Consider the following 57,671-nt stretch of genomic DNA (forward strand, 5'->3'; position numbering starts at 1 on the left):
AACTGGTCGACTTCGGCTTCAGCCACGCCGACCTGTTCTGAAGGAGGCACGATCATGCAATGCCAACGTGTAGTACTCGCTCTGCTGCTGATGTTGCCGGTGTCGCCGTTGATGGCGGCAGACGGTGCACCGGGGCGAGGCCTGAAGGAAATACCCGATCCCGAACTGAACCTGATGCGCGGCCGCTACACCGTTGGCGGCAACAACGTGGCCTGGTTCGGGGTGACGATGATTTCGCAGTGGCAGGGACCCAACGGTGCAGTGGTGCAGGGCGCGCTGACCCTGGGCATGGATTTCCGCAATGGCGGCACCCCCAAGCTGAGCTTCCAGCCAAGCGTGCAGGTTACCGCCGCTGACGCACCGTTGCCGGCAACGGCAGGGCGCAGCATCGACAGTACCGGCCTGGCCAATGCCAGCGGACTGGTGCAGAGCGTGCAGGTGGCCGGCGATGGCAACACCGCACGCAACGTGACCACCCTGACCGTGCGTGACGGCGCGGTGCCGACCGCACTGGGCGATGACGGCAGCCGCATTGCACAGGCACAGCAGGGCGGGGCTACTGCCACCGCCATGCTCGATGGCAACCAGGCGCGCCTGCTGCTGCAGGTTGATGGGCAGAGCCTGGTACAGCAGTGGATCCGCAATGGCAGCGTGGGGCAGGGCATTGCCCTGGCCGGCGATGGACAGACCGCCAGCAACCGGCTGCAGCTGGAGCTGGTACGCAATACCGCGGCCAACAACCTGCCCTTGAGCCAGAACGTGGCCCAGGCGATCGGGATGAACCGCGGCATGGGCCCAGGCCAGTAACACGGCCTGGTCGGGGGGAACCGACGTACAACGCAGGTCACCGACATGCACACTCTCTACCGGCTTACTCCGCTGGCGCTGGCGGCGCTGGCGGCCACTGCCTTCGCCCAGCAGCCTGCGCCCAGTGATGGCGCCGACATGCAGGCATTGATCGCGCAACTGGAACAGCTCAAGGCCAATTACGCACAGGAGGTACGACGCCTGCGCGAACTGGACATGCAGGTGCAGGCGATGCAGGCGCGGCTGAGTGGTCGCGCAGGCCCCGGTGCGACGCCCGCTGCGCCGTTGGCGCCGGCTGCGGCATCCGCCGTACCGCCCAGCAGCGAAGGCTATGCCAGCAGCGCGGCCGAGGCACAGCAGGCCAAGCAGGAGGCCCGGCGCAGCGTGGATGACGTCAAGCAGCAGCAGGCGGCATTGTTCTCGCGCCGGTTCACCATCGAAAACGGCCTCACCTATGCACGCTACGACCGCAAGCAGCTCACGCTCAACGGGTTCCTCGCCCTGGATGCGATCTTCCTTGGCAACATCGCGATCGAGAACGTCGAATCCGATTCGTTGACCTACAACCTGGCCGCGCGCTGGGGCGTCAGCCCCAACCTCACCTTGAACATGGACGTGCCGTACCTGGCACGGCGCACGGTCTACCAGAAGGGCGGTGCCGGCGGTGCCGCGGCGGCGATCGCGCAGGAAGAAACCAACGGCAGCGGCATCGGCGATGTCAGCCTGAGTGCCAACTACCGGCTGTTCTCCGAACGCGGCTGGCGCCCGGAGACAGTGCTGACCGGTGGCGTTACCGCACCAACGGGCCGCGCACCCTATGGGCTGGACTGGAAAGTAATCGAGCGCGATGACGATGACTACATCCGCTTCGCGGTGCCGCAGGAACAGCCGACCGGCAACGGCGTGTGGCAGGCCAACCTGGGCGTATCGATGGTGAAGACCGCCGATCCGGCGATCCTGTTCGCCAACGCCGGCTACATCCATTCGTTCCCGCGCGGTTTCAGCGATATCGACAGCAACCCGGATACGGTCAATCCCGGCGATGTGAAACTGGGCGGTTCGGTGTACTTCGGTGCCGGCGTGGCATTCGCGTTCAACGAGCGCACCAGCCTGAGCATCTCCTTCAGCGACAAGATCAGCACGCGCGCCTCGACCCGGTTCAAGGGCGGTGAATGGGTGAAGGTGATCGGCAGCGATGCCAATGCGGCCTCGCTCAATCTCGGCGTGACCTACGCGTTGAACCAGCACACCACGCTGGTGACGCTGCTGGGGATCGGCCTCACCCCGGATGCGCCGGACTTCACGCTGGCATTCAAGGTGCCGTACATGTTGTAAGCGCGGCAGCCCGGCATGGCGCGGCGCTGCATGGCCGCGCTTTGCCGGTGTCGGTGCATGCCCGGCTGCGCAGGGGCCTGCGTTGTCAGCGCTGCGCCGGCAGTTCCAGATGATGCTTGCGGCACAACCGGTATATCGTGACCCGCGAGATCTGCATGTGCCGCGCACACGCCGACACGTTGTAGCCATGCTGGCGCAGGGCCTGCAGCAGTACATCGCGCTCCACCTGGCCACGCGCATCCTGCAGCAGCGCGCGCCGCGCAGGGGCGTCCGGCTCTGCCAGGTCCAGGTCAGCGGCGTTGATCAGCTCGCCTTCGGCCACGATCGCTGCCCGCTGCACGCGGTTCAACAACTCACGTACGTTGCCGGGCCAGTCGAACCCGCGCATGGCCTGGCGTGCACCGGGATCAAACCCGCGTGCGCGGCCGGGGTGGCGCTGGCGGAAGCCGCGCAGGAAGTGCTCGGCCAACAGCAGGACATCGCTGCCACGTTCGCGTAGCGCGGGCATCGGCAAGCGCAGAACATTGAGGCGGTAGTAAAGGTCCCGGCGGAAGTGGCCCTGGGCCACCGCCTGTTCGAGTTCGACGTGGGTGGCTGCCAGTACGCGCACGTCCACACGCAGCGGCTGGTTGCTGCCGACCCGTTCCAGCGTCCCCTCCTGCAGCACCCGCAGCAGGCTGGTCTGTGCGTCGGCGGGCAGGTCGCCGACTTCATCGAGGAACACGGTGCCGCCGTGGGCACTTTCAAACAGACCGATGCGGCGTTGGGCGGCACCGGTGAAGGCCCCACGCTCGTGGCCGAACAGTTCGGACTGCACCAGATTGGCAGGGATCGCGCCGCAGTTGATCGCCAGGAACGGCTTGCCGGCACGGCCGGACAAGGCATGCAGCGCCTGTGCGGCCAGCTCCTTGCCGGTGCCGGTCTCGCCGGTGACCAGCACCGGCAGGTCGACCGGAGCGAATTTATGCAGGGAGGCGCGCACCGACAGCAGGGCGGTGCTGTCGCCGATCAGCGCCGGCAGGTTGCCGGACTCGCGGACCATGTGCGGCAACGCGTCGTCGCCCTCGGATTGCCGCTGCATTGCCGACAGCAGATCGTGCAGTTCCAGCGGCAGCGCGAACTGGTCGCGGCACGCGCGCAGCAGCGGTCCCCACGCGGGCGGAGCGCTGCCCAGTCCAGGGGGCAGCACGGCGAGCCAGGGCAGGTGGTGATGCCGCTCGATCCATGGCAGCAGCAGCTGCACGGCGTCGGCATCAAGGTGACGCAGATCGACGATGGCCACCAGGTGGTCGCGGCCGCGCAGGCCGATGGCCATGGCAGGGGCAGGGCTGACGCAGCGCAGTTGCCAACCGGCCGCCGCCAGCGCACCACGCTCGGCTGCCTGCGGTTGGCCGAACCAGATTGCGCAACGCGATGGAATCTCCAGGCTTGCCGCCATTCCTTTCCCCCAGGCAACACGGGCGGCCCAGCCGGGCACCCGGCGCGCCGCCCCGCGCCGGGATGCTGTGGCCGAACACGGTCGGCCTGTCGCGGTCACTGCAACCTTGACATCAAGGACCAACGCAGCAAGCGGCGGCCAGCGGCCAGCGGCCCCGGTTACGGCCAGCCGCCCAATGAAAAAGCCGCTGCAGGGCAGCGGCTTTTCAGGCAATGCGCAGATGACCCCGGATCAGAGGTCGACCCGGCGGGCCTGCATGAACTTGTTGCCCCAGTAGCCGGTGAGCAGGGTGTCGACGCGGACGTCCTTACCGGTGCTCGGAGCGTGCAGGAAGCGGCCATCGCCCACATAGATGCCGACGTGGTCGACCCGGCCCTTGCGGCCGAAGAACACCAGATCGCCTGCAGCCAGGGCGGCGCGGTCGTTGATCAGTTCGGCATTGGCGTCATGCGCCATTTCGCGCGAGACGCGCGGCAGCTCGATGCCCAGGGCCGAGCGGAACACGTAACCGACCAGGCCACTGCAGTCGAAGCCGCTGTCCGGATTGCTGCCGCCCCAACGGTACGGGGTGCCGAGCAGGGTCATGGCCCGGCGCAGCAACGACTGTACCTTGCCGTTGTCGGCAGCGTTGCCGACCACGACGCTGCCATTGGCGGCGCTGCTGGTGTCGTAATTGGCGAGGAGGCGGCTGAGGTCACCGGCCACCATGGCCGAGCGGTCCATCAGGGGAATGGTGTCATTGGCGGCCAGGTGCGGCAGCAGGGCGGCCAGGGTGGCGCTGGCGGCGGCATCGGCGCGGCTGCGCTGCGGAGCGGTGGCGTCGGCCTTGGCGGCTGCGCGGGGGGCGGTCTCGGCGGTGGCAGCCGGGGTCGCATCGGTACGGGTGGGAGCGGACTGCGACCAGGCGGGAAGGCTGGTCAGACACAATGCCAGGCCCAGCAGAAGCGGGCGGACACTACGCGAAGAAGCGGCGGTCTGGCCTTGGCACGTCGGGTCGTTTGTCGTCACGCGTCGGTCACAAGGAAAAAAACGATGGGGCATCATGCCCTGTAAAAGCAGTAATAAGTTAAAAATTCCGTTAATGAATCGTTATTTGCGTCGTGATGCTTGTCACAGTTTTGAACATATCGCCTGTTCATTTTAGCGAAGGACGCGTTTCGCCCCTGTGTAGTGGTCCTTCCAATAGGGGCCACTGAGGGAATCCAGGCGGACCGTTCCGCCGGTGCTCGGGGCGTGCACGAATCGACCTTCGCCCACGTAGATACCGACGTGGCTGACACTGCCGCGACTGCCAAAAAAGACCAGATCGCCGGTTGCCAGGCGCTTCGGGTCGATCTTCGGCCCCTGTACCGCCGCCAGGTCGCGTGAGGTCCGCGGCAGCTTCAGGTCCAGCATTTCACGGTAGACGTAAGCGACCAGGCCGCTGCAGTCGAAGCCGGATTCGGGCGTGTTGCCGCCGTAGCGATAGGGCGTGCCGACCAGGCTGATGGCGCGCATCAGCACTGAATTGGCGGCCTCGGGGTTGTCCGGCGTGGTGCTGGGCCAGCTGGCCGTAGGCGGCGGCGGTGCGGAACGGACGGCCTTGCCGCCGCCGCAGGCGGTCAGCAGCAGGGGCAGGGCCAGCAGCAGGGCGGGCGCGAGGAGCCGGCGCGTGCCGGACGAAACTGGCGTGATGTGCATGTTCTCCGGATAATGCGCGACCTTGGATTGGCCGTCATGATGGCGGCGTCCCCGCCGGGCGACAACCCGCCCCAACCCGCCTGCCTCCGGCAGATCCAGACAGAGTTGCGCATGAAGATCGAAAAAGACCGCGTTGTCCGCTTCCACTACACCGTCTCCGAGGCCGGCCAGGAGCCGATCGAATCGTCCAAGGACCGCGGCGAGCCGCTGGCGATCCTGATCGGCCACGGCAACATCATTCCGGGCCTGGAAAACGCCATGATGGACAAGGAAGCCGGCGCGACCTTCGACGTCGACGTCAAGGCGGCCGATGCCTACGGCGAGCGCCGTGATGGCCTGTCCCAGCGCGTGCCGAAGAAGCACTTCGGTACCGCCAAGCTGGTCCCGGGCCAGCAGGTCGTGCTGCAGACCAACTTCGGCCCGCGTGCCGTGACCGTGCAGAAGGTCGGCATGAGCGTGGTCGACGTCGACCTGAACCATCCGATGGCCGGCAAGGACCTGCATTTCGACGTCGAGATCGTCGACGTGCGCGAAGCCGGCAAGGAAGAGCTCGAACACGGCCACGTCCACGGCGACGGTGGTCACCAGCACTGATCGCACCGCGATCGTGATGGCAGCAACGGCCCGCTTCGGCGGGCCGTTGCGTATCTGGAACAGGGCGGGGTCGTCCATGGCCCGCAGGCCGGCGGCATAATGACGGACCTGCACGCCGGATGCCCCGTGAACACCGCTTCCCCTTCCCTGCAACCGGTGGCTTCCGGCGAACGCATCGCCGTGCTGGACATACTGCGTGGCTTCGCCCTGCTGGGCATCCTGCTGATGAACATCGAGGCCCTCAGCGGGCCGCTGGACCTGGCCTTTACGGGCATCGACGCGCATTGGCAGGGCATCGACTACTGGGCCGATGCCTTCGTCTATGTGTTCGTGCAGGGAAAATTCTTCACCCTGTTCTCGCTGCTGTTCGGGGCGGGCTTTGCGGTGATGGCCCAGCGCGCCGAGGCGGCGGGCCGCCAGTTCACTCCGTTTTACCTGCGCCGCAGCGCCGGGCTGCTGCTGATCGGCCTGTGCCATGCACTGCTGGTCTGGTCGGGCGACATCCTGGTGCTGTATGCGCTGGCCTCGCTGCCATTGCTGGCCTGCCGTGAGGCACCGCGCAGCTGGCTGCCCTGGATGGGGTTGCTGGTGTATGCGCTGGGTGTTGCGCTGATGCTGCTGGTCGGCGCGATGGTGTCGATGGCCACCCCGCAGGACCTGCAGAAGATGCTGGTCGACGCGCAGCAGGGCATCGACCAGCAACGTCTGGTGTACGGCCAGGGTGACTGGATGCAGGCCAACGTGCAGCGCCTGCATGAGTTCGGCGCGTCGCTGGGTGGCATGTTCATTTCCGGGCCCGAAGTGCTGGGCATGTTCCTGTTGGGTGCCTGGTTCGCCGGCAGCGGCGCATTGACCGCGCCGGAGCGTTTTCCGCGGTTGTATGCCGGCCTGCGCTGGATCGCATTGCCGCTGGGCCTGCTGGCCACCCTGGCAGGTGTGTTGTGGAAGCCGTATCTGGCGCCGGGTGTCTATGACCTGCCGACCACTGCGGCAATGGCACTGGTGGCCGTGGGCGGTGTGCCGATGTGCCTGGGCTACCTGGCCTGGATCGTGCACTGGCGCGCGCGCATGGGGTGGCTGGCGCCGGTCGGTCGGATGGCGTTGACCCACTACCTTGCCCAATCGGTGGTCTGCACGCTGCTGTTCTATCACTACGGGCTGGGATGGTTCGACGTGCTGCCGCGGGCTTGGCAGCTGCTGTTGGCATTGCTGCTGTTTGCAGCGCAGGTGATCTTCAGCCATCTGTGGCTGCGCTGTTTCCGCTTTGGTCCGATGGAATGGCTGTGGCGTGCGATGACGTACCGGCAGTGGCCAGCACTGCGCCGTGGGGCCGGGCAGGCGTGATCGATGCCGGCCGCGCGCGTTTCGACCTGCGTGGCTGCATGCCCTCACGTCTGGCCTGCAGCGGGCCGTGGCATGCTCGCAGCAGCATGGGTGACGGCGCCAACCCGCTGCCTGCCGATCTTCGTTGCGGGCGCTCGCCCGCCATCTTCCCTGTCGACTCGAGCGATTGCGATGAATACTCCCTCTTATGATTACGATCTGATCGTCCTTGGCGGCGGTTCCGCTGGCCTGGCCGGTGCCATCCGCGCTGCGCAGCATGGCAAGCGGGTTGCCCTGCTGGAGCCGGGTGAACTGGGAGGCACCTGCGTGAATGTCGGGTGCGTGCCGAAGAAGGCGATGTGGCTGGCCGCCGATCTGGCCGAGCGCATCGGCCTGGCCAGCGCGATGGGCTTCGACGTGGCGCCGCGTCCGGCGCTGTCGTGGAAGGAACTGGTGATCCACCGCCAGGCCTACATCAGCAACATCCACACCAGTTATCACAAGCGCCTGGATGAAACCGGCGTGGTGCGCATCCCTGCTCGCGGCCATCTGCTGGACGCGCACACCGTGGCGTGCAGTGATGGCGTGCGTTACAGCGCTGCGCAGATCCTCATTGCCACCGGCGCCCATCCGCAGCGGCCGGACATTCCCGGCGCCGAACTGGGCCTGGTATCCGACGATTTCTTCGACCTGCGTGCGGCACCGGTCGAGGTCGCCATCATCGGCGGCGGCTACATCGCCGTGGAACTTGCCGGGCTGTTGCAGGCGCTGGGCAGCAAGGTGAGCCTGCTGGTACGTGGCAGCCGCCTGCTGGAGCGCTTCGACTACGAGCTGACCGCTCAGTTGGCAGAGAACCTGCGCCAGCAGGGCGTGCGCATCCACTTCGATTACCGTCTGCGTGAGTTGAAGCGCGACGGCGAACGCGTGCGCGCGTTCGGCCATGACGGCCCGATCGACAGTGTGTTCGACGCCGTGTTCTTCGCTACCGGCCGGCGCGGCAACAGCAAGGATCTCGGCCTGGAAGCACTGGGCATCGGCATCGGCGAACACCAGCAGGTGGAGGTGGACGCGTGGCAGACCACGGCGGTGCCAAGCGTGCATGCGGTCGGTGACATCGCAGGCAAGGTCGGCCTGACGCCGGTCGCCGTGGCTGCAGCGCGACGCCTGATGGATCGTCTGTTTGGTGGTCGCCCGGATGCGAAGATGGATTACGACAACGTGGCCAGCGTGGTGTTCTCGCACCCGCCGCTGGGCGCGGTAGGCATGAGCGAGGAAGATGCACGTGCGCGCTTCGAGCAGGTGACCGTGTACCACAGCCGGTTCCGGCCGATGCTGCAGGCGCTGGCCAACGGCACCCAGCGCAGCCTGTTCAAGATGGTCTGCGCCGGCCCGGAGGAGCGCGTGGTGGGTGTGCACCTGCTCGGCGAAGCGGCCGACGAGATCCTGCAGGGTTTCGCGGTGGCGGTGAAGATGGGTGCGACCAAGGCCCAGTTCGACGACACGGTGGCGATTCACCCGACGTCTGCTGAAGAAGTGGTGTTGATGCGCTGAGCCGACACTCACGGTAGTGCCGGCCGCTGGCCGGCAACCTCGACAGCAACGGCAACGGCAACGGCAACGGCAACAGCAAAAAGCTGGGTTCTTGTGGGATGGCGGGGTGGGTGTCGACCTTGGTCGACACGTAGATCCACGCCATGCGTGGATCAGGAGTTGCAGTGAGCATGAACGGACATCGGATCGTTCGCCCGTAAGTGCCATGAGACAATTGGAAGCAATCCGGCTGCTTCCAGCCGCCCATGCGGCCCGTTTTTTTCCTGATGTCCACTTCTTCCCCCCGTATCGCCACCACGTCCCCGCGCATCGCTCTGGGCGGCATCGGCCTGGCTGCGATCGGCGCCATCGCCGCCTCGGGCAAGGCGATCATCGTCAAGCTGGGGCTGCGCCATGGCGTGGACGCGACCACGCTGCTGGCGCTGCGCATGCTGATGGCGCTGCCGCTGTTCGCGTTGATGGCGGTGTGGGCCTCGCGCCGTGCCGAGCGACTGTCCTGGGCCGACCGCGCGCGCGTGCTGTGGCTTGGCTTCACCGGTTACTACCTGTCCAGCCTGCTGGATTTCCAGGGCCTGCAGTACATCAGCGTGACCCTGGAACGGTTGATCCTGTACTTGAACCCGACCCTGGTGCTGCTGATCAACGTGCTGCTGGCGCGGCAGCGGCCGGGTCGGTGGCAGGTCGGCGCGCTGGTGCTCAGCTATCTCGGCGTGCTGATCGCGTTCGGCCATGACCTGCAGCGCGAGGGGGGGCAGATCATCCTCGGCAGCCTGCTGGTGCTGGGCAGTGCGCTCAGCTATGCGCTGTATCTGTTCGGCAGCGGCCAGGTGGTCGCCCGTATCGGTGCGGTGCGTCTGACCGCCTACGCCAGCTGCGTGGCCAGCGTGCTGGTGCTGCTGCATTTCACCATTACCCATCCGCTGCCGTTGCTGTGGCAGGCCCCCGCTGCCGTGCAGTGGCTGTCGCTGATCAACGCGACGGTCTGCACCGTGCTGCCGGTGCTGGCGATCATGCTGGCGGTGCAGCGCGTCGGCTCGTCGCTGGCTGCGCAGGTGGGTATGCTGGGCCCGGTTTCCACCATCGTGATGAGCCTATGGCTGCTCGACGAACCGATGGGGCCGGCGCAGATCGCCGGCACCGTGCTGGTCCTGATCGGCGTGCTGCTGGTGACGCGGCTGCGCCGCTGACGCCGGAGCAGGCGCGTGCCCGCATCCTGGCGGTGATCCATGCGATCCCGCCAGGGCAGGTGATGGGCTACGGGCAGGTCGCGATGCGCGCCGGCCTGCCCGGACGCGCCCGGCTGACCGCACGCATCCTCGGCCAGAATGACGATCCCTCGCTGCCCTGGCACCGGGTGCTGCGCTCGGATGGGCGCATCGCCATGGCTGAAGGTTCGGCCGGCTGGCGCGAACAATCGCAGCGGCTGCGCGCCGAGGGTGTCATCGTCGAAAACGGCCGGGTGCGGATGCCCGCGACCGACCCGGCGGCGGCGCTGGATGCGGCCGTATGGGGGCCGGGCTGATCGCTGCCTGCGACTGAACGGGCGACCGTCCGCTCTGGTCAAAAAGGGCCGGTGCTGCGGCTATGATGGAGGCCGTTCCATGCCGGTGTCCCCATGTTCCCGCGACTGCCAACCGTCACCAAGGCCCTGTTGATCGCCAACGCGATCCTGTTCCTGCTGCAGCAGCCGTTCCTGCTCGGCATGCAGACCTTCGAGCCGTTCATGCTGCAGCCGCTGCAGCAGGGCTTCGATGCGTTCTCGCCGGGCGGCAATTTCCAGCCCTGGCAGCTGCTGACCTACGGCTTCCTGCATGGCAGTTTTTTCCATCTGTTCTTCAACATGCTGGCCGTCTTCATGTTCGGCGCGCCGCTGGAACAGACCTGGGGTGAGAAGCGCTTCCTGACCTACTACCTGGTGTGCGTGGTCGGCGCCGGCCTGTGCCAGTTGCTGGTCGGCACGATGCTCGACAATCCGGCCACGGTGCTGGGTGCGTCCGGTGGTGTGTTCGGCCTGCTGCTGGCCTACGGCATGCTGTTCCCCAACCAGCGGGTGATGCTGCTGTTCCCGCCGATTCCAATGAAGGCGCGTACGTTCGTGATCCTGTTCGGCGTGGGCGAGCTGGTGCTGGGCATGACCGGCTGGCAGCCGGGCGTGGCCCATTTCGCGCATCTGGGCGGCATGCTGTTCGGCTGGCTGCTGATCCGCTACTGGCGTGGCCAACCGCCGTTCAACAAGCGTCGTCCCCCGGGCCCGCCGAAGCGCCCGAACCACCTGCGCAGCGTGAAGTGAGGCACAGGTGGGTGCCAACCTTGGTTGACACACCTTGACGCCGGTAGATGCCAACCTTGGTTGGCACACCTTGACGCCGGTAGATGCCAACCTTGGTTGGCACGCCTTGACGCCGGTAGGTGCCAATCTTGATTGGCACGCATTTCATGCATCGGCCAGCACCACCTGCGCCGCGTTGTGCCCGGGCGCGCCGGTGACCCCGCCGCCCGGATGCGTACCCGCACCGCACAGGTACAGGCCGGGCAGGGCGCCGCGATAGCCGGCCTGGCCGACCATCGGCCGCGCCGAGAACAGCTGGTTGGCGCTGAGCGCACCGTGGAAGATGTCGCCACCGATCAGCCCGAACGTCCGTTCCAGATCCAAGGGTGACAGTGCCTGTCGACCAAGCACGCTGTCGGCGAAGCCGGGGGCGAAGTGATCGACGGTGGCGATCATCAGGTCGGCGACGGTATCGCGGTGATCATCCCAGTGCCGGCCATCGGGCAGCTCCGGCGCCACGTGCTGGCAGAACAGGCTGGCCACATGCTGCCCGGGTGGCGCCAGCGAATCATCCAGCGTGCTCGGAATCAGCATCTCCACGATCGGCTCGCGCGACCAGCCCTCGCGACGTGCATCCAGCCAGGCACGGTCCATGTAATCCAGGCTGGGCGCCATGATGATGCCGGCACTGAGGTGATCACCGGGGCCGGGCAGGGCACGGAAATCCGGCAGCCGCGACAGCGCCACGTTCATCCGGAACGTGCCCGAGCCGCAGCGCCAGTTCGCCATGCGTTCACGGGTGGTGACGGGAACCTGGGCGGGCTGCAGCAGTTGTTCGTACAGCAGCTTCGGGTTGACGTTGGCCACCACGGCACGTGCGCGCAGGCTCTCGCCGCCGGACAGTGCGACGCCGACCACGCGCCCGTCTTCCACCAGCAGGCGCTGCACGCCGGCATCAACGCGCAGCTCGGCGCCGGCCGCACGCGCGGACGCGGCGATGGCCTGGCTGATCGCGCCCATGCCACCGATGGCGTGGCCCCACGCGCCCTTGACCCCGTTGCACTGGCCGAACACGTGATGCAGCAGTACGTAGGCGCTGCCTGGCGTGTACGGGCTGGCGTAGTTGCCAACAATGCCATCGAAACCAAACAGGGCTTTGATCGGCTCGCTTTCGAACCAGCGATCCAGGTACTCGGCGGCCGACAGCGTGAACAGATCCAGCAGTTCCTGGCGCAGTGCAGGGTCGAGTGCGGCCAGCTCCCGTCCCAACCGGCCCATCTGCCACAACGCCGGCAACGCACGCCAGCCGGCCATCACCCCGAGGTCGGGCGGCGGACGCAGCGCCCAGTCGCGCAGCACATCGGCGAATACCTCCAGGCGCGCTTCATAGGCGGGCAGCGCCTGCGCATCGCGTTCGGAGAACTTCGCCACCTCGGCCTGGGTGCGGCCAGGTGCGGACAGCAGGTAGCGGCCATCAGGCAATGGCAGGAAGTTGTTGGCCGGCCGCGCGACGATGCGCAGCCCGTGCGCATGCAACTGCAGCTCCTCGATCACCTTCGGCTGCAGCAGCGACACCGTGTACGAGGCCACCGAGTTGCGGAAGCCCGGGTGGAACTCCTCGGTGACAGCCGCACCGCCAAGGATGCCGCGACGCTCCAGCACCAGCACCCGTTGCCCCGCGCGCGCCAGATACGCCGCGCACACCAGCCCGTTGTGGCCGCCACCAACGATGATCGTGTCCAACGTCGTCATGCGTTGCGGATCGCCGCTTCGATGGTGGCGATGTCGATCTTCTTCATCGGCATCATCGCGTTGAAGGCGCGCTTGGCCAGGGCCTTGTCCTTGCTGGTCACCGCTTCGATCAGCATGCGCGGGCTGATCTGCCAGGACACGCCCCATCGGTCCTTGCACCAGCCGCATTGGCTTTCCTGGCCACCGTTGCCGACGATGGCATTCCACAGGCGATCGGTCTCGGCCTGGTCCTCGGTGGAAATCTGGAACGAGAACGCTTCGCTGTGCTTGAAGATCGGGCCACCATTGAGACCGACGCAGGGAATGCCGCAGACCGTGAATTCGACGGTGAGCACGTCCCCCTGCTTGCCGTCGGGGAAGTCGCCGGGCGCGTGATGCACAGCAGTTACTTCGCTGTCGGGAAAGGTCTTCGCATAGAACGTGGCGGCCTCGAGCGCGCCGTTGTCATACCAGACGCAGATCGTGTTCTTGTGAGCCATGGCGGGGGCTCCGCAGTGGACGAAGGCACAGCGATAGCATGGGCGGTGTTAATGCCGGATCGTGCTGCACTGCGGGAGCTGCCGGCGCCGCGCTACCATGGCCGGACGACACGACAGGGATGATGCGTGAAGATCCTGATTCTGGGTGGATATGGGGTGTTCGGGGGGCGTCTGGTCCGCTTGCTGGCCGACCTGCCGATGCTGGAACTGCTGATCGGTGGCCGCAACCTGGCGGCGGCACAGGCCTTCTGCGCAAGCTATGTGGGGCAATCGACGCTGCGTCCACTGCAGGTCGACCGGCAACGGCTGGCCACGGCCCTGCAGGCCGAGCGACCGGACCTGGTGGTGGATGCCTCCGGTCCTTTCCAGGACTATGGCGAACACCGCTATGGCGCGATCGAAGCCTGCATCGCCGCCGGCATTGATTATCTGGACTTCGCCGACGCGGCAGACTTCGTATTCGGCGTTTCGCAGTACGACGCGCAGGCCAGGGCGGCTGGCATCTACGCACTGTCAGGCGTCAGCAGTTTCCCGGTATTGACCGCGGCAGTGCTGCGCGAGATGGCCACGCACATGGACATCGTCAGCGTGGAAGGCGGCATCGCGCCATCGCCCTATGCCGGCATCGGCCTGAACGTGATGCGTGCGGTGGTCGGCTATGCCGGTGCGCCGGTGAAGCTGCGCCGCAACGGTCGCGATGGGCACGGCATCGGCCTGGCCGAGAGTCGCCGCTTCACCGTCGCGGTGCCGGGGCGGCTGCCGCTGCGCAACCTGCATTTCTCGCTGGTGGATGTGCCCGATCTGCAGGTGCTGCCACCCGAACATCCGACGATGACCGACATCTGGATGGGGGCTGGCCCGGTGCCGGAGATCCTGCATCGCGTGCTCAATCTGCTGGCCAAGGCGCGCCTGCACCTGAAACTGCCATCGCTGGAGCCATGCTCGCGGTTGTTCTATACCGTGTTGAACCTGATGAAGTTCGGCGAGCATCGCGGCGGCATGATCGTGCGCGCCGTGGGCACCCGCGATGATGCGCGTGTGGAACAGAGCTGGCACCTGTTGGCCGAGGCCGATGACGGCCCGTACATTCCGTCGATGGCGATCGAAGCGGTGATCCGCAAGCAACTGGCCGGTGATCGGCCGTCACCGGGTGCACGCCCGGCCACGCATGCGCTGGAACTGTCCGACTACGACCGGCTGTTCGACGGACGCACGATCCATACCGGTTTCCGCCGCGACATGCCCGGTGCCAGCCTGTACCAGCGCCTGCTGGGCAGCGCGTACGCGCAGCTGCCGGCCAGCGTGCAGGCGTTGCATGCACCGTCTGCCGCCAAGCGCTGGAGCGGGACGGCATCGGTCGAACGCGGTGGTGGGTTGTTGTCGCGGTTGCTGGGGAACGTGTTCGGTTTTCCGGCGGCGGGCAAGGCAGTGCCGGTCAGCGTGGAGTTCACCGCAGAGGCGGGTGGTGAGCGCTGGACGCGGACCTTTGCCGGCCGTCGTTTCTCTTCGTTGCAGACGCAGGGGCAGGGGCGCAACGAAGCGCTGCTGGTCGAACGCTTCGGTGCGGTATCGGTAGCGTTGGCACTTCTGGTCGACAACGGGCGGCTGCAACTGGTGCCGCGACGCTGGTCGATCCTGGGCCTGCCGTTGCCGCAGTGGCTGTTGCCCGGGGAGAACAGTTTCGAGGGTGATGAGGATGGGCGCTTCGTCTTCGACGTGGAGATCGGCGCGCCGGTGGTGGGGCGCATCGTGCATTACCGGGGAACGTTGAAGCCCGCGTGATGTCCACCGACGAAAAAGGGCGCCACGAAGGCGCCCTTTCCGTTACCGCTGTTGCATGAACCTCAGCGCCAGACCTTGATCTGCTCGCCGTCGGTGCGCTGCATCGGCTGGCCCGGCTTGCAGCTGAAGCTGGCGCCGAACGCCGGCAGGTTCGACAGCGGGCCGTTGGTGCGCCAGCGGCCCGGTGCACGGATGTCGGCGGTCAGGCGGCGTGCGGCCTCGTTCGGCGACAGCTGCTGCGGCCACAGCGCAGCCCAGGCGCGGAAGAAGCCCTGCTGCTGTGCCGGCTTGGCCTTCGGCTCCTGCGCGGTGTACGCGGCCCAGGCCAGCTCCAGACCGGCGATGTCGGCCAGGTTCTCTTCCTGGGTCAGCGTGCCGTTGACCTTGGCCCCCTTCACGCCGGGGAACTCGTAGGCGCCGTACTGGCTGGCGACACGGGTGCCGAGCAGGGTCCAGGCGGTCTTGTCGGCCGGGGTCCACCAGCTGCGCAGTTCGCCCTTGGCATCGACCAGCGCACCCTTGGCGTCGATCGCGCGGGTCAGCTCGTGGCCGACCAGGCCGCCGAAGCTGCCGAACTTGTCGGCGGCATCGGCCTTGGCGTTGAACACCGGGCCCTGCAGGATCGCCGCAGTGACGATCAGCCGGTTCTGCGCCAGGTCATAGGCCAGCGACGGCTGCTGCGGCAGCACGTCCCAGCGGCGGTCGGCGTTGCCCTTGCCGATGCGCTTCATTTCCTCGCGGTGGCGCCAGGTGGACGCGATCAGCATGTTGCCGCCGAACGAACCACGGCCCATCGGCTGCACGCTGTAGTCCAGGTCACGCAGCGGGGTGCCGATCTCGATCTTCAGCGCGGCCAGCTTGGCCTGCGCTTCGGTCTTGGCCTCGGCGCTCATCCAGCTGTTGTTCTTGACCGCTTCGATCTGCACTTCACGCACCTTGTCGACGATCCAGGCCGCCTGGCGGCGGTCTTCGGCGGACAGGTAACGGGCTGCGTATTCGCGGCCGACCATCGGGCCAGCGGCCACGTTGATCGCGTCCAGCACGCTTTCCCAGCGCTGCGGCGGCAGGGTTTCACCACGCAGCACGCGGCCACGGAACTCGAACTCCGCATCGCGGTACGCCTTGGACAGGTACGGCGCCATCGAGTCGCCCACGCGCCAGCGCAGGTAGGCCTTCCACTGGTCCGGCTTGAGCTTGGTGACCATGCCGTCGAGCTGCTTGAACAGCGCCGGATCGGCCAGCGACACCAGGTCATCGTTGACGCCCTGCGCCTTCAGGAACGCGTCCAGCTGCAGGTTGCGGTAGCGGCTGTTGAGGTCCTTGGTGGAGATCGGCGCGTAGTTGTTGAACGGGTTGTTGATGCCCGCCAGCGACTGCGCATTGCGGGCCAGTTCGGTTTCCAGCGCGATCACCGCCTGCGACTCGGCGTCCAGCTTGGCCGCCGGGGTGCCGGTCAGTGCGAGGATCTGCTTGACGTAGTTGCGGTAGCGGCCCATCAACGCGACGGTGTCGGCGTCGGTGCGGGTATAGAAGGCCGGATCAGGCAGGCCCATGCCGCCCTGCATGAAGTAACCGATGTGGCGGTCCAGCGCCTTCAGGTCCACGTCCGGACCGAAGTTGAAGGCCACCGGGATGCCGACCTGGTGCAGCGCGGCGATCGAGGCCGGGACATCCTTGGCCTTCTTGATCGCGTTGATGCGGGTCAGCAGCGGTGCGATCGGGTTGGAGCCGTCGGCTTCCACGGCCGCTTCGTCCAGGCCGCTGGCCCAGAAGTCGCCCAGCAGCTTCTGCACGTTGCCCTGCGGCGCCTTCATCGAGGCGTCCAGCAGTTCACGCTGTTGCTGCCGGCTGCGGTCGACCAGCTGGCCCAGTGCGGTGGCGGCGCCGGTCTGCGGCACCGGGTTGGCCTTCAGCCAGCCTGCGTTGGTGGCGTCGTAGAAATCGCTGCACTGCGCACTGACGGCCGGGGCGCGTGCGGCCTTCTTCTTGGCGGCGAACGCATCGTGGGTCGGAACCAGGGTCGCCAGGCTGATGCCCAGGGCGATGGCAAGCGGACGGAAGTTGGGCATGTAGAACGAATCCGTGATGGATTGAGGGCGGGCGAACTATAGCAAGCCGCGCATGGGCACGGGATGCACGCATCACGGTGGTTCCGCCGGGCATGGCCCGGCGCTACCGGGCGGGTGGGATGGCCACGCCATGCGTGGCTGCGGCCACCGCGCGGAAAAACAAAGGCCCGGGAAATCCCGGGCCTCTGCAGGCAAGCCGTGGCCTCAGCCGTGACTTACCAGATCACCACCTGCGAGTCGCCGGTGCGCGACATCGGCGTACCCGGCTTGCACTGGAAGGCCGCAGTGAAGGTCGGCAGGTTCGACGGCGCACCGACTGCACGGAACTGCGCCGGCGCGTGCGGGTCGGTTGCCAGGCGGACCTTGGCGTTCTCCGGGGTGTACTTGGTGCGCCACACGGTGGCCCAGTTGAAGAAGAAGCGCTGATCGCGGGTGAAGCCATCGATCTTCGCGTCTTCCTTGCCGGCCGACGCCTTCTGCAATGCGTCGTAGGCGGTGGCCAGGCCACCCAGGTCGGCGATGTTCTCGCCCAGGGTCAGATGGCCGTTCACGGCCTGGCCGTCGACCTTGTACTGGTCGAACTGCTTGACCAGCTTGCCGGTCAGGCCAGCGAAATTCTTCGAATCGGCTTCGGTCCACCAGTTCTCGAAGTTGCCGGTCGGCCCGAAGCGGCTGCCCTGGTCGTCGTAACCGTGGGTCATTTCGTGGCCGATGACCGCACCGATACCGCCGTAGTTCAGCGCGTCGTCCGCCTTGGCATCGAAGAACGGCGGCTGCAGGATGGCGGCCGGGAACACGATCTCGTTCTGCAGCGGGTTGTAGTAGGCGTTGACCGTCTGCGGGGTCATGCCCCACTCGGTCTTGTCCACCGGCTTGCCGATCTTGGCCAGGTTGTACTGGTAGTTGAACGCGGTGGCCGCGCGCACGTTGCCCAGGTAGCTGTCACGGTTGGTCTGCAGGCCCGACCAGTCACGCCACTTGTCCGGGTAACCGATCTTCGGAGTGAAGGTTTCCCACTTGGCGATGGCCTTGGCCTTGGTCTCTTCGCTCATCCAGGACAGGCCCTGGATACGTTCCTTCAGCGAAGCGGCCAGGTTCTTCACCAGCTCTTCCATCTTCGCCTTGGCTTCCGGCGAGAAGGCGACCTTCACGTACAGCTGGCCGAAGGCTTCGCCGGCATCGCTCTCGATGGTGCCCAGCACACGCTTCCAGCGCGGCTTCTGTTCCTTCTGGCCATTGAGGGTCTTGCCGTAGAACTCGTAGTTTTCCTGCACGAACGCATCAGCCAGGTACGGCGAGGCGCCGTCCACGGTGTGGAAGCGCAGGTAGGCACGCCACACCGACGGATCGGTATCGCCCAGCGCCTTGCTCACTTCCTGGTGGAAGGCCGGGATGGCCAGCGAGAACTTCTCCGGCGCGGCCACGTTCTGCGACTTGAAGAACTCGGTCCAGCTGAAGTTCGGGGTCAGCGCATCGGCCTCGGCCAGGCTGACCGGGTGGTAGTACAGCGAGACATCGCGCGACAGCTCAACGCTGGACTTGGACGCCTTGGCCAGGCGGGTCTCGAACTTGACGACTTCTTCAGCCTGCTTTGCGGCATCGGCAGCGGCCACGCCGGACAGCTCCAGCACCTTGGCCACGTGGGCCTGGTAAGCCTTCAGCTTGTCGGCCTTGGACGCATCGGTATAGAAGGTCTTGTCCGGCAGGCCCAGGCCGCCCTGGCTGGCGTAGGCCATGTTCACGGCCGAGTTCTTGAAGTCGGCTTCGGCGCCGAAGCCGAACAGCACGTTCTCGCCCTTGGCGGCGCTGGTGCGCAGGTAGTTGGCGATGGCGGCCTTGTCCTGCAGGCCGTCGATCGCGGCCAGGTCGGCCTTCAGCGGCTCGATGCCCTGGGCGTTGACCTTGGCTTCGTCCATGCCGGTGGCCCACAGGTCGCCGACGATCTTCTCGATGCCGGCCGGGTTCTTGACCTGCGCGACCTGCTCGGCCAGCTGGTGCTGCACGGCCACCGAACGCTCGTCGAGGATGGTGAAGGCGCCCCAGCTGGTGCGGTCGCCCGGAATCTCGTTGGCGGCCAGCCACTTGCCGTTGACGTAGTCGCCGAAGGCGGTGCAGGCGTCAAGGTTGCTGTCCAGATCGCTGGCCTGGAAGGCGTTGTAGGCCGGCAGCTTGCTCTCGTCGAGCTTGTAGGTGGTGGCGGCGTCGGCCGCGGCCGGCGTGGAGGCGGTGGCATCCTTTGCCGGGGTTTCGTTCTTGCCGCAGCCGACCAGCGCGGCCGAAACGGCCAGGGTCAGCAGCACGATCTTGGGAGTACGGGTCACTTGAATGGCCTCCAGGCCGAGTGAGTCAGGGAAGGGCCGGGGGAACGGCCGTGGGCCGAACGATACGCCGCCGGCCCACACTGCAAGGGTGTCGAAGGTCATGGCCGGGCGCAAGGGGGCCTTGCCGGCACCGGAAAAGACAGACCCGGCAAAAGCCGGGTCTGTCGGGGTACTGCATGTGTTGCTGGATCAGAACTTGTAGGTGGCGCCCATGTACATGTAACGGCCGATGTTGTCGTACATCGCCGAACCGACGTCGGAGCCGAAGTAGTTCACCGGCGGATCCTTGTCGAAGGCGTTGTCCACGCCCAGGTAGACGTCGATCTTGTCGCCCGGGAAGCGGTAGCCGAACTGGAAGTTGTGGTAGACGTACGAACCGTTGCGGATCGGGCTGCTCTGGCCCGGGTTGGCCTGGTAGCTCTTGGGCTGCACGCGCAGGTTGCTGCTCACGTAGTTCAGGTCCCACGACGCGCGCCACTGACCCAGCGAGTACTTGGTCTGCAGCGAACCGCGCCAGCGCGGGTCGGTCACCCAGGTGACGTTCTCGTCGTACTCGTTCGGGAAGTCCTGGAAGGCCCATTCACGCGACTGCAGCAGGCGGGTACCGACCAGGCGGATCACCGTGTCGCCCTCGGCGAGCTTGAAACGGTAGTCCATTTCCAGATCGACGCCGACGCGACGCGAGCGCGCCAGGTTTTCGTTCAGTGCAACCCAGCGGCTGATCGAGTGTTCCGGGAAGGTGCGGCCGCCCGCATCGGTCTTGCCACCGACCGGTGCGCGCTCGATGAAGCCGCAGAAGCTGTTGTTGATGCCTCCCGGAGAATCCACGCAGCGGGTGGCATTGGTCTGTGCGGTCACTGCACCGATGGCATCCTTCAGGCTGATCCACCAGTAGTCCACCGACATGCCGAAGCCCTGCAGGAAATCAGGCTGCCAGACCAGGCCATAGGTGAAGCTGCGCGCACGCTCCGGCTTCAGGTTCGGGTTGCCGCCGCTGACACCCGGGCGGGTTGCGGTGTAGGTATCGACCCAGCCCACCGGCACGCCCAGCGCCGAGCAGTTGGCCTGGCGCAGGGCCGGATCCGCTGCCGTATTGGGGCGATTGGAATTGGTGGCCAGGTAGTTGCAGGGATCGTTGACGGTGGCGAAGTTCTCGCTCTGCGGGTTGTACAGTTCGCCGATGCTCGGCGCACGCACCGCCTGCGACAGGGTGCCGCGGGCACGCAGGGACGGAATGATGGTCCAGTCCAGGCCGACCTTCCAGGTGGTGGTCTTGCCGATGCTGCTGTAGTCGGACCAGCGACCGGCAGCGTCCATGGTCAAGTTGTAGATGCCCGGGATGTCGGCCAGCAACGGCACGGTGGCTTCGACGAACGCTTCGCGCACGTCGTACTTGCCCATCCGGTTGGGGATCGCGTTGAGGAAGGTCAGGCCCTGCGCTGCCAGCGGATCGGTGATTTCGCGGCTCTTCTCGCGGCGGTATTCCACGCCACCGGCCACGCCGACGTCACCTGCCGGCAGGCTGAACAGCGAGGCGTTGGCCAGCGAGGCGCTGAACACCGACTGCTGCAGGCGCGAATAGTTGAACGAATCGACGTTCATCCAGTCGCGTGCCGCCTGGGTCACCGCGCCATTGCCGAACACCGAGAACGGCACGCAGCCTTCGCGGGCGAACTGCGAGTACACGCGGTTGCCGTTGTTGGGGTTGGTGGCGTTCGGGTTCAGCGTGGTGCGGCAGACGATCTGGCCGGTGGACGGATCGACCACGGTGTCCAGGCCTGCCTGCCAACGCTCGTTGATGCGGTTGTTGAGGTTCCAGCGCTTGACTTCGCTCTGGCCCCAGTTGCCGTACACGTCGTAGGTCCAGTTCTCGGTCAGGTTGCCTTCCACGCCGAGCACGAAGCGCTGGGTGTTGCGCTCCACGTGCTCGCCACGCTGGCCGGCATCGACGTTGAAGCGGCTCAGGGTCAACTGGCTGGCGCCGTTGGCGGCCATCAGCGCGCGCAGCTGCGGCGAAACGTAGGCATTGTCACGCTGGATGCGCAGGGTCTGGTCGAACGACGGCTGGGCCAGGAAGTCCGAGACGGTCTCGGTGTACTTGCCTTCGAAGTACAGGCGGTGGTTGTCGGTCAGGTCGAAGTTGACGACCGCATTGACGCTCTTGCGGTCGAAGCCGGGCTGCAGATCGGCGACCGAATTGAGGTCGGCGAAGTCGCAGTTGACGCAGCTGGTGGTGCTCGGCATCACCCCGTCATAGCGCTGCGGGCGGTAGGTGCCATCCGGATTGAACTGGTAGCGGTTGCCCCAGGTCGCCTTGTTGGTGGGCGAGAACGCACCCAGCGTGAAGGTGCCGCCGAAGGAGATCGAGTGGTTGCCACCCGGGCCGCTGAGCACGGTCTGCGGATTGCTTTCGTTGGAGGGCTTGGTCGGGTCGTAGTTGGGGTTCGGCACCGACACCAGGAATTCATTGCCGATCGCGCGGTCGCTGCGGACGAAGCGGTCCTGCTTGCTGTATTCCAGTGCGATCGCGGCGTTGCCGCGGCCGTTGGCGAAATCGGTGCCGGCCGAGGCACTGATGAAGGAGCGGTTGAAGCCGCCTTCACTGGCCATGCCGGTCTGGCCACGCACTTCGGCGCCATCGAACGACTTCTTCATGATGAAGTTGACGACACCGGCCACGGCATCGGCACCGTACACGGCCGAGGCGCCACCGGTGATGACTTCAACGCGCTCGATCCACTCGACCGGAATCGTGTTGACGTCGACTGCCGAGGAGCCGGAGGTCGCGCCGACATGGCGGCGACCATTGACCAGCACCAGCGTACGCGAGGTGCCCATGCCGCGCAGATCCATCAGGCCCACGCCGGCGGTGCCGATGAAGCGCGTGGAATTACCCAGCGTATAGGTCGGGCTCAGCGCCGGCATGCGCGCCATCAGGTCGCCGATGTTGTTGGCGCCGGTGGCACGGATTTCTTCGGCCGTGATGGCGGTGACCGGCGAAGGGGTCACGAAGCCGGTACGCGCGATGCGCGAGCCGGTCACGCTGACGCGGTCCAGGTCGATCGGGTTGTTGCCGGAGCTGGCTTCCTGGGCCAGGGCCGGGGCTGCGGCAGCCATCATCAGGCCGGCGAGCAGGGCGTTGGTCAGCGGGTGGCGACCAGGCGTGCGGTGGTGCGTCATGTGGTGAATCCCCCTAGTGGATGAAGATCGTCCGCATCCCTGCGGTTGTTACGGTCATGTTCATGGTTTGTCCTGACCTTGATCGAACCTAACACGCGCTTAACGGGAAATGCATGGTTTCGTCACACTTTGTCACTCGGAATGTCAACGGCGTACATGAAATTGCAACAAATACAGATGCTTAGTCTCATTTGTGATGTGCCGAATCTGGCGGCACGGGCCGTATATGAATGGCCTGTTAAGTCGTACTTTGCGCAAAAAGGTGTCTCGCCAGGACATCGCTTGCCTCCTGCGTGGCGACGGGGGAGTGGTGGGCGGTGAGCGCATTCAGGAGCCATTTGTGTGCCGCGGGGCGTGCTGTCAGCGCTGGCGGTGATCGGCGGTCACGGTGCGCCGCCCGCTTGCCGCAGGCAAAAGAAAAGGGCGGCCGGAGCCGCCCTTTTCATGTGCTGCAATGCTGCGATCAGAACTTGTAGGACACGCGCGCGAAGAACGTGCGGCCGTACCAGTCGTACTGGGATGCGTACAACGGCGTGTTGCCATAACGGGTGCCGGCGGTGTTGGAGATCAGGTCCGGCTCCTTGTCGAACAGGTTGCGCACGCCGACCATGATGTTCCAGTCATCCATGTCGTAGCCGACAGAGACGCTGTGGCGGAACTGCCAGCCGGCCTTGATGTCGCGGGTCGCGTTCTGGTAGCCGGAATAGGTGAAGTTCCGGTCCAGGTCCTTGTTCTGGGTGCTGCTGACGTACGTGCCCTGCCAGTTGAACGTCCAGTCACCCCGTTCCAGGCTGACGCTGGCCAGGCCGACGGTCTTCGGCCGGCCGATGTAGCCGACCTGGTCGGAGGTGGTGATACCACTGTCAGAAGCCGAGTCGAACAGCTGGTACGTATCTTCGATGGTGTAGGTGACCTGCGCTTCAGCGGAAATCTTGCCGAAGGAGAAGTCGTTGTCGTAGTTGACCTGGAGGTCGTAGCCGCGGGTGCGCTCGCGGTTGATATTCACGTATTTGTTGTAGATCGTGGTGATGTTGTTCGGCGCCGACGCGTTGGTCGGGCTGTTGCGCACAATCTGGTCACAGAATGCGTTGGGGAACACCGCCGAGCCGTAGCAGCCGAACACGATGTCGTACTCGTCGAGCTGAGTGATTTCACCGCGCACGTCATAGTCGAAGTAATCCAGCGCCACGTTGAGGTTGGCGAAGGTCGGGCTCCAGACCAGGCCGAGGGTCTTGGCCTTGGACGTTTCCGGCTGCAGGTTGTTCTTGCCGCCGCCACCGGAATAGATGGTGGCGCTACTGCCGCCGCCGCCGGTATAGGTGTCCGGAATGCCGGCCGCTCCGCAGTTTGCACGGATGAAGGTGTTGTTGCTGTCGCCCCACTGGATGCAGGGGTCGATCTGGGTCTGCGGCAGGAAGCCGGTCTGATCGCCCAGGTACAGCTCGTACAGGCCCGGCGCACGGAACGAGGTACCCATGGTGCCGCGCACGCGCAGTGACGGGATGATCTGCCAGTTCACGCCGGTCTTCCAGACGTGATCCGAGCCCGGCACCGAGTCGTATTCGAACACGCGGCCGGACAGGTTGACCGACAACGATTCAATGCCCGGGATGCCCTTCAGCAGCGGTACGTCGACTTCGGCGAACGCTTCCTTGACCTTGTCGGTGCCACGGGTCGGGCCGGCAGAGGTGGAATTCCAGGAGCGGTCCGCGAGTGCGAAATCCGACGGCGTGTCATCGATCTTGTACCTGCGGAACTCGACACCGAATGCCGAGGCGACATCGCCGGCGGGCAGGGTGAACAGGTTGCCGCTGAAGATCGCGTTGGCACTGGTCTGATCGTAAGTGGTCTTGCCGGTGTGGTACTGGCCCACGGCGGCAATCAGCTCATTCATGCGGGTGCCGTTGAGGAAGCCCGGATCGAAGTAGTTCACCGGCATGTCGTCGTCGGTATAGACGAGGTCGCCGGCGCGGTCGACATCGATCGACAGCGCGCCGTACTTGCCGGTGGAGCGGCTGAAGCCAGCGTTGACTTCCCAGGTCCAGCTGTCGGTCGACTTGAACTGGCCATCGAACTTGGTGGTGCCGTAGAAGTAGTCGACCGTGATCTTCTGGTCACTCGGGAACGGCATGATGACCTGGAAGTAGTCATCGGCCGCCTCGCTGTAGACCGTTGGGTAGAACTGGCGCCAACTGTGCGCCTTGGTCTCACGGCGGTTGTACAGGAACTGCGTCTTCCAGTTGAAACTGTCGAAGCTGAAGTCAGTGGCGGCGTACAGCGAGGCACGCTCACGCTGATTGATCACTTCCTGGTCGTGGTAGAACGGGAAGTTCAGGACATCCTGGTAGTACGCGGTGCCGCCGTTGGCGTAGGTCGGAGTCGGGCGCGGGCGCGGACGATAGCCCGGGAACGGGCCCACCGTGCTGCCATCGGGCGAGGGCACGTAGCGGATTGCCGGGTTGTTGTAGTTGATGATGGTATTGGCGTACAGGTTGCCGGTGCTGCAGCCTGCCAGGTTGCTGCCGGCCAGGATCGAGCGATCCTCACGGTCGATCCGCTTGCCGTCAGTGCCCCAGACCATGTCTTCGGCGCAGCGGAAGTAATCGCGATCACCCACGGTCAGTGCGTTCAGACGGTCCCACTGCGCAGCCGCCACGACACTGCCCTTGTCGAAGTTCCAGCCGTTGGCGATCGAGGCAGAGAACTGCTCGCCGCCACCATGCTGCGGCACGCTCATGGAGTAGGTCATCTCCGGACGGTCGATGCTCTTCTTGGTGATCAGGTTGACCACGCCGGCAAGCGCATCGGAGCCGTAGATGGAGGAGGAGCCGTCCTTGACGATTTCCAGCCGCTGCAGGATGGCCTGCGGAATGACGTTCAGATCGAACGCGGCGACCTGGCCACGGGTACCGGCCGGGCCGGGACGCTGGCCGTCGAGCAGGATCAGCGTGCGGTTCGCGCCCAGACCACGCAGCGAGACCGTCTGCACACCGGTGCCGCCTTCGACGACGAAGCCGCCGAACTGGTTGTTCATCTGCGTGGAGCCTGCCGCGATCGAAGACGTCTGCAGGAAGTCGGCGGTATCGAACTGACCGGCAGAGATCGCCTTGTCGATCGAGATGACCTGCACCGGCGACGTGGTCTCGTACTCCGGACGCTTGATCAGCGAACCGGTGACGACGACGGTGTCAAGTTCGGTGGCGCGCTTGGATGCGGGGGGGGTACTTGACGAAGCAGCTTCCTGCTGCGGTGTTTCCTGGGCAAAGGCAGGAGCGACATGTAGACAGGCCAGAACCGCCAAGGTCAGCGGGACGCGGCTCGGCTTGGAGAGGCGAATGACGTTGCGCATTTCGGTAATTTCCCTATTTGTTACGCTTCGGTTAACGGAGTGTATGTTTGCCGTAAAGTAAATGCAAGATGAACGAAGCGCGCCTGTAATGCTTTGATGTTTAAGGGAAATTCACCTTGTGGATGCGAAACGCCCCCGCTGGCGGATGCCAGGCGGGGGCGCTCAGCGACACGATCTAGGGGTCAGAGGCCGCCCGGGCCGCAATCCTTCTTCAGGAAGCCTTCGATGAGGCCCAGCGTTTCCCGCTGCTGGCGTGGGTACCACGGCATGCTGTGCTGCTGGTCGGCAATCAGGTGGTACTGCGCAGGCACCTTGTCCTTCACCGCTTCGTAGAAGCCCTGGGCGTGGAAGGAGGGTGTACGCACATCGCGGTCACCCACGAACAGCATCACCGGAATGTTGGCGCTGGCGGTGTTGCGCATCGGATCCATGCCCTTGACCGTCTGCCCTTGCAGGATGCGCTGCAGGCGGTTGTCGCTCCAGCTGGTGCCCAAGCGTGCGAGATCGGTGACCGGAGCGCCGGCAATCGCGCACTGATACGGGCTGCCTGGGCGAACGGTGGCTGCGGCAGCAGCGAAGCCGCCGTAGGAGTAGCCGAAGATCGCGATGCGGTCCTTCGCAGCGAAACCCTGCGACACCAGCCACGCCGCACCGTCATCATTGTCGTCGGACATCTTCTGGCCCCATTCGCGGTCGCCGGCAATCCACAGGTCCCGGCCCAGGCCAGAGGAGCCACGGTACTGCGGGCGAAGCACGGCATATCCGCGAGACGTCAGCAGCGCGACCCAGCCGGAGGCATCCCATTGCACGTAGTCACGCGCCCAGGGGCCGCCGTGTGGATGGACAATGGCCGGCGCTGCGGCATCGCCTTCCTTCCAGCCCGCAGGGAGATCCAGGATGGCAGGAATGACCCGTCCGTCGCGTGCCTTGTAGTTCACCCAGCGTTGTTCGCCCACCGTGCCCTTGCTGATCCACGGACGCTCGCTGCCCAGGCTCACCACCTTTTTCCGATCCAGCAGCAGGAAATGGGAGGGCGGTGCATCCGGACCGGTAGCGCGGAACAGGATCCTCGAGAAATCATCGTTGTAGCGGCTGATCTCGATCTGCCTTCCCGGCGCAGCTTGCTTCAGCGTGTCCTGGATCGATTTCAGCGTCGGGTCGACGTAGACCGTCTGTTGCGAAGGGCCATCGATGGTGAATCCGACCACTTGATTGAAGGTGCTCGGCTGGGTGCTGAAGACAAGGCTTGCGATGGAGAAGTTCGGATTGGCCAGCACCGGTTCGGGATCGAACTTCTGCGCCTTGGCGTCGTACAGATGTGCCTGCACCTTGTCCGAGAAGAGGTCGGTCAGGACGTAGTACTTGCCGGTGGCATCGTCCACACCAGCCAACTCGACCGTATGCCGGTTGGACAGGCGTGTCAGCAGCGGCTTCTGCAGTACGAACTGCCCGGAGCTCGGATCAAGGATCTGAATCTGCTGGTCGTAATCGCCGCTGACCGGTTCGATCTGGCTCTTGGCGAGCACCTTGCCGCTGCGCGGGTCGAACAACGCAGGCTGGGCGCGGGTGCCGCCGCGGAACAGCAGTTCGGTTTCCTTGGTCTTGAGGTTGTACAGGTAGTAATTGGCGGTCAGCGTTATCTCGCTGAGCTGGCGGATGATGACCCGGTCCGGATCCAGCGGCAGCATGTTGACCAGCGATGCGCTGCCACCCAGTTCCAGGCAGCGCTGGGTCTGTTCGCTCACGCCCAGCTTGCGCGTGTTGTCGGCGAATGCTTCGTTGAAAGTCTTCTGGCTCTGGTCGGTCAGGTAGGTCTTGACCACGAATGTCTTGGTCGCACCCGATACGCTGCCCTCGCCACACCCCCCAAGCTGCCCGGTCCACTCCTGGCGGCCGACCGCCAGGATCTGGTCGGACTTGAGAGCGCCCACGGCAATGAACTTCATCCGGTCGCCCGAGGGCGTAACCACCTTCGGGGCGCCTCCCATTGCGTCGGTATCCCAGCTGGCCAGCGCAGTTTCTTCCGGGTTGCCCGGAGAGGGGATCAACGCGACCAGATGCTTGCCGTCCGGACTCATCGAGACCGACTGCAACGCTGGCATGCGTGCCAGGTCTTCGATCGGGATGGGAGCGGCGTGTGCCGTGGCGCCGGCCAGGGCCATGGAGAGGGCACCGCATAGGGTGCGAGCGGAAATCACGTGCATGTCTTGTCCTTTTGCTGCGCGTTGATCGGCTGAAGCTGACTGGATTGTGAACAAGGTCGAAAGGTAGCAGATCGATGACCTTCCTTGGCAGTGCCAGCGCCGCTCCCCCTCCCTTGCCGCACCGGTGCCACCCAAAGCAGAAGACCCCGCCGGAGCGGGGTCTTCTGCTGTACGGGAACGCGCTGACGGATCAGTTGTTGCCGAACTCGTACTTGGCCTGCACGTAGATGGCACGGCCATAAGCGTTGTACAGGTAGTTGTTGTACGGCTGGCCGCTGGTGCCGGCGAAGCTGTACCGCTGGTTGTCAGGCATCTTGTTGAACACGTTGTTGACCATCAGCGACAGGGTCAGGTTGTCCATCGCCCGATAGTTCACGCTCAGGTTGTAGGTGGTGTACGAACCCCACTTGCCGGCCTTGTAGCCGGAGCTGTGGACGTAGTCGTAGCCATTGCCCAGGTAGGCCATGTAGTTCGGCGTCTTGCCGATGTAGTTGGCATACAGGGTGGTGGTCCACTTGTCCTTGGCCCAGCCGATCGAACCGTCGGCGCGCACCTTGGCGTACGAGTCGTACACCCACATCGCATACGGGTCGCGCAGCAGGTCCAGGTACTCATCGCCCGGCTGCGGTTGCAGTTCGCGCTTGAGCATGTCGGTGTAGTTGCCGGAGAACTGCAGCGAACCGAAGCGGCCGATGTCCTGTACGTACTTGAAGCTGGCCGTCAGCGCCTGCAGGTTCTGGCTGGCTACGTTCATCTTCGGCGTATAGATCTCATCGAGTACGCCGGAGGCGTCGCGGGTGATCCAGTCGCTGACGTTCTGGCAGCTGGCCGAGGTGTTGTTGGTCTGGCCGTTGCGGCAGTAATACTCGGCCAGCAGCAACTGGTCGGAACTGAGGGTGTTGACCTCGTTCTTGATCTTCCAGTTGTAGTAGTCCACCGACACCGACAGGTTGTTGATGGGCGCCCACACGATGCCGGCGTTCCAGACATCGGCGGTGATCGGCTCCAGGTCCGGGTTGCCGGATTGGGTGCCGAACACCGACACGCTGTCATACGGGCAGCCGGTGGTGTTGGCCGGGTCGTAGCCCAGCTGGCCGCAACGGTAGTAGTCGGTGGAGCCGTTGGCGTAGTAGCCGCTGACACCCTGGAAGGCATCGGACAGGGTGGGCGCGCGGAACGCGGTGCCGTACTTGCCACGGAACAGCAGGCTGTCGATCGGCCGGAATTCCAGGCCGACGCTGTAGGTCGCCTTGTCGATGGTGTTGCCACCGATCTTGAAGGCGTCGTAGCGGCCGGAGCCGGTCACCGTCAGTGATTCCAGCAACGGCATGCGCAGTTCGCTGGTCACCGCGTAGCTGCTGCGATGGCCGGCGCCGGAAACCGCGGTGGTACCCCACACGCTGCCATCCACCAGGCGGGTATCGGGCGTGTAATCCCAGCCTTCGCTGCCGCCTTCAACCACCACTGCGAAGCCGGCGTCGCCGCCGGGCAGCTTGAACAGCGAACCATTGGTGACCTGCGCACGCAGCAGGTTCTGCCAGGTGCGGCTCTGGCTGTAGGTGTAGCCGGTGAAGCTCTGGAAATCACCGCTCGGCAGTGGCGAGTAGAACGCTTCCCAGTCCGGGCTGTAGATGTTGTACCCGGTGCTGGTGGTGCCCAGCACCGGCCCCAGCACACGCTGCTCGAAGTAGTCGTTGATCGGATCGTTCCAGCGCACGAAGTTGCGCTCGGTCAACTTGTATTCGCCGCGGGTGAAGCTGGCACTGTAGTCCCAGCTGCCGGCCGTGCCGCGGCCGCCGAGCGTGACCTGGTAAGCCTTGTTGCGATCGGTGTTCATGATGTCGCGATAGCCGCCGGCGCCGATGTCCTCCGGCGCGAACACGCGCTGCAGGTTCATGTACTGGCCGCTGTCCTGATCGTAGAAGCGGCCCCAGCCGGAGGAGGTGCCCCACCAGGTGTAGTTCGAGCCTGTGGCGTACTTCACTTCTTCCAGGCTGTAGAGCGCGTCGCCGAACAACTGGAAGTTGTCGTTCACATCGAAGGTCATCGAGCTGTAGATCTGCCCGCTTTCCTTGCCGTTCTTGATGGTCTTGTAGCCGGTGCCATAGACCGAACCGCAGGCCTGGCCGGTCGGCCGGGTGCCGAGCACGGTGGTGCCGTCGAACTGGCCCGCCACGTTGGCGCACAGGTTCGGGTCCATCATGGCGTAGCGGTTGCTGTTGGCCGGCAGCAGTACCAGGAAGTCGTTGGAGACGTACTGGGGGCTGTAGCCGTCGGGATTGTTGACCTTGGTCAGGTCACGCTGGTAGCCCCAGATCGGGCTGGTTTTTTCGTACTGCACGTTGACCAGCGCATGGAATCGATCGTCGACACCGTTGAAGCCGCGCGCCGCACTGACGCGTACGCTGTTGCCGCCGCCTTCGGAGTAGGCACCGCCACGGACATTGAGCACACCGCCATCCATGCGCTCCTTGAGGATGATGTTGACCACGCCGGCGATCGCATCCGAACCGTACAGCGAAGACTGGCCGCCGGGCAGGATCTCGATGCGCTCGACGATGTCAATCGGAATGCCGCTGATGTTGTTGAAACTGTCGCTGCCGTTGTACAGCGCCGGATACGAGAGCATCGGGCGGCCGTTGATCAGGTACTTGGTGTAGCCGGGGCTGAGCCCGAACATGCCGGCGGCCTCGGCACCCTGGGTGAACGAAGCGGAGGTCTGCCCGCCCTGCAGGCCGCCGGTCGACAGCGAGGACTGCTGCAGGACGTCGGCGACGCTGGTGAAGCCGCGGGTCTGGATGTCCTCGGCGGTGACGGTCAGGACCGGCGTGTGGTTCTCGATCTGCGTCTGCGGGATCAGTGAACCGGTGACGGTGACCCGGTCGAGCTGGGTCGGGCCGGTGTCCTGCGCGTGGGCTGCACCGGAGGCGAGCAGGGTGCCGATCAGGGCAAGGGTCAGGGGGTGACGCGAAGGCGTGGAGCGATGGCGAGACATGATGGATCCCCGTAATGAGCGATGTCGTCTGGCTGATGTCCTCCCTGACATCTTCATGATGTGTTCAGTTGCAATCCATTCAGCCGGACCGTAACACGACGTTCACGTTGTCAAAACGGTCCCGTCACACGGATGTGCTGCTTATCGGAAGAAAAGTCCTTTGAAATCAGTGCGTAAACGCGATTGTCTGGGAATGTTTCAAAATGTTGCGTTGCGGGACAGAATTGATCGAAGCCGATGTTTCGTATGTAGATCAAGGGCTTGCTGCCTTCGCGGATGCTTTTCTCATTATTTAATTTATGAGACTGGTTTTGATCTTCCGTCTCAATTGACGGGCATGAAAAAGGCCCCGCCGAAGCGGGGCCTTTCCGGGCAGTGCGGGCGCGGCGCTTACTTCCCGCCGAACTCGTACTTGGCCTGCACGTACACGGCACGGCCGTAAGGGTTGTAGATGCTGCTGTTGTACGGTGCGCCGATGTTGCCGGCGTAGCTGTGGGCCTGGCCGTCGGGCATCTTGTTGAACACGTTGTTGACCATCATCGACAGCGTCAGGTTGTCCATCGCCTGGTAATTCACGCTCAGGTTGTAGGTGGTGTACGAGCCCCACTTGCCGGCCTCGTAGCCGGACGGATGCACGTAGTCGTAGCCCTTGCCCAGGTATGCCATGCGGTTGGGCGTCTTGCCGATGTAGTTGAAGTACACGGTGGTGGTCCACTTGTCCTTCGCCCAGCCCACCGCACCGTCGGCACGCACCTTGGCGTACTGGTCGTAGTTCCACATCGCGTACGGGTCGCGCAGCAGGTCCAGGTACTCGTCGCCCGGCTGCGGCTGCAGTTCGCGCTTGATCATGTTGGTGTAGTTGCTGGAGAACTGCAGCGCACCGAAGCGGCCGATGTCCTGCACGTACTTGAAGCTGGCCGTGACCGCCTGCAGGTTCTGGCTGGCGATGTTCATCTTCGGCGTATAGATCTGCTCCAGCTTGCCGGTGCCATCGCGGGTGATCCAGTCGCTCACGTTCTGGCAGCTGGCCGAGGTGTTGTTGGTCTGGCCGTTGCGGCAGTAGTACTCGGCCAGCAGCAACTGGTCGGAACTGAGGGTGTTGACCTCGTTCTTGATCTTCCAGTTGTAGTAGTCCACCGACAGCGAGAGGTTGTTGATGGGCGCCCACACGATGCCGGCGTTCCAGACGTCGGCGGTGATCGCTTCCAGCTCGGGGTTGCCGGACTGCTCACCGAACACTGATTCGTTGGCATACGGGCAGCCAACCGTGTCGCTCGGGTTGAAGCCGAGCTGGCCACAGCGGTAGTAGTCGACCGAGCCGTTGGCGTAGTACCCGCTGCGGCCCTGGAAGGCATCGGACAGGCTGGGCGCGCGGAAGGCGGTGCCGTACTTGCCGCGGAACAGCAGGCTTTCAATGGGACGGAATTCCACGCCGATGCTGTAGGTCGACTTGTCGACGGTCTTGTCGGCGATCTTGAATGCGTCGTAGCGACCCGAGGCGGTCACGGTCAACGACTCCAGCAGCGGCATGCGCAGTTCGCTGGTCAGCGCATAGTTGCTGCGATGGCCAGCGCCGGCCACCGAGGTGGTGCCCCAGACGCTGCCATCAAGCAGGCGCTGGTCGGGGGTATAGGACCAGCCTTCGCTGCCCGCTTCGGCCACCACTGCCAGGCCCGCATCGCCACCGGGCAGCTTGAACAGCGAACCATTGGTGATCTGCGCGCGTCCCAGGTTCTGCCAGGTGCGGCTCTTGTTGTAGGTGAAGCCGGTGAAGGTCTGGAAATCGCCGGCCGGCAGCGGCGAATAGAACGCGCCCCAGTTCGGGTTGTAGATGTTGTAGCCGTCGTCGGTGACGCCCAGCACCGGACCCAGCACGCGGTCTTCGAAGTAGCTGTCGATCTCGTTGGCCCAGCGCGCGAAGCTGCGCTCGGTCAGCTTGTACTCGCCACGGCTGAAGCTGGCGCTGTAATCCCAGTTGCCGACGTTGCCGCGCCCGCCCAGCGTGATCTGGTAGGCCTTGTTGCGATCGGTGCTCATGGTGTCGCGGTAGCCGGCCGGGCTGATGTCCTCCGGCGCGAACGCGCGCTGCAGGTTCATGTATTCGCCACTGGCCTGGTCGACGAACGCACCGAAGCCGACATCGCTGCCCCAGAAGGCGTAGCCCGAACCCGAGTTGTACTGCACTTCTTCCAGGCTGTAGAGCGCGTCTGCGAACAGCTGGAAGTTGTCGTTGACGTCAAAGGACATCGACGAATAGATCTGGCTGCTTTCCTTGCCGTTCTTCAGCGTCTTGTAGCCGGCACTGAAGGGTGAACCGCAGGATTCGCCGGTGGCACGGGTGCCCAGCACGGTGGTGCCGCCGAACTGGCCGGCCACGTTGGCGCAGCGGCTCGGGTCCATCATCACGTAGGCGTTCTGCTGGTCCGGCAGGTAGACCAGGAAGTCGTTGGTCGGAACCTGCGGCGTATAGCCCCGGGTGTTGTTCTGCTTGGTCAGGTCGCGCTGGTAACCCCAGATCGGGCTGCTTTTCTCGTACTGCACGTTGACCAGTGCGTGGAAGCGGTCATCAAAGGCGTTGAAGCCATGCGCGCCGCTGACGCGGAAATCGTTGCCGCCACCCTCGGTGTAGGCGCCGCCGCGCACGTTCAGCACGCCGCCGTCCATGCGGTCCTTGAGGATGATGTTGACCACGCCGGCGATTGCATCCGAGCCGTACAGCGACGACTGGCCGCCGGGCAGGATCTCGATGCGCTCGACGATGTCGATCGGGATGCCGCTGAGGTTGTTGAAGGTATCGCTGCCGTTGTAGAGGGCAGGGTAGGACAGCATCGGCCGTCCGTTGATCAGGTACTTGGTGTAGCTCGGGCTGAGGCCGAACATGCCCGAGGCTTCGGCGCCCTGGGTGAACGACGCGGAGGTCTGGCCGCCCTGCAGGCCGCCGGTGGTCAACGAGTTCTGCTGCAGCACCTCGGCAACGCTGGTGAAGCCACGGGTCTGGATGTCCTCAGCGGTGACGGTCAGGACCGGCGTGTGGTTCTCCATCTGCGTCTGCGGGATCAGTGAGCCGGTGACGGTCACGCGTCCAAGATCGGTGGGAGTGTTGTCCTGGGCGAGCGCGATCGCGCTGCTGCTGGCCAGGATCAGGCCGCTGAGGACGGCGCGGGTGAGCGGGTGACGCGGGAAGCCATTGCGAGACATGCGGTACTCCGTGTGGTCGTGAGAAACGCGTTTTCCCTTTCCTGGGAACTCATGGATGGTTCAGCAGCCGGTGGACGCAGAAAGGCGGCGTTTTTCGAACGTAACACACGCTTAACTTGTTTTTCGCGGGCTTGTCGCGCTCTCGCAATGGCTCGTTCGGAGTTAATAAAAATTTCTTTAAAAACAATTGATTGCAATATTGGTACGAATTTGCCGAGTTTGGCTTAATGAATATCCAGTAAATGTCCGGATATTTAACAATCGAGATGTTCCCGCGGCGATCGCCGCACATGCCTCGCCAAAAAAAAGGCCCCGCCGAAGCGGGGCCTGGTCCGGAATAAAACCCGGAAATCGACGGGATTACTTGCCGAAGTCGTACTTGGCCTGCACGTACACGGTGCGGCCGTAGACGTTGTACAGGTAGTTGTTGAACGGCGTGCCGGAGGTGCCCTGGTAGCTGTGAGCCTGCTGCTCGGGCATCTTGTTGAACACGTTGTTGACCATCAGCGACAGGGTCAGGTCATCCTGCACGCGGTAGTTCACGCTCAGGTTGTAAGTGGTGTACGAAGCCCACTTGCCTGCCTTGTAACCCGACGCACCATGGGTGTACTCGTAGCCGTTCAGGCCCGCCAGGTAGTTCGGGGTGTGGCCGATGTAGTTCGCGTACAGCGTGGTGGTCCACTTGTCCAGCGACCAGGCCACCGACGCGTCGGAACGGACCTTGGCGTAGCTGTCGTAGTTCCACATCGACTTCGGGTTGCCCAGCAGGTCCTGGAAGTCCTCGCCCGGCTGCGCCTGCACTTCACGCTTCAGCATGTTGGTGTAGTTGCCCGAGAACTGCAGCGAACCGAAGCGGCCGATGTCCTGCAGGTACTTGAAGCCGACGGTCACGGCCTGCAGGTTCTGGCGGGCCACGTTCATCTTCGGGGTGTACAGCGAGCTCAGGTTGCCGGCCGAATCGCGCACGACCCAGTCAGCCACGTTCTGGCAGGTGGCCGAGGAGCCGTTCGGCAGGCCGTTGCGGCAGTAGTACTCGGCCAGCAGCAGCTGGTCGGTGCTGGCCGTATCGACTTCGTTCTCGATCTTCCAGTTGTAGTAGTCGGCCGAGATCGACAGGTTCGCCATCGGCGCCCAGACGATGCCCGCGTTCCAGACGTCGGCAGTGATCGGCTCCAGGTCCGGGTTGCCGGCACGCTCGGAGTAGACCGAGACGCTGTCTGCGTAGCGGCAGGCGTCGGTGTTGCCCGGCACGTAGCCCAGCTCACCGCAACGGTAGTAGTCGGTGGAGTTGGCAGCGTAATAGCCGCTGCGGCCCTGGAACGCGTCGGGCAGGGTCGGCGCGCGGAAGGCGGTGCCGTACTTGCCGCGGAACAGCAGGCTTTCGATCGGACGGAACTCTACACCCACGCTGTAGGTGGCCTTGTCGACGGTGTTGTCGGCGATCTTGAAGGCGTCATAGCGACCGGAAGCGGTCACCGTCAGCGACTCCAGCAGCGGCATGCGCAGCTCGCTGGTCACCGCGTAGTTGCTGCGATGGCCGTTGCCGGCAACAGCCGACGAGCCCCACACGTCGCCGTCCAGCAGGCGCTGGTCGGGGCTGTAGTCCCAACCTTCGCTGCCGCCTTCGACGACCACGGCCAGGCCGGCATCACCGCCCGGCAGCGAGAACAGCGAGCCGTTGGTGACCTGCGCGCGTGCCAGGTTCTGCCAGGTGCGGCTGTGGTTGGTGGTGTAACCGGTGAAGCCAGCGAAATCTTCCGGCGAGATCGGCGAGTAGAACGCGCCCCAGTTGGTGTTGTAGATGCCGAAGCCATCCTGGGTGCCCAGCTGCGGGCCCAGCACCTTGTCGGCGAAGTAGCTGTTGATGGCATTGCCGAAGCGCTGGAACTTGCTCTCATCCAGGCGGTATTCGCCACGGGTGAAGCTCAGGCTGTAGTCCCAGTTGCCGACCGCACCCTTGCCGCCCAGGGTGACCTGGTAGGCACGGCTCTTGTCGTTGTTCAGGATGCCCTTGTAGCCTTCGCCGCCGATGTCTTCCGGAGCGAACGCGCGCTGCAGGTTGACCAGCTTGCCGGAGGCCTGGTCATAGAAGCCACCCATGGTGCTCTTGGTGCCCCACCAGAGGTAGTTCGAGCCCGAGGTGTATTCGGTCTTTTCCTTGCTGTACAGCACGTCGGCGAACAGCTGGAAGTTGTCGTTCACGTCGAAGGTCATCGACGAGTAGAACTGGCCGCTGTCCTTGCCGTTCTTCAGGGTCTTGTAGCCGGCGCCGAAGACCGAGCCGCAGGACTGGCCCGTCGGGCGGTTCGCCAGCACGGTGGTGCCGTCGAACTGGCCGGCAACGTTGGCGCAGTTGCTCGGGTCCATCATGTACAGCGCATTGGTCTTGGCGTCGATGACGGCGAAGTCGTTCGACGGCAGCTGCGGGGTGTAGCCGTTCGCGTTGTTCTGCTTGGTCAGGTCACGCTGGTAGCCCCAGATCGGGTTGCTGCTTTCGATCTGCACGTTGACCAGTGCATTGAAGCGGTCGTCCAGTGCCGAGAAGCCGTGTGCACCGCTGACGCGGAAGCTGCTGCCGCCGCCTTCAGTGGAAGTGCCGCCACGCACGGACAGGCTGCCGCCTTCCATGTGGTCCTTCAGGATGATGTTGACCACGCCGGCGATCGCATCCGAACCGTACAGCGAAGACTGGCCGCCGGGCAGGATCTCGATGCGCTCGACGATGTCAATCGGAATGCCGCTGATGTTGTTGAACGCGTCGCCGCCGTTGTACAGCGCCGGGTAGGACATCATCGGGCGGCCGTTGATCAGGTACTTGGTGTAACCCGGATTCAGGCCGAACATGCCAGCGGCTTCAGCGCCCTGGGTGAACGAAGCGGAGGTCTGGCCGCCCTGGATGCCGCCGGTGGTCAGCGAGGACTGCTGCAGCACCTCGGCGACGCTGTTGAAGCCGCGCGACTGGATGGCTTCAGCGCTGATGGTCATGACCGGGGTCTGGGTCTCGACCTGGGTCTGCGGGATCAGCGAGCCGGTGACGGTGATCTTGTCCAGATTGGTGGCCTTGTCCTGGGCCATTGCCGGCGAGGCGGCAACCAGGGCGGAGATCAAGGCGACAGCGAGGGTGTTGCGACGTGCAGAATTGCGAAGGTCTTTCATGTAGTTCCGTTCAGAGAGCAAATACGAGTACGGCACTGCGCATGCGCCATCGTGCGTGCCGTAGATCCAGCAACGCAGCCCAAAACCAGTGCTTAGCGAACGTAACATGAACTTAACAATCTGTGCACGAATCTGTAGCAATCCTGAATTTCAGTCAGCGTACGTCCAGCTAGTATGATGTTGGGTTCTTCTTGTCGATTCACCCGGAGCCCGCAGTGAACAGTTCTTCCCGTCGTCCGCATGCCAGCCAGGTGCAGAAGGGACTGGCGCCGCATGCGCGCATCCGCAACGTGATCGCGGTGGGCTCGGGAAAGGGTGGCGTGGGCAAGTCGACCACGGCGGTCAACCTGGCCGTCGCACTGCAGCAGCTGGGGGCGCGCGTAGGCGTGCTTGATGCCGATATCTACGGCCCCAGCGTGCCGGCGATGCTCGGCCTGTCCGGTCGCCCGGAAAGCCCGGACAACAAGAGCATCGAGCCGATGCGGGCCTTCGGCGTGGACACCATGTCGATCGGTTATCTGGTCGAGGATGAAACGCCGCTGATCATGCGCGCACCGCGCGCGACGGCGGCGTTGACCCAGCTGTTCGAAGACACGCTGTGGGACGACCTGGACTACCTGCTGATCGATCTGCCGCCGGGCACCGGCGACATCCAGCTGACCCTGGTGCAGAAGATCCCGCTGGCCGGCGCGGTGATCGTCACCACGCCGCAGGACATCGCTACGTTGGATGCGAAGAAGGCGCTGAAGATGTTCGAGAAGGTCGAGGTGCCGGTGCTGGGCGTGGTCGAAAACATGGCCGTGCATACCTGCAGCAACTGCGGGCATGTGGAGCACCTGTTCGGCGAAGGTGGTGGCGAGCGCATGGCGGCGCAGTACGGCGTGCCGCTGCTGGGGTCGCTGCCGCTGCAGATCGGCATCCGCGAGCAGGGCGATGCCGGTACCCCGATCACCGCCGCGCAGCCGGAATCGGCGGCGGCCCAGGCCTACCACCGTGCCGCCCAGCGTCTGGTCGAGGAAGTGGGCAAGCGCCCGCGCGCTTCGATCCCGATCCTGTCCTCGCTGCTGTAAGGGCCCGCTGGGGGCTGCGGCGGCGACGCCCGGCCCCCTGCTAGAATCCTCGCGCCCCCTCGCACCCAGGACAGAGCATGAGCATCAAGAGTGACCGTTGGATCCGCCGGATGTCCGAACAGCACGGCATGATCGAGCCGTATGAGGCCGGGCAGGTCAAGCAGGCCAACGGCGAGCGCATCGTCAGCTACGGCACTTCCAGCTACGGCTACGACGTGCGCTGCTCGCGCGAGTTCAAGGTGTTCACCAACATCAACTCGACGATCGTGGACCCCAAGCATTTCGATCCGGGCAGCTTCGTCGATATCGTCGGTGACGAGTGCATCATTCCGCCGAACAGCTTCGCGCTGGCGCGCACGGTCGAGTATTTCCGCATTCCGCGCGACACCCTGGTGGTGTGCCTGGGCAAGAGCACCTATGCGCGCTGCGGCATCATCGTCAACGTGACCCCGCTGGAGCCGGAGTGGGAAGGCCACGTGACCCTGGAATTCAGCAACACCACGCCGCTGCCGGCGCGCATCTACGCCAATGAAGGCGTGGCGCAGATGCTGTTCTTCCAGTCCGATGAAGTGTGCGAGACCTCGTACAAGGACCGCGGCGGCAAGTACCAGGGCCAGACCGGCGTGACCCTGCCGCGCACCTGACAGCTTGCGTCAGCGCGTATCGGTAGCGCCGGGCCATGCCCGGCGTTTCCGTTTTGTGGGTCCGCGCGCTGCGTTCGCCGGGCATGGCCCGGCGCTACCTTATTTGCCGCGACCGAACAGGATCGCGATGCCTACGGCCACCAGGCCGAGCGGCCACCAGGTCAACAGCAGGCGCGACAGGTTCAGGTTGGTCCAGCCCAGGTTGCTGGCCAGCATGAACAGGCCGATCAGGATCAGCAGGATGGCGGCGACGATATTGAATCGCATCGGGTCGGCACTGGCTCAGGAATGGGCTGGATATCCTAGCCGTTCCTTCCAGTAGGCGACATGCTGGTCCAGCGCGGCCGGCTCATAGCGGTGCGCCGGGCCACTGCCCCAGACCGGTCCCGGCCACGCCGGATCGCCGTCGTGGCGGCCGATCACGTGGAAATGCAGCTGGCGCACGATGTTGCCCAGCGCGCCGATGTTGATCTTCTCCACCCCGTCCGAACCGTGCAGGGCCTTGCAGGCGCGGTTGAGCTCGGTGCGCAGCTTGTCCTGCTGCTCGCCGTCCAGCTCGATCCACTCGGTCACCCCGGCCAGACGCGGCACCAGGACCAGCCAGGGGAATCGTTCGTCGTTCATCAGTCGCACTTGCGACAACGGGCCTTCGGCCACCAGTACGCTATCGGTGGCCAGGCGTGAATCGAGTTCGAAATCGCTCATCCAAGATGCTCCGAGAAGAAGTCCAGGGTGCGTTGCAGCGCCAGGGCGGCGCTGTCTGGATCATACGCATGTCCGACCTCGCGGTTGAAGGCATGGTCGGCCGGATAGACGTAGGTCGCCATCTGCGGCAGCTTCTCACGGTGCGCCTGGATCGCCTCCGGCGGGATGCTCTTGTCCTGCGCGCCGAAGTGGAACATCACCGGGGCCTTCGGCGTCTCGTCCAGGAACTGCACGTTGCGCGCGCCGTAGTAGCTCACCGAGGGCAGGCCCAGGCGCAGCGCGGACAGCAGGGCGACGCTGCCACCCCAGCAGTAGCCGACCGTGCCGACCTTGCCGTGCGGGGCCAGCCGGGTTGCCGCGGCGCGGACCACTTCCAGTGCCTTTTCCATGCCCAGCGCGGTGACCCGTTCCAGCCCATCCTTCACGCCCTCGGGGCTGTAGGGCAGGGCATCCGGGTCGGCCTCGGGGCCGTCGACCAGGTCGAAGAACGACGGCGCCAACACGGCGTAGCCCTGGGCCGCGAACCGTTCGGCGACGCCGCGGATATGCGGGTTGGCGCCGAAGATCTCCTGCACCACCACCAGCGCGCCGCGGGGTTTGCCCTCGGGCAGTGCCTGCCAGGCGCGGACCGGGCCGTAATGCGTATCCAGGATGATCCATTCGGACATCGGGGTGTACCTCGTTGCAGGGAACAGAACGTTATTGTCGACGTTGTGAGGGTTAGCGCGATGTCAGCGGCTGTGCCGCATCGGGCGGCTATGGTGGGGCTGGCTGTGGTTTCCCAAGGCGGTGCAGGTACCGGTTTCCGTATTGACCGGTGCACACCCGAAGCCTAAGCTTTCAGCCACGATGACATACAAGCCTCCGGCGCGAGCCGGGGGCTTTTTTGTTGTCTGCGCGTTGCCCGAGGGCGACGTGGAAACAGGCGGCTGTGCCGGGCCAACCGCGACGAAGACATCCAGGCCGACCCGAGCCTGACAACCCCGAAACCCAGCCGCCGCAAGGCGGCTTTTTCATTTCCAGGAGATTCAACACCATGTCCATCAATCAAGCCATTTCCGCCCAGGACTCCGCGCTGTACGTGAAGGCCGGCACCGCCCCGACCGCGCCGAACAATCCGGCAGGCTATACCGAAATCGACGGCCTGACCGCCTTCCCGTTTGGCCGTGGTCAGGCCAACACCCTCGACGCCACCAACCTGCGTTCGAAGCAGATGGAGAACATCGCGGGTCTGTCCGGCGGCCAGGCCGTACAGGTGTCCGGCCATCGCTGGCCGGTGGGCAGCTCGGCGGGCCAGGAAATCCTGCGTGACGCCGATCCGGATACCGACCTGCACTTCCTGATGGTGCTGCCCACCGGCGATGCCGCCACCTTCGTGGCCAAGGTCGCCGCGTTCAACGTGGCGCCGGGTACCAACCAGGTGCTGACCTTCACCGCCGATCTGTTGCCGCGTGAGTTCGCCATCGTCACCGCTGCTGCCGGCGGCACCCCGTGATGCTGCTGGGCAAGCAGCAGATCCTGGACGCACAGGATCGCCGCCACGAAGACATCGCCGTGCCCGAATGGGGCGGCAATGTGCGTGTGGCGATGATGTCGGCCAGCGACCGTGACCGCTGGGAGCAGGAGACCTACGGCGGTGATACGCCCAAGGTGGATGACTTCCGTGCGCGCTTCGTCGGCCTGTGCCTGGTCGACGAAATGGGGGGGCGCCTGTTCTCCGACCATGAGGTGGCCCAGCTGGGCACGAAATCGGCGGCGGCGCTGGATCGCGTGTTCCGGGTCGCGCAGACGCTCAATGCGCTCGGCGATGCGGCCGTGGGAGAGCTGGAAAAAAACTGATCCGCCGGCCTGAGCGCCGGCTTCAGTTCCGGATCGCGTGGCGGCTGGGCCTCCCGCATCCGGACCACCTGCTGGCGGGAGTGACGTCCCGCCAGCTCTCGGAGATGTATGCATTTGCCCGCGTCGAGCCAATGGACCAACCATTGCAGGACATGCTCGCGCAATTGACCAACGTACTCGCTCAGGTGCATGGCAATTCGACCACGGCCGAAGACTTCCTGCTGGTGCAGCAGCGTCGTCCGCCGGAGGTCGAGGCAACGCTGCGGACACAGCAGCTGCTGGAGGTGTTCCAGGTCGCATCGGAGCGCAATGCAAGCCAATAGCGTGATCCGGCTGGCCCGAACACGCCGGTGAATTCGTTCCGGCTGCGGCGGCATCGACAGCCGGACCGGCAGCGGTGACCGGACCAACGAACCAAGGGCTTCCCATGGGGCCCTTCATCAAACAGGAGAAATGTGTGGCCACTACAGTCCACAACTTGGACATCACACCGCGCATCAACACACCGCAATTCCGCACTGCGATGAATGAGCTCAATCGAATCGCCGCGCAGAATTTCGCGGCCATTCGGGCCCAGGCGGCACAGGCGACGGCATCCATCGGGAGCGTTGGCAAGGCAGCGGCACATCTGGCCAGCTCCCCTGGCCGTGCTGGCGGCAACGGATCACCGCAGGATGGCGGACCGGCCCGCCTGCCGGAACTGGTGGCGGACATGCAGCCCGAGCGCGAGCGGATTTCCTACGATTCGAGTCTGTTCGCCATCGAAGCACCGGAGATGGACAAGGTCGAGGCGATGTCCTTCGACAAGGATCGAAAGCCCTGGCAGCAGGCCGAAAAGTTCAGGGAGGGATTCCACTCCGCTTACGCCGACTACGCCAAGGCGGCGACCGATACGGCAGCACAGAGCAAGGCGGTGTTCACCAAAACGTTCCAGGGGATCGAGGACGCGCTCTATACGTTCGTGGACAAGGGCAAGTTGTCCTTCAGGTCACTGGCCGATTCGATCATCGCCGACCTGACACGAATTGCGATCAAACGGGCGATGGTGGGGATTTTCAATACCGTCTACAACGCCGTCGTCGGGGCCACCATCGGCCCGCCAGTGAAGGAGGGCATTTCCATCTCCTATTCCACCGGCGGATACACCGGCCCTGGCGGCAAGTACGAACCGGCCGGCATCGTCCACAAGGGTGAAGGTGTACTCAGCCAGGAGGACATGGCGGCACTCGGCGGCCCATCGGCATTCTTTGCTCTGCGCACGTCGCTGCGAACCGGCAACGGCCTGGGCGGCGGCGAAAGCGGGGGCTATGCGCAGGTGCCGATCACCCCGGCGGGCGAGGGCGGCATGAATGTGGAAATCAACAACTACGGCGAAGGCCGGGTCAACACCCGGGAAGAACGCCAGCGCATGCCGGATGGCAGCGAAGTGAGGCGACTGGTGATCGACATCGTGGGCGACAGCCTCAACGGTGGCGAGCTGGGCGCCATTGGACGGGCCCGATATGGATGGACGGAGGCAGTGGGATGAGCAGTTGGCCAGAGTATGCAGAGATTCGTTTCGCCGACTATGGCGAGGAGATCGTCGCGTCCGAAGAGCGGACCGACATGGAGCGCGGGCCGAGCAAGATGCGCGCGCTCAACAGCCGGGTGATGAAGAATGTGTACGCCTCGGTGCAGTTCCGCAGTGCGGCCGACGCCGAGGCGTTCGAGGAGTGGTACCTGCGCGATGTCGGTCGTGTTGGCTGGTTCACGATGGAGCACCCACGGACCAGGCAGCCGATCAGCGCCCGCTTTCCGCAGGGGATCGGCCGCCTGGTGCCGCTCAACACCCAGTTCCGTTTCTCCAAGCGTGATCTGGTGCTGGAGTACATGCGATGAGCTCGTTCCATGAACGTCGCCAGCGCTTGGCCGATACCCAGGGGCCGCTGATGCTGCTGGAAGTGTCGGCGCCATCGATGCCGGAAGTACTGCGGATCGTCAACGACAACGTGAACTGGACCAGCAATGGCAGCGAGTTCATCGCTGCGCCATTCGGCTTTCAGCTTCCCGACGACGTCAGCGGGCAGGCTCCGCGTGCGCAGCTGGTGATCGACAATATCGGCCGCGCACTCACCGAAGACCTGGAAGCACTGGCCCCGGGCGAGATGGTGACCGCCCGGTTGATGCTGACCGACCGTGCCAACCCGGATGCCATCGAGGCCGAGTACGACCTGCCGATGACCCAGGTATCGGTCAACACGCGCACGGTCAGCGCCCAGTGCGGCGTCGATTTCCTGATGCGCCAGCAGGCCGTGCTGCTGCACGCCAATCCGTTCACGTTGCCGGGGATCTTCTGATGCGCCTGGTCGACGTCGAGCGATGGGTGGGCATTCCCTATGACGAAGCCGCGTGCGACTGCGCCGACCTGGTGGTGCAGGTGCAGCGGGCGCTGTTCGCCCGTGAAGTGGCGCTGCCCGGGCGGCGACCGCGCGGGCGGCGCGGCTCGGCCGAGCTGGGCGCGCTGTCGCGCGCGCAGGCGGTAGCCCGCGAGGGCCCTCCGCAGGACGGCGACCTGGTACTGATGATCGAACGCGGACAACACAACCCCGGCCATGCCGGGGTTTTCTTTTTCCTGGCCCACGAGGGCTGGGTTCTGCACAGCAATGAAACGAACGGCTGCAGCGTGCTGCACCGCGTTCGTGACCTGCCCGGATATGGGCTGAGGATCGAGGGATACTACGCATGGAACTGACCCCACAACCGGCGACCGACGGTCGCCTCATCATCACCCCGCATCCGGTGCTGCTGGATGGCCAGCGCAACGTGCCGGTCGACCTGCGCCCGGGCGAAAGCCTGTACGCCTTCCTCATGCGCCATATCGATGGCCTCGATGGGCAGGCCTGGCAGGTCTGCGTGGATGGTATCGATGTCCCGCGTGAGCAGTGGATGCAGGTCCGCCCGCGGCATGGGCAGCTGATCGAAGTGCGCAGCGTGGTCGGCAAAGCGGTGATCCCGCTGGTAGCGATGATCGCGCTGACCTACTTCACCTTCGGCATCGGCGCGCTGGCGGCAGGCTCCGCCTGGGGTGCGGGCGCGATCGCGAGCACTTATGGCACTTTGGCCGCTTCGGCGGTCTACGTGGCCGGCAGTGTGCTGATCAACAAGGTTCTCACTCCGAAGCCTCCCCGGCCCGGTGGTGGTGGTGTTGCCGATACCGCCTATTCGCTGGCTGCGCCTCGCAACCGCGTGCGCGCCTATGAGCCGCTGGGCCTGCTGTTCGGCTCCACGCGCGTGGCGCCCGATCTGATCAGCCGTCCCTATACGTGGTTCGAGGGCGACGAACAGTTCGTCGGCATGACCCTGAGCCCAGGCATCAATGTCGGCCGTGTCGAGGCCCTGCAGAACGGTGAGTCACCGCTGTCCAGCTATGAGGGGGTGCGCACCTGGTTCCGCGGCTTCCCGCAGATGCCGGACGAAGCGATTCCGCTCTACAGCAACGCGGATGTGATCGAAGGCGCTCTGTTGCTGGATACCGGCAGCGACGCCAAGCATGTGGCCAGCCCCTGGGTGGAGCGCACCAGTTCGGCCGAGACGCTGCGCCTGCAGGTGAACGTGGAATTCCGTCTGTGGGACACGACCTCCAAGGGCAAGGACAAGGACAACCGCGAGCAGCTCCAGATCCAGTACCGCCCGGTAGGCACCACCAACTGGCAGTTGTTCGGCAACTACAACCTTGTGGGACGCACGCAGAAAGCCCGTCGGGTGAGCTACGGTCGCGATGTGGAGCTTGGCCAGTACGACGTGCGTGTGCGCGTGGCTGGACAGAACACAGATGGCAGCGGCGCGCAGGCGAACTTCACCTGGACCACGCTGGTCAGCGTGCAGCGTGACGATGCCAGCCATGCCGGCATTCCCGCCATCGGCCTGCAGATGAAGGCCTCCGGCCAGCTCAACGGCACCCCGGATGAAATCCGCTGCGTGGCCCATTCGCGGCCGATCCCGGTGTGGAAGGGCGATGCGGTTGGCTGGGTGACCGAGGAGACGAGCAACCCGGGCGCGCAGATTCTGGCCTACGTGCGTGGCATCAACGACGAAAATGGCAAGCGCATCGCAGGCCTGGGCATGGCGGATCGACGCATCGACATTGAAAGCCTGAAGGCCTTCATGTTGCATTGCGCAGACAATGCGCTTGGCTATGACTACTGGCTGACAGAAGTACGCAGCCACCAGGCGGTGCTGGATGCCATCGCCCTTGCTGGTTTTGGCCAGGTGACATGGGCAAAGGGCCGCCTGGGTGTGGCATGGGCCGCCGACGAGCAGCCGCTCTCCGGCGTCGTCAACATGGCGACGATCAAGAAAGGCCAGTTCCAGGTCGACTACACCCTGGCCAATGCGGCCGACGGCATCGAGTACAGCTATCTGGACCGTCACACCTGGAAGGCGGCGACGCTGCGCGTGCCGGCACCGGGTGTGGAAGTGATGCTCAACCCGGCCAAGATCACCGGCGAGGGCGTCAGCACCGAAGCCCACGCCGCGATGCTGGCGCGTTGGCATCTGGCGCAGAGCGTCTACCAGTACAAGTCGATCAGCTACAGCACCGACATCGAGCACCTGGCCTACTCGCGGTTGTCCGTGCTGGCGTTGCAGCACGACCTGACCCAGTGGGGCTTCGGTGGCCGCCTGATCGGCGCGACGGTCGATGCCGAAGGTGTGACCACGCTGCAGTTGGACGAGCCGGTGCCGCCGCCGGCGGTGGGCAGTGCGTTCATTGGCCTGCGCATCCCGGGCGAGCGCGTCTACCGCGTACTGCGCGTGGTACCTGGCAGCGAGCCGAGCGACACCCTGGTGTTGGCGGACCCGTGGCCGGCCGACGCGTCGCTGCCTGGCAGCAGCGAGACCAATCCTGCGCACGACACCATCTGGATCTATGATTTCAAACAGACGCCGGGTACACGCGTGCGCGTGACCGGCATCCGTCCGGAGGGCGACCTCAAGGGTGCGTCAGTGGACGTGGTGCAGGAAGGGCCTGCGTTCTGGCACTACGTGCGCACCGGCCAGTACGTACCGCCGTCGAACGAATCGTCGCTGCAGACCCGACCCATCGCCAGCAACCTGAAAGTGATCGAACGGCAGGTCAGTCAGGGCGGCAGCGTCCATACCGAACTGCAGGCCAGCTTCGACATCAGCGGGCCGGTGGGTGACACGCTGGTGTTGTCCGATCCAGACGGCAATGCCGCTTTGGAGGAAGTCGCACGTACCACGACGCGCTCGGCAAGCTGGTCGATCCCCGGCGCGGGTACCTATCCCATCGTCGTGCGTCCGTACAGTCCGGAGGGACGCGCCGGCGTGGCGGTGTCTGCCCAATACACGACGTTGGGCGCTGACGCGCCGCCTGTCCTGGTCGACCTGTTCGACATCGAGGAGCTCAGTGGCGGCGTGCGTCGCTACGTATGGGGCTTCTTCAGCGATACGGTACAGTCGGCCGACTTCGCTGGTGTGGAGATCCGTTACACCGCGGGCAGCATAGACAACCCGCTTTGGGAGCAGATGACCCCGCTCGGCGATGCAGGTGGCTTCTTCACTGCTGCGATCGAAGCGGTGCTGCCGGCGTCGGGCAGTTGGACCTTTGCCTGCCGCAGTCGCAACACCTCGGGTGGACTGTCGACGGCCGCCCGCTACCTGCGACGTTCGCTCGGCCGCAACGTCGGGCAGACGCTGGAGGGGATCGGTGGCGTGGTGGAGGCGGTCAAGCAGGATCTGGGCAAGGAAATCACTGCCCGCATCGACAACGACCTGGCCAATGCCACCCAGGCGGCCGAAGCACTGCGCAGCGAATCGCTGCGCCTGCAGGAACAGATCACGGCCGGGGCCGAACGGCTTGCCGGGCAGGCCGAAAGGCTCGACCAGCAGGCGCTGGCGATCAAGGCAGGCACCGATGGCCTGGCGCGCGAAGTGCTGGACCGCGCTGCCGGTGATCTGAATGCCCGCACCGAGCTGACCACGGCGGTGACCCGCGAAACCAGCGAGCGCCGGTCGGATGTCGAGAATCTCACGCGGATGGTGAGCCAGCTGTCGGCAGGCAGTGGTGTGCAGTTCGACAGCAAGCGCATCTGGCACTTCGACAACAGCGTGGAAGGTTGGGGCGCGAACGGCGGCAGTCCAACGTTGGTGGATGGCTGGTTGCGTCCGGCCAACCATGCCAGCGATGCCTTCGTGGCCAGCCCGCGTGGCCAGGACGTCCAGGGCGCGGCGCACCGCTTCGTCAAGCTGCGTATCCGCAAAGTGGGTAGTCCTGCCTGGGACGGCCGGCTGCTGTGGAACGGCCCCGGCCAGTCGTGGGACAACGCTCGCATGGTGCAGTTCGCAGAGCCCGGCTATGACAGCAATGGCATCGCGACGCTGGATGTGGACAACATTCCGTGGAACGGTAGCGTGGTCGACCAGATCCGCCTGGATCTGTCCAAGGCGCAGACCGATGCCCACTACTTCCTGCTGGACTGGGTGGCGATCGGCCGACCGACACCGGGCGCGTCGGTGGCCATGCTGCAGGACGAAGCCAGTGCACGCATCGCGGCCGATTCCAGCGAGGCCAGCCGTCGAGAGACGCTCGGCGTGCAACTGCGAGGCAGTTACGAGGGAAGCGATCTGGCGGGCGTCAGCCAGGGCCTGATCGCGGCGGAGAAGTCCGCGCGGCTCAGCGGCGACCAGGTCAACGCACAATCGATCCAGGCACTGCAGGCACGCATGCCCGCAGGTACCGGCGCGCTGGCGACCAATGCCAGCGTCAGCAGCCTGCAGCAGGCAATGGTCACCGCCGATACCGCGCTGGGGAGGCGTGTGGACAGCCTGGACGCTACGATGGGCGACAAGGTTGGCTCCAGTGCCTTCAATGCGCTGAAGACGGAAGTGGGGCAACTCGATGGCAAGGTCACCACCAGCAGCCAGGACCTGGTCCAGCTGAAGAGCCGCATGGAAGCGGTGATGGGCGCAGGCAGCAACCTGGCGCTCAATGGTGACTTCAACCTGGCCTCCGAAGGTTGGACGTTCTTCAATACGACGGCTGCGTCGGTGGTGCGCGAGGGGCGTGGCAACACCCTGTGCTGGAAAGCCGCGCCCTATGCAGGGGGCAGCAACACGGTGGTCAGCGCGGCGGTCAACGAAGGGCGTGTCATCGCTCTGACCGCTGGCCGCCGCTATCGCGTTTCCTGCTGGACGCGGACCAGCGAGGACTTCGACGGCACGGCCGACAATACCAAGCTGCGTATTGGCGACCAGAACGGCAACCTGATGGCGGCTGCGACAGCGTCGTTCCCCAGGTCCGTGGATTGGGTGAAGACCGAGACCTTCGTGAACCTGCCGTCCTCCGGCACGGTGCAGGGCATCAAGGTCACGATCAATCGCAACGGCACGGCCGGCACGCTGTGGCTGGATGACCTGTGGGTGGAGGAAGTGACTGACGCCGATGCGAATGCCTCGGCGATCACGGGTCTGTCGACCAAGGTGGAGCAGATCGATGGCAGGCTGACGACCGCTGCCGAGGATGTCACACGCCTGGCGTCCGGCATCGGCAACATGGTGGCCTACAACATCATTGCCAATGCGCACATCAACGCCTGGCCCACCGGCGGTCCGCGTGCATCGGGTGTGTATCGCGCCAACGGCAGCATCGTGGCCGGCATGGGCGCCAACCGCGGCCTGCGGGTAGGGGTGATCAATGCGGACAACAGCATCAGCAGTACCGCCGTATTCGACACGTACGGCAATCTGCAAGCTGAATCGGCCCGTTTCAACTCCTGGTACGACGAAACCCTGAAGGACAACCAGTACTTCATCGCCTATACGTCGGACGCGGTGGGGGCGATCAGCAGCGGCACCAACGCCGACACCATCGGCCTGCGCACCCGCCTGCTTGATGCCGGTCTTTCGCAGGAGAACCTTGCAGCGCTTTCCGGCGGACGGATGCTGGTGATGGTCGGGCGCAGGAAGAGTGGCGCCGGTGGCGGCAGGCAGATCCTGTCTCCGCCCCCGCTGGATGCCAGCCGCGTTGGCCTATGGGTGGAAATGACCATCACCCTGCTCAATGGTGTACCGACCGGATCGCAGGACTCGTCGGCGCTGGATCGTGCGTCGCGGGCCAATGCCGAAGCGCTGACCGGGCTGCGCACCGACGTGGGCAAGCTCGGTACCGACCTGGCATCTGCGGCAGACAGCATCACCAGCCTGGGTGCACGGATCGATACCTCCGTGGTGAGCAATGACAACCTGCTGCGCAACAGCACCTTCGCCGGCAGTGCCGCGTGGTGGACGTTGACCCGCACGCTGCCGGCAAACACCGTGGAATGGGTGAAGGCCTCTGGCCAGGGCGGCGATGCGTTGTTGATGACGCACGGCCCGCAGGCCGGCCAGAACCCGGTAATCACAGCCAATGACTCCCGGTGGCTGCCGGTGGCTGCCGGCAAGTCACGCCGGTACCGGATGGTGATGATCGCCCGCGCCTTTGATGGCGCAACGGCGACGCTGGTATGCCGCCTGAGGGTGCGCACCACGGGTGTTGGCGAAAGCCATGCGGACGTGACACTGAACCTGACCGACGGTGCCTGGAGAACCTACACAGCGGAGTGGTCGGCTGGGCTGGATCGCAATGAAGTGATGCCGCAGGTGCACCTGACCAATGCGAATGGCAAGGTGTTGTTCGACCGCGTCGAGCTCTATGACATCACCGATGCACAGGACATCGCAGGTAATGCCACGGCGATCTCCAACCTGCGCACCGACGTGGTGCAGCTTGGCGACCGCATCACCAGCAGTGCGGCCCATGTGGTCAAGCTGCAGTCGGATGTGCAGTCGGTTCTCAACGGAAGCGACAGCCTGTTCCCGCTGGGGTCGTTCGAAACCTTCCAGGACGGCCAACTGCTGGGTAGTGCGGCGGGCACGGTCTACACCGCCCGCACCGATGCGCGCCGGACCGGTGAGCGGGGCTTGGATGTGAATGTCGCAGCCAACACCAGCCCGAACACAAATGCGGACATGTACGTTGGCCAGTGGACCCCAATCACCGGCAATCGTCGCATCTATGTGGAGTACTACGCGCGCCTGCATCCGGACAGCATCCAGCCGACCGGAGGCTCCATCAGGGTGGGCTGGCAGACCACGAACGAAGCCAACGCGGAAAGCTCGTGGCCATTGCAGGCCTACGCCCTTGCCTCCCTGCGCAAGGATGGGTGGACCAAGGTCAGCGGCTACATGAATACGGCGGTCTCTGCCGCGAAGTGGCGGATGCTCGTCAGCATCCCGGGTGGAAACGGCGCACGGGAAGTGGGGGTGCGCGTCCAGGTTGATGACATCCGCATGATCGATGTCACCGATGCCTACGCTGCCCAGCAGAGCGCCGCTGCCAACGCAACGGCGGTGACTGCGCTGACCACGAAGGTGGATCAGCAGGGGGCGAAGGTCGATGCGCAGGCACAGCAGCTCACCGATCTGTCCAGCGGGCTGAAGGGCGTACTCAACACCGGCAGCGGTCTGCTGCCCAATCCCGACTTCGCAGAGGGCCTGGGAGGATGGACCGCAACGGCGGCCGCCAACGGTGCAGTGTGGAGCACGGTCAATGGCGATGGCCGTCCAGGCGTGCTGCTCAATCGATATACCAGTGTGAATCCAACCCTGCAGCCCAATGGCGGCAAGTGGGTGCCGATCAACGGTGCACGTCGATTGCGCGTGGTTGTACGTGCCTGCGGCGCAGGTGGGGCGAACAATCTGATGGTGCGGATGTATCGCAGGAGCGTCGCCGGCCAGCAGTCCAACCAGGACCTGCGTGCCGTGTTCGCGGTGGCGGCATTCGAGACCCGCACGTTCGATTTCGATGCGTTCAACAGCGGCATCGATGCGTGGCGGTTGAATGTGTACGCCTATCCGGACAATGGCCAGGTACGTTTGGACAGCGTGCAGGTGTACGACATCACCGATCAGTTGGCCAATGATGCCAATGCCTCGGCGATCAGCGGGCTCAGCACGTCCGTTGCGCAGCAGGGCAGCAAGCTGGACACCACCGCACGTGACCTGACCCAGCTCAAGACCCAGGTGGGGGATGTATCGGCCAGCGGCTTCTCGCAGCTGAAAAGCCAAGTGAGTCAGCAGGGAACGCAGATGACGGCGCTGTCCGGGCGCTTGGATGGCGTGCAGGCATCGTTGGGCGGCAAGGCGGATGCTGCGGTGGTGACCAGCATGCAGGCACAGGTCAAGAACCTCGGTTCGGGCGGCAACCTGCTGATGAACACCACCTTCCCGTTCTGGCAGCGCTCGGGTTGGGGCTGGGGAAGCAATCCCGGCGCACGCTGGTCCGAGCTGGGCAATCCCACCGGTGATGACAATTGGCATCCGAAGGGCATATTCGGCCTGGGATCTGTCACGGGTGGTGTTCTGGCCGCTGGTGCGATGGCTTGGTGGGGTACCGAGTACGACATCGCCATCGAGGGTGGCAAGACGTACTGCGCCTCTGCATGGATCAATGCCCATCGAGTGGAGGTCAAGCTGGAGCTGACGTTCTTCGATGCGTCCGGTAACCACCTTGGGCTTGTACACAGTCCGGGCGTCCGCAACAACACGGGAATCCCAATCACGCTGGACAGGGTGTCGCGGCCATTCCTGATAACGCAGGCGCCCGCTAATACGGCATCCGCGCGCTTCCGCGTCATCGTGATCGGTACCGGTGAGGACACGCCTTATTTCTGGATGTTCCGCCCGATGCTCAGCCAGGTGGATGCGGCAGCAACTACGCCGCCGACCTGGTCGGCCGGTGGCACCGAGTCATCCGCGCAGTGGTCGGTCAATGTCCGCGCCGACGGCAGGGTGGGGGGCGTGCAGCTGGCGTCGAATGGACAGGTCTCGCGCTTCGACGTGGTGGCCGATGCGTTCAGCGTCAGCGCACCGGGCGGCGGCCGGCGTACCGAGTACAGCGACGGCAACTGGCGTGTCTTCGACGAGGCCGGACGCCTGCGCGTGCGTATGGGTGTGTGGTGACACGGTGCCTGCCAGGGACGGCAGGCACCGCGAGTTTCAACCGTATCGGCCGCCGGTGAAAGCGGCCGCTTTTTTTCCTGGAGTTCTCATGAAATTCAATGCCCGACTAGTCCTGCTTACCCGCGCCGTGGAGCAGCCCGGCGTGGTCAACCTGCACTTCCGTGCGGAGGGGGAGGCGGTTCTGCCGCAGATGGTGATTCCGGTAGCGCCGGCCGATGCCTATGCCCTGAAGTTCGGCGCTCTATACCGGTTCGAGCCGGTGGAAGTGGACGAATTGCCCGTCGCCTTGCCCTGAAAGCTCGGCCTGGGGCGGAGAAGGGACTGTCGCGGCAGTTCAGGGACCGTGGCCCAACCCCGGTATACTGACGCCCTTTCAGGCCCCGGCCCCCAGGTCCCCCTGCCATGCCGGCAGGGGCCCAGGCCCCCAGAGTCCCGCGATTCCATGTCCCAGCTGAACCCCAAAGTCGGCTTCGTCAGCCTTGGCTGCCCGAAGGCCCTCGTCGATTCCGAGCGCATCCTCACCCAGCTGCGGTCGGAAGGCTACGACATCGTCCCGTCCTACGATTCGGCCGACGTGGTGGTGGTCAACACCTGTGGCTTCATCGATTCGGCGGTGACCGAATCGCTGGATGCCATCGGCGAGGCGATGAACCAGAACGGCAAGGTCATCGTCACCGGCTGCCTGGGCAAGCGCCCGGAGCAGATCCGCGAGGCGTACCCGAACGTGCTGGCGGTGTCCGGGCCGCAGGATTACCAGAGCGTGATGGAAGCGGTGCATGCGGCGCTGCCGCCCAAGCACGATCCGTTCGTGGATCTGGTGCCGGACTACGGCATCAAGCTGACCCCGCGCCACTACGCATACCTGAAGATTTCCGAAGGCTGCAACCACCACTGCAGCTTCTGCATCATTCCGTCGATGCGCGGCAAGCTGGTCTCGCGTCCCGTGGACGAGGTGCTGCGCGAAGCCGAGCGCCTGGTGCGCGGCGGTGTGCGCGAACTGCTGGTGGTTTCGCAGGACACCTCTGCCTACGGCGTGGATGTGAAGTACGCCGAGAAGATGTGGCGCGACAAGGCCTACCAGACCCGCCTGAAGGCACTGTGCGAAGGCCTGTCCGAACTGGATGCGTGGGTGCGCATGCACTACGTCTATCCGTATCCGCACGTCGATGACGTGGTGCCGCTGATGGCCGAGAACCGGATCCTGCCGTACCTGGACATCCCGTTCCAGCACGCCAGCCCGCGCATCCTGCGCCTGATGAAGCGCCCCGGCGCGGTCGAGAAGACCCTGGAGCGGGTGCAGAACTGGCGCCGCATCGCGCCGGACATCACCGTGCGTTCGACCTTCATCGTCGGTTTCCCGGGCGAGACCGAGGCCGAGTTCGAAGAGCTGCTGTCCTTCCTGGACGAAGCGCAGCTGGACCGCGTCGGTGCGTTCGCCTACTCGCCGGTGGAGGGCGCTACGGCCAACAACCTGCCGGACCCGGTGCCGGAAGAAGTGAAGCAGGAACGACTGGCGCGCTTCATGGAGAAGCAGGCGCAGATTTCGGCTTCGCGTCTGGAAGCCAAGATCGGCACGGTGCAGCAATGCCTGGTCGATGCCATCGAAGGCGATATCGCGGTGGCCCGTTCCAAGGCCGATGCGCCGGAGATCGACGGCCTGGTGCATATCCAGAACGCAGACCAGGTGGCGTTGCGCGTGGGTGAGTTCGTCGACGTGGAAATCACCGAGAGCGACGAGCACGATCTCTACGGCGACGCACTGCCGCCGACCACGCGCCCGGCATTCGACCTCAAGGTGCTGTGACCGGGGCGGAGGCTGCTGATGGCGGCCCCCGCCGCTTCGTGCCGCCGCTGCGTGCAGCGGTGGACAGGGCTGCGTTCGATCATCCGCTGTTTGCCGGTATCGCTGGGTTCGGTGATCTGCTGACGGCAGCGGACTGGCCACGGGTGGTCGATCTGGACGCGCGCCTGGCGCTGCCGGGCAAACGCTTTGTTGAACAGGATGCGGCGTTGCTGGCCGACGGCCTGCACTACGAAACGCGCATTGCGGAAGGGCGCATCGCAACCCGCGCGGGCAACTGGCACGACCTGTTCAACGCCCTGGTCTGGGCACGCTACCTGCCGATCAAGTGCGCACTCAACGCGCAGCAATGCCGGCACATAGAGGGCATGGCCGCAGGACAGCGCAACCGCGCGCAGGCCGCGCTGACCCAGTTCGATGAAACCGGCGTGGTGGTGCGCGTGCGCGACCCGGCATTGCTTGCAGCCTGGGATGCTCACCAGTGGCGCGTGCTGTTCGAGCCGATCCATTGGCAGTCAGGACGGATCGCCATCGCCGCGGTATTCGGTCATGCCTTGATGGAACAGGCGCTGCTGCCGGGCCGGCTGCTGGTCGGCAAATGCGTGGTGCTGCAGGGCGATGACGATGCGGGCTGCATCGACACGGTCGCGCGCGCCATCGAGGAGGGCAGGGTGCTGCTCGATCCCTTGGAACTGCGTCCGCTGCCATTGGCGGGTATTCCCGGCTGGCACACCGACCAGGCGCCAGCCTTTTACGCGAACGACGATTATTTCCGTCCGCTGCGCGAAGGGCGCCGCTATCCGCCGCCGCTTCTGTAGAACCGGGCCCATGCCCGGCTGAGCGCCGCTGCCCGCCACAGGCTCAGCCGTTGGCCGCGGTCTCGTACTCCACACCGATCACCGCAAAGGTGTGGTTGCCACTGGGCAGTTCCACTGAAAACTCATCATCCAGGCGCTTCTTCAACAAGGCCCGCGCCAAGGGTGAATCGATGCTGATCCAGCCCAGCCCCGCATCGGTCTCATCCGGCCCGACGATGCGGTAGCGGCTGGTCTGCCCGCTGTCCACGTTCTCCAGCTCAACCCACGCACCGAAGAACACCGCTTGCGGATCAGTCGGCGTGGTGTCGACCACGCGCAGCGATTCCAGGCGCTTGGTCAGGTAGCGCACGCGACGATCGATCTCGCCCAGCTGCTTCTTGCGGTAGGTGTATTCGGCATTCTCCGAGCGATCGCCTTCGGCCGCGGCCGCCGCCAGTGCCTTGACCACCTCGGGTCGACGCACCCGCCACAACTCATCCAGCTCGGCCTTCAAACGTGCATGGCCGGCGGCGGTGATCAGCGCGGTGCTCTTTTCTGCGGGGGGACGCCAACGCGACATGTAATGCGGATTCTCGTGCGGAATGAAACAACTACGGCGCGCCGTCGCCGGCGCGCCGCAAAGGAACTGCCGGAGCTCTCAGCGCTTGCCGCCGAAGATGCCACCGAGGATGCCGCGCACGATCTGGTTGCCCAGCTTGGTGCCGACCGTACGCGTGGTCTGCTTGGCCATCGTCTCGATCATGCCCTGGCGGCGCTTGGTACCGAAAATAGCGTCCTTGATCGACTGCCCGAAACCGCCTTCCTGCGCCTCGTCCTGCTCACGGCTGCGTGCGGCCGGCGCATCGGTTTTCTCGACGGCCTTCTGCGCGCGCTGCGCCAGCAGTTCGGCTGCCGATTCGCGGTTGACGGCAGTGTCGTAGCGCGTGCCGACCGGGCTGCCGGCACGCACCTGCGTACGTTCGGTGTCGGTGACCGGTCCCATGCGGCAGCGGGGTGGCGCGATCATCGTCTGCTGCACCGGCATCGGCACGCCCTTGTCCTGTAGCGTGGAGACCAGCGCTTCGCCGGTACCGAGCTGGCTGAGCACCTTCACCACATCCAGCTTCGGGTTCGGCACGAAGGTCTCGGCGGCGGTCTTCACCGCCTTCTGGTCGCGCGGGGTGAATGCGCGCAGCGCGTGCTGTACCCGGTTGCCGAGCTGGCCAAGGATGTTGGCCGGCACGTCGTCCGGGAACTGCGAGCAGAAGTACACGCCCACGCCCTTGGAACGGATCAGCCGCACCACCTGTTCGATGCGCTGTACCAGAGCGGGCGGTGCATCGTCGAACAGCAGGTGCGCTTCGTCGAAAATGAAGACCAGCTTCGGCTTGTCGAGGTCGCCCACTTCGGGCAGCTGCTCGAACAGCTCCGACAACAGCCACAGCAGGAAGGTGGAGTACAGCTTGGGCTTGAGCACCAGCTGGTCGGCGGCAAGGATGCCGATGACACCGCGGCCGTCATGGTTGACCCGCATGATGTCGGCCAGTTCCAGCGCCGGTTCGCCGAAGAAATGCTCGCCGCCGTCCTGCGCCAGCCGCAGCAGGGCGCGCTGGATGGCGGCCACCGACTGCGCACTGACCAGGCCGTACTCGGTGGAGATGTCCTTGCGCTCCTCTGCCACCAGGCCGAGCAGGGCGCGCAGGTCGTCCATGTCCAGCAGCAGCAGGCCGCGGTCGTCGGCCAGCTTGAACACGATGTCGAGCACGCCGGCCTGGGTGTCGTTCAATTCCAGGATGCGGGCCAGCAGGGTCGGGCCCATCTCGCTCACGGTGGTGCGCACCGGGTGGCCGAGCTTGCCGTACAGGTCCCAGAACACGGTGGGGCTGGCGGCCGGGGCATAGTCGCTCACGCCGATCTCGGCCGCGCGCTTGAGCAGGTTCTCGGCGTCGGTGCCCGGCACGGCCAGGCCGGAGACATCGCCCTTCACATCGGCCAGGAACACCGGTACCCCGATCCGCGAGAAGCCCTCGGCCAGGGTCATCAGGGTCACGGTCTTGCCGGTGCCGGTGGCGCCGGCGACCAGCCCATGGCGGTTGCCGAGTTTCGGCAGCAGGGTGACAGCCACATCGTCGGTGATGCCTTTGCCGAGCAGAATCGGATCCATGGTCCAGCCCTTGTGATGAATGTGCCAATGTTAACCGCCGACGGTGACGGGCCGAAGGTCGGCTTGCCCCGACCTTGGCAGCGCCGCTACTCTGCCTGCCTGTTTCATACACAGTGCCACCAATGCCCGTTCCTGTCCTGATTTCCCGCGCCTGGCCGCTGCTGGCCCTGG

Annotated in this window: 42 protein-coding genes (2 of these 42 running past the window's edge); 24 read left to right on the top strand and 18 right to left on the bottom strand. The window is 65.0% G+C overall.

From position 1 onward, the window contains the following. The 3 genes in view from ABIA73_RS07040 to ABIA73_RS07050 are tightly spaced (at most 45 nt apart) and all read left to right on the top strand, a layout consistent with a single transcriptional unit that may run on beyond the window. Positions 1-41: the end of a C39 family peptidase gene (locus ABIA73_RS07040; RefSeq protein ID WP_025876073.1), read on the top strand. It extends 664 nt beyond the left edge of the window; 41 of the gene's 705 nt are visible here — the last part of the coding sequence; its start codon lies off the left edge, out of view; its stop codon occupies positions 39-41. A 13-nt stretch (positions 42-54) separates the two neighbouring features. Further along, the gene (locus ABIA73_RS07045; protein WP_354275583.1) at positions 55-807 is read left to right on the top strand and encodes a hypothetical protein; all 753 of its coding nucleotides are present in this window, start codon (positions 55-57) and stop codon (positions 805-807) included. A 45-nt stretch (positions 808-852) separates the two neighbouring features. After that, a complete protein-coding gene (locus ABIA73_RS07050; protein WP_033831684.1) occupies positions 853-2,142 on the top strand; it encodes a transporter in 1,290 nt (429 codons plus the stop codon). An 85-nt stretch (positions 2,143-2,227) separates the two neighbouring features. On the opposite strand, the gene ABIA73_RS07055 is transcribed toward ABIA73_RS07050, so the two are convergent. From ABIA73_RS07055 to ABIA73_RS07065, 3 genes are all read right to left on the bottom strand, one after another. After that, positions 2,228-3,580 carry a sigma-54 interaction domain-containing protein gene (locus ABIA73_RS07055; protein ID WP_033831683.1) on the bottom strand — a complete coding sequence of 451 codons (1,353 nt, stop codon included), beginning with the start codon at positions 3,578-3,580 and terminating at the stop codon, positions 2,228-2,230. A 231-nt stretch (positions 3,581-3,811) separates the two neighbouring features. After that, positions 3,812-4,588: a C40 family peptidase gene (locus ABIA73_RS07060; RefSeq protein WP_033831682.1), complete on the bottom strand. Its 777-nt coding sequence runs from the start codon at positions 4,586-4,588 to the stop codon at positions 3,812-3,814. A 132-nt stretch (positions 4,589-4,720) separates the two neighbouring features. Then, the gene (locus ABIA73_RS07065; RefSeq protein ID WP_059064751.1) at positions 4,721-5,260 is read right to left on the bottom strand and encodes a C40 family peptidase; all 540 of its coding nucleotides are present in this window, start codon (positions 5,258-5,260) and stop codon (positions 4,721-4,723) included. A 111-nt stretch (positions 5,261-5,371) separates the two neighbouring features. On the opposite strand from ABIA73_RS07065, the gene ABIA73_RS07070 reads away from it, so the two are divergent. The 6 genes from ABIA73_RS07070 (at position 5,372) to ABIA73_RS07095 (ending at position 11,018) form a co-directional block, all read left to right on the top strand. Continuing rightward, positions 5,372-5,854: an FKBP-type peptidyl-prolyl cis-trans isomerase gene (locus tag ABIA73_RS07070; protein ID WP_025876084.1), complete on the top strand. Its 483-nt coding sequence runs from the start codon at positions 5,372-5,374 to the stop codon at positions 5,852-5,854. A gap of 99 nt (positions 5,855-5,953) precedes the next feature. Continuing rightward, positions 5,954-7,198, top strand: coding sequence for a DUF418 domain-containing protein (locus ABIA73_RS07075; protein ID WP_105164448.1), 1,245 nt, complete (start codon positions 5,954-5,956; stop codon positions 7,196-7,198). Positions 7,199-7,369: 171 nt separating this feature from the next. Next, positions 7,370-8,728 carry a glutathione-disulfide reductase gene (gene gorA, locus ABIA73_RS07080; protein ID WP_354275584.1) on the top strand — a complete coding sequence of 453 codons (1,359 nt, stop codon included), beginning with the start codon at positions 7,370-7,372 and terminating at the stop codon, positions 8,726-8,728. A 266-nt stretch (positions 8,729-8,994) separates the two neighbouring features. Beyond that, positions 8,995-9,915 carry a DMT family transporter gene (locus tag ABIA73_RS07085; protein WP_059064791.1) on the top strand — a complete coding sequence of 307 codons (921 nt, stop codon included), beginning with the start codon at positions 8,995-8,997 and terminating at the stop codon, positions 9,913-9,915. Beyond that, positions 9,822-10,250 carry an MGMT family protein gene (locus ABIA73_RS07090; protein ID WP_394122484.1) on the top strand — a complete coding sequence of 143 codons (429 nt, stop codon included), beginning with the start codon at positions 9,822-9,824 and terminating at the stop codon, positions 10,248-10,250. Before ABIA73_RS07085 ends, ABIA73_RS07090 begins: the two co-directional genes overlap by 94 nt. Before the next feature lie 93 nt (positions 10,251-10,343). Continuing rightward, positions 10,344-11,018 carry a rhomboid family intramembrane serine protease gene (locus tag ABIA73_RS07095; protein WP_025876091.1) on the top strand — a complete coding sequence of 225 codons (675 nt, stop codon included), beginning with the start codon at positions 10,344-10,346 and terminating at the stop codon, positions 11,016-11,018. Between the two features lie 144 nt (positions 11,019-11,162). Here the strand turns inward: ABIA73_RS07095 and ABIA73_RS07100 are convergent, their stop codons facing one another. Next, entirely contained in the window at positions 11,163-12,749 is a 1,587-nt protein-coding gene (locus tag ABIA73_RS07100) for a phytoene desaturase family protein (RefSeq protein ID WP_346602822.1), read from the bottom strand. Then, positions 12,746-13,228 carry a VOC family protein gene (locus ABIA73_RS07105; RefSeq protein WP_354275585.1) on the bottom strand — a complete coding sequence of 161 codons (483 nt, stop codon included), beginning with the start codon at positions 13,226-13,228 and terminating at the stop codon, positions 12,746-12,748. Before ABIA73_RS07105 ends, ABIA73_RS07100 begins: the two co-directional genes overlap by 4 nt. Positions 13,229-13,354: 126 nt before the next feature. Here ABIA73_RS07105 and ABIA73_RS07110 point away from each other — a divergent pair, with 126 nt between their 5' ends. Beyond that, positions 13,355-15,010 (top strand): saccharopine dehydrogenase family protein, encoded by a 1,656-nt coding sequence (locus ABIA73_RS07110; RefSeq protein WP_354275586.1) that lies wholly within the window; start codon positions 13,355-13,357, stop codon positions 15,008-15,010. 62 nt (positions 15,011-15,072) lie between these two features. Here ABIA73_RS07110 and ABIA73_RS07115 read toward each other — a convergent pair whose 3' ends face one another. The 8 genes from ABIA73_RS07115 to ABIA73_RS07150 all read right to left on the bottom strand — a co-directional run bounded on the left by ABIA73_RS07115 (position 15,073) and on the right by ABIA73_RS07150 (position 37,482). Further along, positions 15,073-17,079 (bottom strand): M13 family metallopeptidase, encoded by a 2,007-nt coding sequence (locus ABIA73_RS07115; RefSeq protein ID WP_025876099.1) that lies wholly within the window; start codon positions 17,077-17,079, stop codon positions 15,073-15,075. A 215-nt stretch (positions 17,080-17,294) separates the two neighbouring features. Beyond that, positions 17,295-19,400, bottom strand: a complete 2,106-nt coding sequence (locus ABIA73_RS07120) for a M13 family metallopeptidase (RefSeq protein WP_025876101.1) — start codon at positions 19,398-19,400, stop codon at positions 17,295-17,297. Positions 19,401-19,589: 189 nt separating this feature from the next. Then, positions 19,590-22,520, bottom strand: coding sequence for a TonB-dependent receptor domain-containing protein (locus ABIA73_RS07125; protein ID WP_425513052.1), 2,931 nt, complete (start codon positions 22,518-22,520; stop codon positions 19,590-19,592). Between the two features lie 523 nt (positions 22,521-23,043). Continuing rightward, positions 23,044-25,929, bottom strand: a complete 2,886-nt coding sequence (locus ABIA73_RS07130; RefSeq protein ID WP_354275587.1) for a TonB-dependent receptor domain-containing protein — start codon at positions 25,927-25,929, stop codon at positions 23,044-23,046. 182 nt (positions 25,930-26,111) lie between these two features. Then, positions 26,112-28,091: an alpha/beta hydrolase family protein gene (locus tag ABIA73_RS07135; protein ID WP_080278322.1), complete on the bottom strand. Its 1,980-nt coding sequence runs from the start codon at positions 28,089-28,091 to the stop codon at positions 26,112-26,114. A 232-nt stretch (positions 28,092-28,323) separates the two neighbouring features. Then, positions 28,324-31,128 (bottom strand): TonB-dependent receptor domain-containing protein, encoded by a 2,805-nt coding sequence (locus ABIA73_RS07140; protein ID WP_025876109.1) that lies wholly within the window; start codon positions 31,126-31,128, stop codon positions 28,324-28,326. Between the two features lie 390 nt (positions 31,129-31,518). Next, positions 31,519-34,326: a TonB-dependent receptor domain-containing protein gene (locus ABIA73_RS07145; protein WP_354275588.1), complete on the bottom strand. Its 2,808-nt coding sequence runs from the start codon at positions 34,324-34,326 to the stop codon at positions 31,519-31,521. 360 nt (positions 34,327-34,686) lie between these two features. Then, on the bottom strand, positions 34,687-37,482 hold the full coding sequence (locus ABIA73_RS07150) for a TonB-dependent receptor plug domain-containing protein (protein WP_354275589.1): 2,796 nt from the start codon (positions 37,480-37,482) through the stop codon (positions 34,687-34,689). 215 nt (positions 37,483-37,697) lie between these two features. Here ABIA73_RS07150 and apbC point away from each other — a divergent pair, with 215 nt between their 5' ends. Further along, the gene (gene apbC, locus ABIA73_RS07155) at positions 37,698-38,552 is read left to right on the top strand and encodes an iron-sulfur cluster carrier protein ApbC (RefSeq protein ID WP_025876115.1); all 855 of its coding nucleotides are present in this window, start codon (positions 37,698-37,700) and stop codon (positions 38,550-38,552) included. A 77-nt stretch (positions 38,553-38,629) separates the two neighbouring features. Then, positions 38,630-39,196, top strand: a complete 567-nt coding sequence (gene dcd, locus ABIA73_RS07160) for a dCTP deaminase (protein ID WP_025876117.1) — start codon at positions 38,630-38,632, stop codon at positions 39,194-39,196. Positions 39,197-39,295: 99 nt separating this feature from the next. Here dcd and ABIA73_RS07165 read toward each other — a convergent pair whose 3' ends face one another. The 3 genes from ABIA73_RS07165 to ABIA73_RS07175 are packed head-to-tail and all read right to left on the bottom strand — an operon-like array spanning position 39,296 to position 40,569. Then, positions 39,296-39,463: a LiaI-LiaF-like domain-containing protein gene (locus ABIA73_RS07165; protein ID WP_025876120.1), complete on the bottom strand. Its 168-nt coding sequence runs from the start codon at positions 39,461-39,463 to the stop codon at positions 39,296-39,298. Positions 39,464-39,478: 15 nt separating this feature from the next. After that, a complete protein-coding gene (locus ABIA73_RS07170; RefSeq protein ID WP_032975033.1) occupies positions 39,479-39,901 on the bottom strand; it encodes an HIT domain-containing protein in 423 nt (140 codons plus the stop codon). Beyond that, positions 39,898-40,569, bottom strand: a complete 672-nt coding sequence (locus tag ABIA73_RS07175; protein WP_099784944.1) for a dienelactone hydrolase family protein — start codon at positions 40,567-40,569, stop codon at positions 39,898-39,900. The genes ABIA73_RS07170 and ABIA73_RS07175 overlap by 4 nt, the downstream gene beginning before the upstream one ends. 368 nt (positions 40,570-40,937) lie before the next feature. Between ABIA73_RS07175 and ABIA73_RS07180 the strand changes: the two genes are divergently transcribed. The 11 genes from ABIA73_RS07180 to ABIA73_RS07230 all read left to right on the top strand — a co-directional run bounded on the left by ABIA73_RS07180 (position 40,938) and on the right by ABIA73_RS07230 (position 55,357). Further along, on the top strand, positions 40,938-41,396 hold the full coding sequence (locus ABIA73_RS07180) for a hypothetical protein (protein ID WP_033831669.1): 459 nt from the start codon (positions 40,938-40,940) through the stop codon (positions 41,394-41,396). After that, positions 41,396-41,740, top strand: coding sequence for a hypothetical protein (locus tag ABIA73_RS07185; RefSeq protein WP_033831668.1), 345 nt, complete (start codon positions 41,396-41,398; stop codon positions 41,738-41,740). Before ABIA73_RS07180 ends, ABIA73_RS07185 begins: the two co-directional genes overlap by 1 nt. A gap of 80 nt (positions 41,741-41,820) precedes the next feature. Continuing rightward, on the top strand, positions 41,821-42,063 hold the full coding sequence (locus tag ABIA73_RS07190) for a phage tail assembly protein T (protein ID WP_428696130.1): 243 nt from the start codon (positions 41,821-41,823) through the stop codon (positions 42,061-42,063). 155 nt (positions 42,064-42,218) lie between these two features. Further along, the gene (locus ABIA73_RS07195) at positions 42,219-43,268 is read left to right on the top strand and encodes a phage tail tape measure C-terminal domain-containing protein (protein WP_033831667.1); all 1,050 of its coding nucleotides are present in this window, start codon (positions 42,219-42,221) and stop codon (positions 43,266-43,268) included. Beyond that, positions 43,265-43,618 (top strand): hypothetical protein, encoded by a 354-nt coding sequence (locus ABIA73_RS07200; protein WP_033831666.1) that lies wholly within the window; start codon positions 43,265-43,267, stop codon positions 43,616-43,618. Before ABIA73_RS07195 ends, ABIA73_RS07200 begins: the two co-directional genes overlap by 4 nt. Then, entirely contained in the window at positions 43,615-44,076 is a 462-nt protein-coding gene (locus ABIA73_RS07205) for a DUF1833 family protein (protein WP_032975025.1), read from the top strand. The genes ABIA73_RS07200 and ABIA73_RS07205 overlap by 4 nt, the downstream gene beginning before the upstream one ends. Continuing rightward, entirely contained in the window at positions 44,076-44,471 is a 396-nt protein-coding gene (locus ABIA73_RS07210; protein ID WP_032975023.1) for a hypothetical protein, read from the top strand. The genes ABIA73_RS07205 and ABIA73_RS07210 overlap by 1 nt, the downstream gene beginning before the upstream one ends. After that, positions 44,462-52,738, top strand: coding sequence for a host specificity factor TipJ family phage tail protein (locus ABIA73_RS07215; protein ID WP_354275590.1), 8,277 nt, complete (start codon positions 44,462-44,464; stop codon positions 52,736-52,738). Before ABIA73_RS07210 ends, ABIA73_RS07215 begins: the two co-directional genes overlap by 10 nt. An 88-nt stretch (positions 52,739-52,826) precedes the next feature. Further along, a complete protein-coding gene (locus ABIA73_RS07220; protein WP_032975021.1) occupies positions 52,827-53,033 on the top strand; it encodes a hypothetical protein in 207 nt (68 codons plus the stop codon). A gap of 147 nt (positions 53,034-53,180) precedes the next feature. Then, complete coding sequence (gene rimO, locus ABIA73_RS07225) at positions 53,181-54,542, top strand: 30S ribosomal protein S12 methylthiotransferase RimO (RefSeq protein ID WP_025876127.1); 1,362 nt, start codon at positions 53,181-53,183, stop codon at positions 54,540-54,542. After that, positions 54,539-55,357, top strand: a complete 819-nt coding sequence (locus tag ABIA73_RS07230) for a DUF3025 domain-containing protein (protein WP_354275591.1) — start codon at positions 54,539-54,541, stop codon at positions 55,355-55,357. The genes rimO and ABIA73_RS07230 overlap by 4 nt, the downstream gene beginning before the upstream one ends. Before the next feature lie 43 nt (positions 55,358-55,400). Here the strand turns inward: ABIA73_RS07230 and greB are convergent, their stop codons facing one another. Both greB and ABIA73_RS07240 read right to left on the bottom strand, forming a co-directional pair. After that, a complete protein-coding gene (gene greB, locus ABIA73_RS07235) occupies positions 55,401-55,916 on the bottom strand; it encodes a transcription elongation factor GreB (protein WP_025876131.1) in 516 nt (171 codons plus the stop codon). 78 nt (positions 55,917-55,994) lie between these two features. After that, entirely contained in the window at positions 55,995-57,500 is a 1,506-nt protein-coding gene (locus ABIA73_RS07240; protein ID WP_354275592.1) for a helicase HerA-like domain-containing protein, read from the bottom strand. Positions 57,501-57,622: 122 nt separating this feature from the next. On the opposite strand from ABIA73_RS07240, the gene ABIA73_RS07245 reads away from it, so the two are divergent. Further along, positions 57,623-57,671, top strand: partial view of a transglycosylase SLT domain-containing protein gene (locus ABIA73_RS07245; protein ID WP_354275593.1) — the beginning only. Its footprint extends 1,562 nt past the window's final position; the window shows 49 of its 1,611 coding nt (coding positions 1-49); its start codon is at positions 57,623-57,625; the stop codon falls past the right edge of the window.

The sequence above is a fragment of the Stenotrophomonas sp. 2694 genome (genome assembly GCF_040548715.1).
Lineage (GTDB): Bacteria > Pseudomonadota > Gammaproteobacteria > Xanthomonadales > Xanthomonadaceae > Stenotrophomonas > Stenotrophomonas indicatrix.

Coding starts and splice junctions, on each gene's coding strand:
- ABIA73_RS07045 (WP_354275583.1), top strand. CDS start 55: ATGCAATGCCAACGTGTAGTACTCGCTCTGCTGCTGATGTTGCCGGTG.
- ABIA73_RS07050 (WP_033831684.1), top strand. CDS start 853: ATGCACACTCTCTACCGGCTTACTCCGCTGGCGCTGGCGGCGCTGGCG.
- ABIA73_RS07055 (WP_033831683.1), bottom strand. CDS start 3,580: ATGGCGGCAAGCCTGGAGATTCCATCGCGTTGCGCAATCTGGTTCGGC.
- ABIA73_RS07065 (WP_059064751.1), bottom strand. CDS start 5,260: ATGCACATCACGCCAGTTTCGTCCGGCACGCGCCGGCTCCTCGCGCCC.
- ABIA73_RS07070 (WP_025876084.1), top strand. CDS start 5,372: ATGAAGATCGAAAAAGACCGCGTTGTCCGCTTCCACTACACCGTCTCC.
- ABIA73_RS07075 (WP_105164448.1), top strand. CDS start 5,954: ATGACGGACCTGCACGCCGGATGCCCCGTGAACACCGCTTCCCCTTCC.
- gorA (WP_354275584.1), top strand. CDS start 7,370: ATGAATACTCCCTCTTATGATTACGATCTGATCGTCCTTGGCGGCGGT.
- ABIA73_RS07085 (WP_059064791.1), top strand. CDS start 8,995: ATGTCCACTTCTTCCCCCCGTATCGCCACCACGTCCCCGCGCATCGCT.
- ABIA73_RS07090 (WP_394122484.1), top strand. CDS start 9,822: ATGGCTGCTCGACGAACCGATGGGGCCGGCGCAGATCGCCGGCACCGT.
- ABIA73_RS07095 (WP_025876091.1), top strand. CDS start 10,344: ATGTTCCCGCGACTGCCAACCGTCACCAAGGCCCTGTTGATCGCCAAC.
- ABIA73_RS07100 (WP_346602822.1), bottom strand. CDS start 12,749: ATGACGACGTTGGACACGATCATCGTTGGTGGCGGCCACAACGGGCTG.
- ABIA73_RS07105 (WP_354275585.1), bottom strand. CDS start 13,228: ATGGCTCACAAGAACACGATCTGCGTCTGGTATGACAACGGCGCGCTC.
- ABIA73_RS07115 (WP_025876099.1), bottom strand. CDS start 17,079: ATGCCCAACTTCCGTCCGCTTGCCATCGCCCTGGGCATCAGCCTGGCG.
- ABIA73_RS07125 (WP_425513052.1), bottom strand. CDS start 22,520: ATGATGGCTGCCGCAGCCCCGGCCCTGGCCCAGGAAGCCAGCTCCGGC.
- ABIA73_RS07130 (WP_354275587.1), bottom strand. CDS start 25,929: ATGCGCAACGTCATTCGCCTCTCCAAGCCGAGCCGCGTCCCGCTGACC.
- ABIA73_RS07135 (WP_080278322.1), bottom strand. CDS start 28,091: ATGGCCCTGGCCGGCGCCACGGCACACGCCGCTCCCATCCCGATCGAA.
- ABIA73_RS07140 (WP_025876109.1), bottom strand. CDS start 31,128: ATGTCTCGCCATCGCTCCACGCCTTCGCGTCACCCCCTGACCCTTGCC.
- ABIA73_RS07145 (WP_354275588.1), bottom strand. CDS start 34,326: ATGTCTCGCAATGGCTTCCCGCGTCACCCGCTCACCCGCGCCGTCCTC.
- ABIA73_RS07150 (WP_354275589.1), bottom strand. CDS start 37,482: ATGAAAGACCTTCGCAATTCTGCACGTCGCAACACCCTCGCTGTCGCC.
- dcd (WP_025876117.1), top strand. CDS start 38,630: ATGAGCATCAAGAGTGACCGTTGGATCCGCCGGATGTCCGAACAGCAC.
- ABIA73_RS07165 (WP_025876120.1), bottom strand. CDS start 39,463: ATGCGATTCAATATCGTCGCCGCCATCCTGCTGATCCTGATCGGCCTG.
- ABIA73_RS07170 (WP_032975033.1), bottom strand. CDS start 39,901: ATGAGCGATTTCGAACTCGATTCACGCCTGGCCACCGATAGCGTACTG.
- ABIA73_RS07175 (WP_099784944.1), bottom strand. CDS start 40,569: ATGTCCGAATGGATCATCCTGGATACGCATTACGGCCCGGTCCGCGCC.
- ABIA73_RS07180 (WP_033831669.1), top strand. CDS start 40,938: ATGTCCATCAATCAAGCCATTTCCGCCCAGGACTCCGCGCTGTACGTG.
- ABIA73_RS07185 (WP_033831668.1), top strand. CDS start 41,396: ATGCTGCTGGGCAAGCAGCAGATCCTGGACGCACAGGATCGCCGCCAC.
- ABIA73_RS07200 (WP_033831666.1), top strand. CDS start 43,265: ATGAGCAGTTGGCCAGAGTATGCAGAGATTCGTTTCGCCGACTATGGC.
- ABIA73_RS07205 (WP_032975025.1), top strand. CDS start 43,615: ATGAGCTCGTTCCATGAACGTCGCCAGCGCTTGGCCGATACCCAGGGG.
- ABIA73_RS07210 (WP_032975023.1), top strand. CDS start 44,076: ATGCGCCTGGTCGACGTCGAGCGATGGGTGGGCATTCCCTATGACGAA.
- ABIA73_RS07215 (WP_354275590.1), top strand. CDS start 44,462: ATGGAACTGACCCCACAACCGGCGACCGACGGTCGCCTCATCATCACC.
- ABIA73_RS07220 (WP_032975021.1), top strand. CDS start 52,827: ATGAAATTCAATGCCCGACTAGTCCTGCTTACCCGCGCCGTGGAGCAG.
- rimO (WP_025876127.1), top strand. CDS start 53,181: ATGTCCCAGCTGAACCCCAAAGTCGGCTTCGTCAGCCTTGGCTGCCCG.
- greB (WP_025876131.1), bottom strand. CDS start 55,916: ATGTCGCGTTGGCGTCCCCCCGCAGAAAAGAGCACCGCGCTGATCACC.
- ABIA73_RS07240 (WP_354275592.1), bottom strand. CDS start 57,500: ATGGATCCGATTCTGCTCGGCAAAGGCATCACCGACGATGTGGCTGTC.